Annotated in this window: 36 protein-coding genes and 2 tRNA genes; 19 read left to right on the top strand and 19 right to left on the bottom strand. The window is 49.6% G+C overall.

Translation table 11 applies throughout. The features are described from left to right. Nucleotides 1–62: 62 nt before the first annotated feature. From pgeF to ACUVQO_RS09605, 3 genes are all read left to right on the top strand, one after another. Complete coding sequence (gene pgeF, locus ACUVQO_RS09595) at nt 63–860, top strand: peptidoglycan editing factor PgeF (RefSeq protein ID WP_445925657.1); 798 nt, start codon at nt 63–65, stop codon at nt 858–860. A 120-nt stretch (nt 861–980) separates the two neighbouring features. Continuing rightward, nucleotides 981–1,052, top strand: a tRNA-Asn gene (locus ACUVQO_RS09600). A 25-nt stretch (nt 1,053–1,077) separates the two neighbouring features. Next, entirely contained in the window at nt 1,078–2,259 is a 1,182-nt protein-coding gene (locus tag ACUVQO_RS09605) for an aminotransferase class V-fold PLP-dependent enzyme (protein WP_445925658.1), read from the top strand. Between the two features lie 1,006 nt (nt 2,260–3,265). Here ACUVQO_RS09605 and ACUVQO_RS09610 read toward each other — a convergent pair. Next, nucleotides 3,266–3,457, bottom strand: a complete 192-nt coding sequence (locus ACUVQO_RS09610) for a hypothetical protein (protein WP_445925659.1) — start codon at nt 3,455–3,457, stop codon at nt 3,266–3,268. A gap of 619 nt (nt 3,458–4,076) precedes the next feature. Between ACUVQO_RS09610 and ACUVQO_RS09615 the strand changes: the two genes are divergently transcribed. Beyond that, nucleotides 4,077–4,835 (top strand): FHA domain-containing protein, encoded by a 759-nt coding sequence (locus tag ACUVQO_RS09615; protein WP_445925660.1) that lies wholly within the window; start codon nt 4,077–4,079, stop codon nt 4,833–4,835. A 43-nt stretch (nt 4,836–4,878) separates the two neighbouring features. On the opposite strand, the gene ACUVQO_RS09620 is transcribed toward ACUVQO_RS09615, so the two are convergent. The 3 genes from ACUVQO_RS09620 to ACUVQO_RS09630 form a co-directional block, all read right to left on the bottom strand. Continuing rightward, nucleotides 4,879–7,053, bottom strand: a complete 2,175-nt coding sequence (locus ACUVQO_RS09620; protein ID WP_445925661.1) for a pentapeptide repeat-containing protein — start codon at nt 7,051–7,053, stop codon at nt 4,879–4,881. Between the two features lie 279 nt (nt 7,054–7,332). Next, nucleotides 7,333–7,405, bottom strand: a tRNA-His gene (locus ACUVQO_RS09625). A 42-nt stretch (nt 7,406–7,447) separates the two neighbouring features. After that, nucleotides 7,448–8,431: an alpha-ketoacid dehydrogenase subunit beta gene (locus ACUVQO_RS09630; protein WP_445925662.1), complete on the bottom strand. Its 984-nt coding sequence runs from the start codon at nt 8,429–8,431 to the stop codon at nt 7,448–7,450. Nucleotides 8,432–8,539: 108 nt separating this feature from the next. On the opposite strand from ACUVQO_RS09630, the gene ACUVQO_RS09635 reads away from it, so the two are divergent. Further along, entirely contained in the window at nt 8,540–9,103 is a 564-nt protein-coding gene (locus tag ACUVQO_RS09635) for a DNA recombination-mediator protein A (protein WP_445925663.1), read from the top strand. A 109-nt stretch (nt 9,104–9,212) separates the two neighbouring features. Here the strand turns inward: ACUVQO_RS09635 and gloB are convergent, their stop codons facing one another. Further along, on the bottom strand, nt 9,213–9,986 hold the full coding sequence (gene gloB, locus ACUVQO_RS09640; protein WP_445925664.1) for a hydroxyacylglutathione hydrolase: 774 nt from the start codon (nt 9,984–9,986) through the stop codon (nt 9,213–9,215). A gap of 226 nt (nt 9,987–10,212) precedes the next feature. Here gloB and ACUVQO_RS09645 point away from each other — a divergent pair, with 226 nt between their 5' ends. Next, nucleotides 10,213–10,416 carry a hypothetical protein gene (locus ACUVQO_RS09645; protein ID WP_445925665.1) on the top strand — a complete coding sequence of 68 codons (204 nt, stop codon included), beginning with the start codon at nt 10,213–10,215 and terminating at the stop codon, nt 10,414–10,416. 79 nt (nt 10,417–10,495) lie between these two features. On the opposite strand, the gene ACUVQO_RS09650 is transcribed toward ACUVQO_RS09645, so the two are convergent. Beyond that, nucleotides 10,496–11,287 carry an ion transporter gene (locus tag ACUVQO_RS09650; RefSeq protein ID WP_445925666.1) on the bottom strand — a complete coding sequence of 264 codons (792 nt, stop codon included), beginning with the start codon at nt 11,285–11,287 and terminating at the stop codon, nt 10,496–10,498. A 326-nt stretch (nt 11,288–11,613) separates the two neighbouring features. Here ACUVQO_RS09650 and ACUVQO_RS09655 point away from each other — a divergent pair, with 326 nt between their 5' ends. From ACUVQO_RS09655 to ACUVQO_RS09665, 3 genes are all read left to right on the top strand, one after another. After that, nucleotides 11,614–12,711, top strand: a complete 1,098-nt coding sequence (locus ACUVQO_RS09655; protein WP_445925667.1) for a sirohydrochlorin chelatase — start codon at nt 11,614–11,616, stop codon at nt 12,709–12,711. 9 nt (nt 12,712–12,720) lie between these two features. Next, nucleotides 12,721–12,939 (top strand): regulatory protein SipA, encoded by a 219-nt coding sequence (sipA, locus tag ACUVQO_RS09660; protein ID WP_445925668.1) that lies wholly within the window; start codon nt 12,721–12,723, stop codon nt 12,937–12,939. A 311-nt stretch (nt 12,940–13,250) separates the two neighbouring features. Beyond that, nucleotides 13,251–19,136, top strand: coding sequence for an Ig-like domain-containing protein (locus ACUVQO_RS09665; protein ID WP_445925669.1), 5,886 nt, complete (start codon nt 13,251–13,253; stop codon nt 19,134–19,136). A gap of 98 nt (nt 19,137–19,234) precedes the next feature. On the opposite strand, the gene ACUVQO_RS09670 is transcribed toward ACUVQO_RS09665, so the two are convergent. Both ACUVQO_RS09670 and ACUVQO_RS09675 read right to left on the bottom strand, forming a co-directional pair. Next, entirely contained in the window at nt 19,235–19,714 is a 480-nt protein-coding gene (locus tag ACUVQO_RS09670) for a hypothetical protein (RefSeq protein WP_445925670.1), read from the bottom strand. Between the two features lie 97 nt (nt 19,715–19,811). Beyond that, on the bottom strand, nt 19,812–20,219 hold the full coding sequence (locus tag ACUVQO_RS09675) for a DUF4359 domain-containing protein (RefSeq protein ID WP_445925671.1): 408 nt from the start codon (nt 20,217–20,219) through the stop codon (nt 19,812–19,814). Between the two features lie 762 nt (nt 20,220–20,981). Here ACUVQO_RS09675 and ACUVQO_RS09680 point away from each other — a divergent pair. Next, complete coding sequence (locus tag ACUVQO_RS09680) at nt 20,982–21,296, top strand: DUF6679 family protein (protein WP_445925672.1); 315 nt, start codon at nt 20,982–20,984, stop codon at nt 21,294–21,296. A 130-nt stretch (nt 21,297–21,426) separates the two neighbouring features. On the opposite strand, the gene ACUVQO_RS09685 is transcribed toward ACUVQO_RS09680, so the two are convergent. After that, entirely contained in the window at nt 21,427–21,837 is a 411-nt protein-coding gene (locus tag ACUVQO_RS09685) for a hypothetical protein (protein ID WP_445925673.1), read from the bottom strand. 147 nt (nt 21,838–21,984) lie between these two features. Between ACUVQO_RS09685 and ACUVQO_RS09690 the strand changes: the two genes are divergently transcribed. After that, entirely contained in the window at nt 21,985–23,409 is a 1,425-nt protein-coding gene (locus ACUVQO_RS09690; RefSeq protein ID WP_445925674.1) for an HlyD family type I secretion periplasmic adaptor subunit, read from the top strand. Here the strand turns inward: ACUVQO_RS09690 and ACUVQO_RS09695 are convergent. Continuing rightward, entirely contained in the window at nt 23,398–23,598 is a 201-nt protein-coding gene (locus ACUVQO_RS09695; protein WP_445925675.1) for a hypothetical protein, read from the bottom strand. The two genes, ACUVQO_RS09690 and ACUVQO_RS09695, sit on opposite strands and share 12 nt — an antisense overlap. Nucleotides 23,599–23,603: 5 nt before the next feature. Further along, complete coding sequence (gene gcvP, locus ACUVQO_RS09700) at nt 23,604–26,669, bottom strand: aminomethyl-transferring glycine dehydrogenase (RefSeq protein ID WP_445925676.1); 3,066 nt, start codon at nt 26,667–26,669, stop codon at nt 23,604–23,606. Nucleotides 26,670–27,072: 403 nt separating this feature from the next. Here gcvP and ACUVQO_RS09705 point away from each other — a divergent pair, with 403 nt between their 5' ends. The 6 genes from ACUVQO_RS09705 (at nt 27,073) to ACUVQO_RS09730 (ending at nt 31,746) form a co-directional block, all read left to right on the top strand. Continuing rightward, nucleotides 27,073–27,342, top strand: coding sequence for a hypothetical protein (locus tag ACUVQO_RS09705; protein ID WP_445925677.1), 270 nt, complete (start codon nt 27,073–27,075; stop codon nt 27,340–27,342). Further along, entirely contained in the window at nt 27,339–28,022 is a 684-nt protein-coding gene (locus ACUVQO_RS09710) for an energy-coupling factor ABC transporter ATP-binding protein (protein ID WP_445925678.1), read from the top strand. The genes ACUVQO_RS09705 and ACUVQO_RS09710 overlap by 4 nt, the downstream gene beginning before the upstream one ends. Nucleotides 28,023–28,167: 145 nt before the next feature. After that, nucleotides 28,168–28,719, top strand: coding sequence for an NYN domain-containing protein (locus ACUVQO_RS09715; RefSeq protein WP_445925679.1), 552 nt, complete (start codon nt 28,168–28,170; stop codon nt 28,717–28,719). Nucleotides 28,720–29,191: 472 nt separating this feature from the next. Continuing rightward, nucleotides 29,192–29,743 carry a peroxiredoxin gene (locus tag ACUVQO_RS09720; RefSeq protein ID WP_445925680.1) on the top strand — a complete coding sequence of 184 codons (552 nt, stop codon included), beginning with the start codon at nt 29,192–29,194 and terminating at the stop codon, nt 29,741–29,743. Nucleotides 29,744–29,917: 174 nt separating this feature from the next. Continuing rightward, on the top strand, nt 29,918–30,799 hold the full coding sequence (locus ACUVQO_RS09725) for an alpha/beta fold hydrolase (protein ID WP_445925681.1): 882 nt from the start codon (nt 29,918–29,920) through the stop codon (nt 30,797–30,799). Between the two features lie 101 nt (nt 30,800–30,900). Beyond that, entirely contained in the window at nt 30,901–31,746 is an 846-nt protein-coding gene (locus tag ACUVQO_RS09730) for an ABC transporter permease (protein ID WP_445925682.1), read from the top strand. Nucleotides 31,747–31,764: 18 nt separating this feature from the next. Here ACUVQO_RS09730 and ACUVQO_RS09735 read toward each other — a convergent pair whose 3' ends face one another. Continuing rightward, nucleotides 31,765–32,127 carry a VOC family protein gene (locus ACUVQO_RS09735; RefSeq protein WP_445925683.1) on the bottom strand — a complete coding sequence of 121 codons (363 nt, stop codon included), beginning with the start codon at nt 32,125–32,127 and terminating at the stop codon, nt 31,765–31,767. A 361-nt stretch (nt 32,128–32,488) separates the two neighbouring features. Next, nucleotides 32,489–33,490 (bottom strand): adenosylcobinamide-phosphate synthase CbiB, encoded by a 1,002-nt coding sequence (gene cbiB, locus ACUVQO_RS09740; RefSeq protein ID WP_445925684.1) that lies wholly within the window; start codon nt 33,488–33,490, stop codon nt 32,489–32,491. A gap of 156 nt (nt 33,491–33,646) precedes the next feature. Here cbiB and ACUVQO_RS09745 point away from each other — a divergent pair, with 156 nt between their 5' ends. Continuing rightward, a complete protein-coding gene (locus tag ACUVQO_RS09745; protein WP_445925685.1) occupies nt 33,647–34,120 on the top strand; it encodes a CU044_2847 family protein in 474 nt (157 codons plus the stop codon). Between the two features lie 33 nt (nt 34,121–34,153). Here ACUVQO_RS09745 and ACUVQO_RS09750 read toward each other — a convergent pair whose 3' ends face one another. The 5 genes from ACUVQO_RS09750 to ACUVQO_RS09770 all read right to left on the bottom strand — a co-directional run bounded on the left by ACUVQO_RS09750 (nt 34,154) and on the right by ACUVQO_RS09770 (nt 38,112). Next, nucleotides 34,154–35,371: an aspartate aminotransferase gene (locus tag ACUVQO_RS09750; protein WP_445925686.1), complete on the bottom strand. Its 1,218-nt coding sequence runs from the start codon at nt 35,369–35,371 to the stop codon at nt 34,154–34,156. Between the two features lie 15 nt (nt 35,372–35,386). Then, a complete protein-coding gene (locus ACUVQO_RS09755; RefSeq protein WP_445925687.1) occupies nt 35,387–36,568 on the bottom strand; it encodes an iron-containing alcohol dehydrogenase family protein in 1,182 nt (393 codons plus the stop codon). 8 nt (nt 36,569–36,576) lie between these two features. Further along, complete coding sequence (locus tag ACUVQO_RS09760; RefSeq protein ID WP_445925688.1) at nt 36,577–37,092, bottom strand: Ycf51 family protein; 516 nt, start codon at nt 37,090–37,092, stop codon at nt 36,577–36,579. 108 nt (nt 37,093–37,200) lie between these two features. Further along, nucleotides 37,201–37,620, bottom strand: a complete 420-nt coding sequence (locus ACUVQO_RS09765; protein ID WP_445925689.1) for a tetratricopeptide repeat protein — start codon at nt 37,618–37,620, stop codon at nt 37,201–37,203. A gap of 135 nt (nt 37,621–37,755) precedes the next feature. Further along, nucleotides 37,756–38,112, bottom strand: coding sequence for a HesB/IscA family protein (locus ACUVQO_RS09770; protein ID WP_445925690.1), 357 nt, complete (start codon nt 38,110–38,112; stop codon nt 37,756–37,758). 410 nt (nt 38,113–38,522) lie between these two features. Here ACUVQO_RS09770 and ACUVQO_RS09775 point away from each other — a divergent pair, with 410 nt between their 5' ends. Further along, the gene (locus tag ACUVQO_RS09775) at nt 38,523–40,163 is read left to right on the top strand and encodes a DUF6930 domain-containing protein (protein ID WP_445925691.1); all 1,641 of its coding nucleotides are present in this window, start codon (nt 38,523–38,525) and stop codon (nt 40,161–40,163) included. Nucleotides 40,164–40,231: 68 nt separating this feature from the next. On the opposite strand, the gene phoU is transcribed toward ACUVQO_RS09775, so the two are convergent. Beyond that, nucleotides 40,232–40,909 (bottom strand): phosphate signaling complex protein PhoU, encoded by a 678-nt coding sequence (gene phoU / locus ACUVQO_RS09780; protein ID WP_445925692.1) that lies wholly within the window; start codon nt 40,907–40,909, stop codon nt 40,232–40,234. Nucleotides 40,910–41,072: the final 163 nt, after the last annotated feature.

A 41,072-nucleotide genomic window follows, 5' to 3' on the forward strand; every position in this document is an offset into this window, starting at 1 on the left:
CACTTACCCCCTGCCTGCGGTAGCATGGACTCGCAGACCACCCTTTTTCAACTTTGTTTCCCATGCATACCTGGCACTGGCGTACCTGGAACAATCTGCCCTATCTCACTTGCAGTTTATTAGACTCGTGGCCCCACGGTTTCTTCACGCAACACTACGCTCCCCGATCGCCTGCAGAATTAACCCAGATCTTGCATCCCACTGCCCAGCCCTATCGGGTAAAACAGGTGCATGGCAATATCGTACTGGCCCCCTCTGAGGTGATGCTGACGGAACAAGAACCAGACGGTTCAGCCTCTCCTGGAATTGGGATCCCTGCTGCTGATGGACTGATCACGGAACAAGGTGGACAATCCGTTTGGGTCTGTAGTGCAGATTGTACGCCTGTGTTAATTGCTGATGCTCAAACTGGCCAGGTAGCGGCGGTTCATGCTGGATGGCGAGGGACAGCCTTGAAAATTCTTCCCCAGGCGATCGCCCGCTTACAGGCCCAGGGGAGCCGGCTACAGGATCTACGAATTGCAATGGGGCCAGCGATCGCGGGTGAAGTGTATCAGGTGTCAGAGCAGGTCGCGGTGGAAGTGGGGGCGACGATCGCAGCCCTGGATACGACAGAGCTTAAGAAGGCGGTAACCATTCTTCACCAGTTGCCCAATTCTCCGATTCTGGACGATCCTCAACCGGGACGGGTGCGACTGGATGTACGCCGAGTAAATGCGCTGCAATTGGAGCAACTGGGAGTTCGGCCAGAACAGGTGGCGATCGCGCCTCACTGCACCTATCAAAATCCTGAACACTTTTTTTCCTACCGTCGCAGTCAGGAAAAGAAAGCACAATGGTCCGGAATTGTGAGTGGTTAGAAAATGGCACGAGGCACGGAATACGAGGTACAAGAAACGCATCTGGAGGATTTCTGAGGCAATTTTCTGGAAAAGCTTGTCAAAATGATCTACTTGTCGATACTATAGGATCCGCGACATTCCTCAGTAGCTCAGTGGTAGAGCGGTCGGCTGTTAACCGATTGGTCGCTGGTTCGAATCCAGCCTGGGGAGTTAACATTCACTGCAAGAACCGATCATGAAGGATGAGATACCGAGTCTGAGTCCTTCCAGTGCTGAACTGGCTCAGTTTTGGTCATTAGATCCTGCGATTACTTTTTTGAATCATGGGTCCTTCGGAGCCTGTCCGATGCCAGTGTTGCAAGCTCAACAGCGCTGGCGAGAGCGCATGGAACGGCAACCATTGCAGTTTCTGGGCACAGATATTGAATCCCTGCTAGATGCGGCCCGGTCTGAGTTAGCAGCGTTTGTGGGATCTGAGCCTGCGGATCTGGTGTTTGTCCCAAATGCAACAACGGGAGTCAATGCGGTGCTACGATCGCTGCGCTTTCAACCAGGGGACGAATTGTTAACGACGAATCAGGAATATAATGCCTGTCGCAATGCTCTAAATTACGTGGCTGAGCGGGAAGAGGGGCAGGTTGTTGTGGCCGAGATTCCATTTCCGATCGACTCACCTGAACAAGTGGTAGAAGCTGTATTACAGCGAGTTTCTCCAAGGACGCGGCTGGCATTGTTGGATCATGTGGTCAGTCAAACGGGTCTAATTTTTCCAATTGCTACGCTGGTCAATGAGTTGAAAAAACGGGGTGTAGAAACGTTAATTGATGGTGCCCATGCGCCGGGAATGGTAGCGCTAAATTTATCTCAATTGGGCGCTACGTTTTATACGGGAAATTGCCATAAATGGGTTTGTGCTCCCAAAGGGGCAGCGTTTTTATATGTGCAGCGCGATCGCCAATCTGCGATTCATCCCCTTACGATCAGTCACGGGGCCAATGATCCTCGGACGGGACGATCGCGCTTTCATCTGGAATTTGACTGGATGGGAACGGATGATCCAACGGCTTATCTTTGTGTCCCAGAGGCTATCCGGTTTATGAGATCGCTGTTACCGGGAGGATGGCCTGAAGTAATGCAGCGGAACCATCAACTGGCGATCGCGGCCCGACAGGTACTTTGTCAAGCCTTAGAGGTACCTCCTCCCTGCCCAGAGGAAATGCTGGGTTCCCTGGCGGTTGTTCCCCTACCAGACGGAGATGCAACGGTGCTGCACAACCACCTGCTGCAGCACCATCATATTGAAGTACCGATCGTGCCCTGGCAGCAGCAAGGCAGATTACTAAGAATTTCGGCTCAACTCTACAACCGCATAGAGCAATATCACTATCTTGCTGAGGCGTTATTGAAATCTCTCTGAATTCACGAAATAAACCAAGTCCAGGAGAGAACGGTCGTTGTTTTATGAGAGAAACTCCGGTTCTGGATTTGGACAAGGTTAATCGCAGCAACTATTGTAAAGAAGGATTTTTAAGTATTAAGAAATTTTTAGTTAAAATAAAACTTTAAATAAGATTGCATTTCTTCTGACACAACAAGATTTTGGGCGCAGAATCCCCTGGGCAGGACTTTCTCCGTAGAGGAGTAGTTTCTAAAAATACAAGCACTTCGAGTCAAGAATACGGAATATTACTGTAATTGAAAAGAGCGAAAAATTACTGTTTCTTTAGATAGATTGTTCCCCTCTTGGGGCTATCCTACAGTTTAATATAGATCACCTTAAATGAAGTTTTCTTACTCATTCCTCTCCGTTTACTAAGCGGATTTCAAAAAGATTATGAACAGATGCCCTTGTTGTTCTGGCGTTCTTCTACGCCATATCCGCCACAGTACAGTGTATTGGTTTTGTCCTCATTGCTGGCAAGAAATGCCAGATTTAGCGATGGGAGTAGAAACTAAAAAGCGTTACGTCGCTCATTCCCATCCTGTAGAGCTAGTTGCGTCAGGCCAGTTGCGATGATGCAACCGTCTAAATCTGGTTGAATAAACCTCAAAGGTTTGTCCTAAAAGCGATCGTTCTCTTTCTCATTTGAGAGCGATCGCTTTGGTATTTAATCCTTGTCTCAGTCCAGAACCATAGTTTATACCCTTGCTGTTAAGGGTGTAGCATTCGGGTAACAGTTTTGCGGTAGTTTTTAGGGATCGTTGGCCGAATGCCACGCACCTACGCAGGGCGATCGCCACTGCTCAAACATCCTCTTAAATCAGAGCTTCTGATTATAGAAAATCTCTCAAAAATTCAAACAGATCTTCTTCCCAACATGGCTCTGGCAATAGTCGCAATAGCATTTGATTCAAATCTACTTCAATGTCGTACATATCATCTCGCTGAAAAAGATTAGCCAAGGAGAGTAAATCTCTTTCCTTTAAGGGGCCAGAGGGTCTGCATAGTGTCCCACTCGTTCCGGAGTAAGTGGTAAATGAGCTTCACCTTTACAGATGGTGCCGTCTGGTAAAGGGTGTTGTTCCCCTGGATGAGCCGCTTGCTGTAACGCTGTCAATTCCAATGGGGGCTTAGACCAGGAACCTGGGGTAGATGACTGAACAAAAGTTTTCATTAGCTGCATGCAAACGAACGGCACATCGTCTCCGGCAATAGCTACACCCCGCAACCTCCGTTATCCGGCGATCGTGTGATCAAAGTCAGGATAAATTGCCGCTATGCTGATGAATAAAACGTTTCAGAATTCGAGCGAGTAGATGCACAGCTACTGTTGTCAGCCCTAATAACCAAAAGCATGAAACCTTACCCTTTGCCTCTACCCTCTCCTAACAGCGTTTACTCTGCCATTTTTGGATAGCCAGAGCCACATCACACTGAGAATAAGGGTTAAAAAAGATGCTGTTTAGAACTAGGATCAACTCTGTAGCTATTTCTATCTTAGGAACGATTAGACATGAAGAGCCAGGATGAACATAAATATTCAACTTCTCCGGCTAAAAAAGTTGCTGCAGGTTGTCTACTTTTGTTAGGGGCTGCCCTGACCAGCGTACATTAAACAAAAATTAAACCAAGTCCAGCGAGAGAACGGTCGTTTTCCGATCAGAAAAACTCCGGTTCTGGACTTGGACAAGGTTGAAACACCTGTTTTCCTTAATAAATTCGCCTGAAGCCTTTTCCACGCCAAATCTTATATTCTTCTGTCTGAACTTTCTACTATGTTTGACTCAAAACCGATGTCCAAACTGTCAGACCCGTCAGAGATACCCGATCTGGATCAGCGGTTAGGACTATATCGGGTCTTCCTCAAGCTGTATGAACATCATCGAGAGCTTTTGGACGAAATTCTGGATTTGGAGAATTCAGATAATCGTTGTCGAACTCGTGGAAACTGGCAATTTGTGCAGGGAGTGATTCAAAGGAACCATATCCATTTGATTACAAATTTGCTGGATGATAAAACTCAGATATTGATGCAGCCTCAGAACTGCTGGGTGATTGGACGCGATCGCCAGACTGGCATCCCTATCCCTGATAAACGCCTATCTCGCCGTCATGCTCTGGTGCAGTATGTAGAAGGTCAGGGCTTTTACCTGATGGATCTGAATAGTACCAACGGCAGCTATGTGAATGGCGAACCTGTCCGTCGTCCGGTGCTGCTGAAAGACGGCGATCGCGTTCGCTTGGGTAGTTTGTCATTCATGTTTTTCCTGTGCCAGGGCAGTCGTCAGTCAGCAAGTATTTCGACAGAGGTTTTGCAGTCATTTGGTTTGAACCAATGGGCTGCTGACCTATCTGCAGCATCTCAGGCTGCTGCTACTCATCTCAATGAAGGCAGTGATGATCGAGTAGAAGTAGCCCTGTCCAGTAGCGATCGAGAAACATATATGTTCCTCCAATCTTCTGATGGTAAGGACGAAAGAGCGGGGGTGGCTTTACCTGAACTGAGCAATGCCCAAAAAGCAAAAATTTTAGATCGCTTTTTGAATCGGTAAGGCGATTGACCATTTTTCTTCTGCCTTTTGCCCCCAGGCCGGCTTATTTGAAATAAATCAGCAAGTTTAGCCCTGGAATAGTGCGTGATAAAGTCCAGAGCAATAGGGCAATATAGAGAATGCCAAGAAACCATTGATACCAAACCAGAGTGGTGATTAATCCTGGTATATTTTCATCCCGTAAGCGAATATCATTAAAGCCAAATTTGAGCAAGTTGTTGAAACTAAAGTCGAAATAATTCAACCAACTCCAGCGGCGTTCCCAGAGGATGGGCATATAGCGTTCGCGGAACATCTCATGACGAGGAATTACCGGCAGCCGCCCAATCAGGATACGAAGTTGCCGGAGAGATCCTTCTTCCGTGAAATAGCTGGTATCCATCATGGGATGATAGCGGCCCTGCTGATATAGCAAAATCAGCAGCAGGGTGGGAATAGGAACGGCGATCGCGCCCACGCTCAGCAGGGTTAACAAAGGATTTTCGGCATTCCGCAAGATCGCGCTGAATCCCGCCACACAGAGGAAACTGAACCCACTCATGACCCACACCGTCTCACTAGGTGAAGGCAGAATTGGGGTGGGGGTGAGTCGTCGCCATCGATCTACAAACCAGAACAGTACGCCAAAGTAGGCGATCGCCACCAAGCCAACGCCAAAAATCAGCCAGGTATTGGTGCCATACCGACTCAGCAACAGCAGGAGTCCCAGCCCTACCCAAGATAAGCCAGTTGTGATCCGACTCCAAACCTCTTGAGGGGAGGACATCATTTCTTTGGCCAGAATGCGATCGCGCACATTAATGAACGTCGCTAAATCAATCGCTCCCAGAGACAACAACTCGGTCGTACTGCGAAAGGGACTGCGGGCACGATAGCGAACAATCTCTGTAGCCTGCTCTACCGTGAAGCCAATCTGGGTCAACAGAGCGGGGGGAGCCGTATTGATGTTAATGCCAACCACTTGCTGGCGTAATTCCTTAAGCCGGAGCCGCTCCCGCGTGTACTCAATCTGGTTGGCATCTGGAATTTGCTCTAAATGACGGAAATTTCTGACTAACTCGCGTAACAGATTTTCATTACCTTCCAGGGTTGGAACAGAAATATACCGCCCGATCCGACCCGGATTACCAACAATTTTGGCCTGATCAGAGTCAAATCTGAGGCCAGGAACATTGAGATAAGCTCCCCTAGCAAACCCAGCATAGCCAAAATCAGCCCGATTAAGGATGGTGGCACCTCGTAAATTAACGGGCTGATTAAACCTGACTTCTCGAAATAGGGCTGCTTTTTCAAATACAGCATCTGCCAGAAACAACGCCCTACTAAAAGTACCACGGCTAAAGAAAACCTGAGCCTGCCAGCGAGTTTGTGCAAAATCCGCGTTGCCCTGCCATTGAATCCGGGTGAAGTTGGCCGTTTGCTGAAAGACAGCCCGATTAAAGTTGGCAGTCGCCTGGAACTCGCTGCTTTGAAAATTCACCTCTCCCTGAAATTGGGCCTGATCGAAATCCGCTTTCGCAAAAAAGATACTACTGCGGAAGCGTCCCTCTCTGGCAAACATGGCTCCGGCAAAGCTAGTGGGCTGGCTGAACCGGCTTTGAGACCAATCAGAAATTTGGGCGAATTGTACGCCTTGAGCCTCCACCCGGTTGAGAAAAAAAGTGTTGGTGAAATCAGCAACTCCCAGAAACCGGGACTGCATCAACTTGAGTGGTCCGCGAAATACGGTGATTTGCAAGGTTGTTGCTTGAAGATCGGGATTGGCAGTGGATAGCAGTGATTTGGACAATTTGCCCAGTTGAGACAAGCGGCGACGATCGCGCTGCAGTTGCTCCTGCTCTGTGGGGGAAAAAATCGGAGTCAGCGCCTGTCCATAAAGGGGAGCTCGGAGCCCCAACTGGCTCACCTGAAAGTCTCCCTGAATCAGGGAATAGCTGAGATCCAGACCAATGGGAGTTCCGGGTCGCTGAATCTGAGCCTGTACCAGACGGTAAAACTGATCCCGAAATTCTTTATTTTCAGGGCGCAGATCAATCACTAAACCATGCAAATCCACCGTGGGCAAGCCATCACTTTGAATTGGATTCCGCAACCTATCCTGCAACAACTCCAGGGTAAGAGGGATGCGATCGGGTTGAGCGATCGCGGCCTGAACAGGGGTAGGATGTAAAACCAGACTAAGGGTTAGGACTAGCATTAAAGCAATGAGTCTGATCATCCATGTCATCAGGGGATTTGAAAGCAACGAGCGAGGGTTCAACCGAGTCTATGCAAGGGAAAGAGTGTTGCGATCGTACACCGAACCTGATGCCATCATTCTTTCTGAATCGGATCGCTTCATAACTTCTCGCTAATCCCCTATTTCAGATAGCAGGCTACATAAACAAAAAACAGCCAATCACAACCGATCTGGTGCGATGAGGACAAGGTAACGATGAACGCCATTACGACAGTTTGATTTCTGCCAAGGATGATGCTCAACAAGTGGGAGATCCAGGGCGAACGATGGGATTCGAACCCACGAATGGCGGAACCACAATCCGCTGCCTTAACCACTTGGCTACGCTCGCCATTTGCAAACTCTATAATAGCACTCCTGCTACTTTTGTGACTCAAACCTTCAGGTTAACGATCTTTTCAACTGCTTCAACAATCTGATGGGGTTGCACAATTGTCAGACTTTCCAGGGTGCCGTTATAGGGTGTCGGGATATCTTGAGATGACAACCGGATCACAGGGCCATCCAGTTCATCAAAAAAGCGGTCGTTAATGGAAGCGATCAACTCGGCTCCAATTCCTCCGGTACGCATACATTCTTCCACCACAATCACCCGGTGAGTTTTGCGAATCGAGGCTCCGATCGTTTCAAAGTCCAACGGTTTGAGCGACAGGAGATCAATCACCTCTGGATCGTACCCCTGTTTTTCCAGTGTTTTGGTTGCTTGTATAACGTGATGCCGCATCCGGGAGTAAGTCAGGATTGTGACATCGCTGCCTGATCTCACCACTTCTGCTTTATCCAGAGGCAGGTAATATTCGCCTTCTGGCAAATTTTCTTTCAGATTGTAGAGCAGTACATGCTCGAAGAACAGCACTGGATTGTCATCGCGGATGGCTGATTTCAGTAAGCCTTTGGCGTTGTAGGGAGTAGAGCAAGCCACAATTTTGAGTCCTGGAACGGCCTGGAAGTAAGCCTCTAGTCGCTGGGAGTGTTCTGCGCCCAACTGTCGTCCGACTCCTCCTGGCCCCCGGATCACCATGGGGATTTTAAAGTTGCCACCCGATGTGTACCGCAACATCCCGGCGTTATTAGCAATTTGGTTAAAGGCCAGCAGTAAGAAGCCCATGTTCATGCCTTCGATGATCGGACGCAGGCCAGTCATCGCGGCTCCCACGGCCATGCCTGTGAAACTGTTTTCGGCGATCGGCGTATCCAGCAGCCGCCACTCACCATATTTTTTGTACAAATCCTTGGTGACTTTGTAGGAACCGCCATAGTGCCCCACATCTTCCCCCATCACCAGTACGGTTGGATCCTTTGCCATTTCCTCGTCGATCGCTTCACGCAGGGCATTGAAGAGAAGTGTTTCTGCCATCAGTTCCTCAAGTATCAAAATGTTAAATCCAATTTTAGAGCGAGAGGGACGCGATCGCTAGAGTGGGGATTTAAGGATCGGGAACCAGAACACGGAGATTTGGGAGGAGTGAACAGGAGACTTCTCTCTCTGTTACAATATCTGCGTCCTTCAGCCGGATTGCATCTTTTGAGTCAGTCAATCAACATCCCGAAAGTCGATGAGTTCCTGCAAGAATTAGCGACCATTCAGCAAACAGGTTCTAAGCGGATTGCTTTGCTAGGATCGCGTCACGTTCCGATTACCCATCAAAAGCTGATTGAGATCATGAGCTATGCCCTGGTGTTGGAGGGCAATCGACTGATCACGTCTGGTGCAACCGGGACGAATCTGGCTGCCATTCGAGGAGCCATGCGGGCTGATCCATCTTTGCTGACCGTGATTCTGCCCCAAAGTTTGGAGCGTCAACCCCGGGAATCACGCGAGCAGTTGGAACAAGTGATGCATCTGGTCGAAAACCCAGACAACGATACGATGTCTCTCGCTGAGGCCAGTGCCATTTGTAACCAGGAAATTATTACCCGCTGCCAGCAACTGATCTGCTTTGCCTTTCATGACAGTGTGACGTTGCTAAAAACCTGTCAGGATGCAGAAGAACAACGGAAAATTGTGACGCTGTTCTATTTTGACTAGAACTGAAAATTCTAGAACTGGAAATTAAGGATCGGGCAGGAATATTTTTTACACTCAGGCTGACTTCGTCACTTGTCATCCGTCATTCGGGAATATCAATCGGCAGTTGCTAAAAATGATCTTTCATCCCACGTAATCGGGAGAAAGCCTGGATGTCATTCTCGGCTTTGACGACCTTTTTGAGAACGGGATCATCCCATCTCAGGAAAGGATTGGTGCGTTTCTCTACACCTAACAGGGAAGGCACTGTGGCTTCAGCACGGTGACGGGCAGCCTGAACTTCTGCCAGTCGGGTTTGTAAGTCTACATTTTGGCTATCCACAATCAGGGCAAATTGCAGGTTCTTCAGAGTATATTCATGGGCGCACCAGATGCGGGTATTGTCTGGCAGATGACGGAGTTTGCCAAGTGAGTTAACCATTTGGCTGGGAGTGCCTTCAAACAGGCGACCACAACCACCAGCAAAGAGAGTATCGCCACAAAAGAGATCACCCGGTTCGTCTGAGTTTGTTGGGGGAAAGTAGTAGGCAATATGGGCGCGGGTATGACCGGGAACGAAAAAGATTTCAGCCGTTCGATCGCCAAAGGAAATACGATCGCCCTCCTGCAAAAACACCCGTTGCCCCGGAATGCGGCCTTTGTCTTCGGCTCCTCCGTACACGACCGCTTCAGGAAAATGCTGTAACAACTCGGTGTTTCCTCCCACATGGTCGCCGTGATGATGAGTGTTGAAAATCGCGATCAGGCTGGCTCCTAATTTCCGCAACTGCTGCAAGACCGGAGCCGCTTCTGCTGGATCAACCACTGCTGCCACATTGTTGACTGGGTCGTGTAACAGAAACACGTAATTATCTGATAGGGCTGGCAGTCGATAAACCTGCATGGATGTGTCTCCTCTTCAGGGCTGATCATCCTTTATTCTATCGGCTGCGATCGTTGCCATCTGCTACCTCAACAACTCCGAATTTTTGACCCGATTGTGACCCTACCCAGCAAGTCACCACGAAAGTTGGGGAGCAGTTCAGCGATGAATTGAGGTTAGGGCAGGGAAAACTAAAGCGAAAGAAAAGATATGCAAGGCGGAGCGACAGGGGTTTCAGGAGGATCCTATGCGAACAGGCTCAGATCAAGGGAGGTTGAAGGTCAAACAAACCCTTGAACACATTTTTACGTCCCGGCAAATGACACGCCAGCAACACCTGCAACTCGCCTCTCTGCTGCTCTGCGATCGTCAGATTAGTCAGGAAGAACGGCTCTCTATTAATCGGCTTTTGCATGATGTGCAGACCGGAACGTTGAAACTGGTCAATTGAAAACAGTCCTAAACCAAGTCCAACTAGAGAACGGTCGTTTGCCGATCAGAGAAACTCCGGTTCTGGACTTGGACAAGATTTAAATCAGCGGGCGGCCCTTCTCTAACTTCGTACCGCAGCTCTTGCAAAATTGGGCATCCTCATCGTGGTAGGCCAGATTGCATCCGGGACAGATGGTTTCCACTTTATTCGTCGTCTTCACCAGTCGTTTAATCAAATCTCCCAACTGCCAGGGAATTAGAGCAATCCCTGTGAGAATCATCAGGATGGTGAGAAAACGACCCATTTCGGTGGCTGGAGTCACATCATCATAGCGAACTGTCGTCATCGTAGCGACCGCAAAATAAACTGCATCCAGGAACGTCCCAAACTTCTCCGGATTCCTGGAATGCTCCGTCTGATAAATCAAACCAGAGAACACAAAGATGATGATGAATAGGGTAAGCAGAATCCGAGCAAAGATTCTACTGTCTTCACTACTGACATAGCCAAAGATGGTTTTGCCCTCGATGAACCGGAGCAATCGCAAAACCCGAAACCAGCGAAAAACTCGAATAAATTGAATGTCAAAGGTGCCAATTAAGAGGGGCAGAATGGCTAGTAGATCAATGATGGAGTAGAGGCTGAAGACGTGTTTAATTTTATTGTCGGTCCCCCACCAGCGAACGAGATACTCGATCGCAAACACCCACAGAATGAAAGTATCGAGTAGCTCCAGGCGCGATCGCACCCCCTCCGGCAGGGAATATGTTTCTGCTACAAAAATGGCCGAGGACAGCAATACCAACCCTGTAATGATCAGGTTAATCGCCTTGCCCAGGGGGGTTTCAGTGTCTTCCAGATAAAAGTTAACGGTTTTTCGTAGGGACATCGGATTGGGGATCAGAGATCGGGGATTGGGGTTCTCACCCTCTTCCACCGGATTTTGCTAGACCACGCAATACGCTAAGATAACGGGGCAAATGTGAACAGTAGGGTGACAGGGAAAGTCCAGTGACTTGAGTGTAAGGAGTCCGGCGCTGTGCCGCAACTGTGAGTGATTTTAGATTTTGGATGCTTAAATTTTGGATTAGGAAAGTTCCTGTTTATAAATCGAAAATCGCAAATCCAAAATCCAAAACTTCGCAAGCCAGAACGCCTGTCTCCTGCTTTTTCACTCTATTTCCTGCGTAGCACGGGAAAGGAGTTGTCCGTTTCATGGTAATCTCTCATCCGATTCGATCCACCTCTTCACACAACCAGCCGATTATTCAGACTCAACTTTCCCCCTTACCCATTCAGCGTCCCCTACTACTGGTTGGGCACGGTAGCCGTGATGTGGAGGGACGACAGGGGTTACTGGATTTTGCAGCCGCCTATCAGGCTATGGATACCTCTCGGCCTGTGGTTCCCTGTTTCCTGGAATTGACAGAACCCACCATTCAAGACGGGGTCGATCGCTGTATTGAACAGGGCTATACCGAACTATCGATTCTGCCGGTTTTGTTATTTGCCGCTCGTCATAACAAATTGGATGTCACCAATGAACTGGATTGCGCCAGACAGCGGCACCCCCAATTGCAGTTTCACTATGGACGACACTTTGGCATCACTCCGGGAATTGTAGACCTGTGGCGATCGCGCTTGAATGAACTGGATCAACCCAGCCACAATCCCCATACCATTTCTCGTGCTGATACTGTGCTGCTCTTTGTGGGTCGGGGTTCCAGCGATCCGGATGCAAACGGGGATGTGTACAAGATGGCCCGGATTCTCTGGGAGGGCAGTGGTTTCAGTACCGTTGAAACTTGCTTTATTGGCATTACCCACCCCCGTTTAGAAGAAGGCTTTCGTCGTGCCCGCCTGTACCAACCCAAACGGATTATTGTGTTGCCTTACTTTCTGTTTACCGGGGTGTTGGTCAAGAAAATTTTCGATCTTACGGCCCAGCAGCAACAGATCTATCCCGACATCGATATGGTGTGTTTACCCGAAATGGGGCTGCATCCCGACCTGTTTGCTGTGTTACGAGAGCGGGAAATTGAAACGCAACTGGGCCAGGTACAGATGAATTGTGAGATGTGCAAATTCCGGTTAGCTGCTCTTGTTGGCAATGGCACCAGTCCTCACACGCATGCTCATGCTCACAGCCATAGCCACGCTCATTCCCATTATGATGCTGCTCACAGCCACGGCCATAGTCACAATCAGGCTCACCACCATTCCCATAGTCACGGTCACACCCATGATCATCTGGTAGAAGATCCTTACGCCGAACCAGACCAGTATCACCGCAAAATTTGGCAGGTACCGTAGAGGTGGTCTATGTCTCAGGAATTTGCTGTTGGCGATCGCGTCCGCCTAATCCGGTTGCCGTCCTATGTAAAAACTGCGGATCCAATGCCTATGCTCCGACCCTCGACAGTACTTTCGGTGGGAGAGGAGGGGGTAGTGCTGGGCCGCAAACCGGGGAATTATTGGAGTGTGCGATTTACTAACGGGGCCTTTCTACTGGATGGGGAGTATCTGGAGGGTATCCGTTAGTCTGATTTTTGCTCACTATAGCTTAGGGATTTGCCGTTAAATAATCTACCGGCTGTAGGATGTGTTAGTCGCTAGCCGGAACGCATCGTGGGATTTTATTTTCGCGCAAGTCCCTGAAGGCTGGATGGCTGAGGTTCTGTAAAGTTTTTACGGAAAAACTTTGGAAAATCTGAAGTAACTTTGTTATCGAAAAATCCTTGGTAGGGCAGAATAGCTATGCCAGTACAGGGTTATTAGCTATGCCAGATATCGCCGGAAACTCTCTTGCTACCGCTACAACGCTGAATCTGACTACAAGTGTTCAGAGTTTCATGGACCTTGTCACTTCTACGACAAGCGATTACTACCGCTTTAGCCTGCTCACCCGCAGCAGTGTTGATTTGTCACTCACTAATCTGGATGCCAATGCAGATGTCGCCCTTCTGGACAGTGAGGGCAATCTGTTGACCGTTAATAGCGTTCCCCAGCGATCGGCCAACTCAGGGAATTTGGCTGAGTCCATCAACACAATATTAGATCCAGGGACTTACTTCATTCGGGTCACGGCTGCTCCGTCGGTTGCGATCGCTAACTATACCCTGAATGTCACGAAGGGAACCAATGCCATCAACAGTGCCATTCTATGGCGGAATCCAGTGACAGATCAGACGGGCATCTGGCAAGTGACTGGTGCTAGCTTGACCTCGACGCAATTACTCACTTCTAACCCAGGGGCTGGCTGGGTCGCCGATGCAACCGGAGATTTTAATAACGACGGTCAATCCGATATTTTTTGGAGAAATTTTAATACTGGATCAACCCAAATCTGGTTGATGAATGGAGTCAGTGTTACATCCATTGTGCCGATGCCTGCGGTTTCTCTGGGTTGGTATGTAGGAGGAACTGGCGATTTTACAGGAGATGGCCAAACGGATCTGTTATGGCGGAATGATGCTGCAGGGATAGTTGGTATTTGGGCCATGAATGGCACCCAATTTGTTTATCCCTGGATTATCTCTGAGGGGGTGCCTGCCGTTTGGCGAGTCGCCGGAGTTGGCGATTTTAATAAAGATGGAAAGCCAGATATCGTTTGGCAAAATAGCCAGGATCAGTTAGCCGGATTTTGGCTAATGGATGGTACCAGCCTATCCTCAAGTGTTTTTCTATCCAGTAATATTCCATCGGACTGGTTCATCGTGGGGACAGATGACTTTAACAATGACGGCTCTGTTGATCTCCTGTGGCGCAACTATAGTACGACGGAGAATGGAGTTTGGCTACTCAATGGAGTCAGCTTTGTCAGTGCCTACTTCTTACCCCCTGCCCTATCTGATTGGATCTCCACAGCTCCCTATAAAGCACTGGGTGAACCGAATCCGATCGATAGTGCTGGTGATACTCTGGCAACGGCGTTTGATCTGGGTACCAATGTAACGGGTACCGGCAGCTATCAGAACACCATTAGCAGTGTTAGCACAGACTTCTACAAATTCACTCTGGGGAGCAGTAGTCAGGTTAATCTCTCTCTCACTGGCTTTACGGCCAATTTAGATCTGCAATTGCTGGATGAAAATGGCGGTATCCTTCAAACTGTGGCGGCCCCTGACTTAACACCTGAGTTTATTGCTAGAACTTTAGCTGCAGGAACTTACTACATTCAGGTTATTCCCAATAACGCGGGCGATCGCAGTCCCTACTCCTTGGGGATCAGTGTCAATAATCTACCCGTATTAGCGACCAATGCTCCTCTATCTGTGAATGAACAGGGGACAGCCAATCTTACCAGCAGTCAGTTAAGAGTCACGGATGATGATAACACTGCTGCTCAAATAATCTATACCCTGGGCAGTTTACCAACGAGCGGCACTCTGTCAGTCAATGGGGCGATCGCTACACCTGGAACCACCTTCACTCAAGCCGACCTCGATAGTGGCAACCGAATTCAGTACATCCATAGCGGGAGCGAAACGACCAGCGATAGCTTTATCTTTACGGTTACCGATGGAGTCGGAGGAAGCATTGGCACGACGACCTTTAACATTTCCGTTACCCCTGTTAATGACTCTCCTGTATTAACTGTTCCTGGTTCGCTCACCCTGGATCAAAACACCAACGTCCTAATCAGTGGCATTCAAGTGGCTGATCCAGACTCCGGAGCAGGTGCTTTAACGGTTACTCTATCGGTACAAAACGGAACTCTCACCTTAGGCCGGACAAATAACCTCACTGGATTGCAGGGAAATGGCACTTCAATGCTATCGTTCAGTGGTCAGCTAGATCTGATCAACTTTGTCCTGCAGTCCCTGGTTTACCGGAGTAATGCGACGTTTCAGGGCACGGATGTCTTGACCATAGGTGTCAATGACAATGGCAATACCGGGTTGGGTGGCCCCCTCGGCGACTCGAAATCTACGACTCTGACTGTTTCTGCTGTCAATCAGCCTCCTCTGATTAGTCTTCCTGCATCAGTGAGCGTCAGTGAAGATGTTCCTTCCCCGATTGCGGGTATTACGATCGCTGATCCTAATGCGAATTCGGGACTGGTTACAGCCAGTATTTTGGCGGTGAACGGAGTTGTTTCTCTGAGTTCCACGGCTGGACTGAATGTGAGCGGTAACAATGCCATTAAACAAAAGAATCTAGTTTTCACAGGCACCCTGTCTGCCGTGAATAACGCGCTTAATAACCTGATTTATCAAAGTGATCCCAACTTTAATGGCCCCGATTCATTAATCATCAGCGTTAATGACAATGGCAATACTGGGAGCGGCATTCCCCTGTCTGATACCAAGACGCTAGGTATTACCGTCACTCCGGTCAACGATGCTCCGGTTCTGACCGTTCCACCTGCCCAGACTGCTAACGAAAATATCGATCTCAGGATTACGGGCATTACTGTTCAAGATGTGGATGCTGGAGCAGGAAATTTAAGTGTGGCGATTTCCGCTGCTAATGGCAAGCTGACTTTAGGCTCAATCAATGGGCTAACATTCCAAACGGGAACAGGAACTCAGGATAGCACGCTGATCTTTACAGGCTCACTCTCAGCCATTAATGCGGCCCTGAATACGCTGATTTATCGGGGTAATCTCAATTTCCGCGGCTCAGATGCCATTTCAATTAGTGTCAGTGATAACGGTAATACAGGCTTTGGGGCTGCCCTGGGAGACTCTAAGACGATCGCGGTCAATGTGTTAGGCATTAATCAGCCGCCAACCATTACCTTACCTACTTCACCCACGGTTAACTCCGATACAGATTTGTCCATCGTTGGCGTGAGTATTGCTGATCCGGATGCGGCAGGCGGCAATATGGTAGTTACAATTACAGCCGCTAATGGTCTGGTCAGCCTGCAATCCACCAATGGCTTAACGTTCACTCAGGGCAATGGCACCCCTAGCAATCGCCTTACCTTTAGTGGCCCCCTATTTGCCATTAATGATGCGCTGGCTACGCTCACCTATCGCAGCTACCCTGGCTTTACCAATGCCTTCGATCGCGTGACCATTAGCGTCAACGATAACGGCAACACCGGTACTGGATTACCTCTATCTGACACTAAAACCCTGTTTGTCAATGTAGGCGATGCTGTGAATGTTGCTCCCATAGCTATCAACGATACCTATGGTGTATCGCAGAATAATACACTGAATAGCAATAGTATCCTAGAGAACGATACCGATCCCGATTTTACTCTACCCTTAACCGCTCAACTGGCTGCTGGCCCCACCAGCGCCGCTACCTTCACCCTGAATCCTAACGGTACGTTTACCTACACACCCATTACTAACTTCAACGGCACTGACAGTTTCACCTACCGGGTAACAGATGCTTTAGGAGCCAGCTCAAACATCGCTACCGTTACTATCACCGTTACCCCTGTCAATCAGCCACCTGTGGCCGTAAATGACAGCTACACAACAGGTTCCAGTGGCTCTCTCTTGATTACAACTCCTGGCATTCTCGCAAATGACACTGACATTGATAGTTCTAATTTATCGGCAGTTTTGGTTTCATCCCCAGCTAATGGTACGTTGAACCTCAACTCCAATGGGTCATTTACCTATGTGCCACGAGCAGGCTTCACCGGAACAGACAGTTTTACCTACCGGGCCAATGACGGCAGCTTAAACTCCCTTAATACCGCCACCGTTAACATTATTGTTACTCTGACTCCTAATCAACCTCCGGTGGCTAATGGTGATACCTTTACCACCCCAGCTAACAGCACTTTAACGGTGGGGAATGTGCTAACCAATGATACTGACCCAGATAACAACATTCCTCTTACTGCTAGTCTGCTAGTTGCCCCTGCGAATGCGGCTACTTTCACGCTCAACCCGAATGGTACTTTCACTTACATTCCTCTTGCCAATTTCACTGGTAACGACACCTTTACCTATGTGGCTCGTGATAGCTTAGGCGGCACCTCAGCTCCTGCCACTGTTACCTTTAGTGTGACTTCAGTTACCCCTACCAATCAACCTCCGGTGGCTAATGGTGATACCTTTACCACCCCAGCTAACAGCACTTTAACGGTGGGGAATGTGCTAACCAATGATACTGACCCAGATAACAACATTCCTCTTACTGCTAGTCTGCTAGTTGCCCCTGCGAATGCGGCTACTTTCACGCTCAACCCGAATGGTACTTTCACTTACATTCCTCTTGCCAATTTCACTGGTAACGACACCTTTACCTATGTGGCTCGTGATAGCTTAGGCGGCACCTCAGCTCCTGCCACTGTTACCTTTAGTGTCACTCCAGGAGCCACACCGACGGCTAACAATGATACGCTTTCGGTGAATGCAGGAAGTTCTTTAAATATTGCAGCTCCTGGTATCCTCAGCAACGATACAGACCCGCAGGGCAGACCACTATCCGCCACTTTAGTCAGTACAGTGGCCAACGGTACTCTATCTCTTGCTCCGACTGGAGCCTTGGTTTATACGCCGAATGTAGGCTTTTTTGGGAGCGATTTCTTTACCTACGTTGCTACCGATGGAACTGGCACCTCCAACACTGCAACGGTCAGTATTCGAGTGAATGCTATTCCAGTGGCCAGCAATGATAGCGGGTACACTGCGATCGTCGGAACTCCACTCACAGTTGCTGGTGGTGTCCTTGGGGTGTTAGGGAATGATACAGATGCAGATAACCCTACCCTAACGGCCAATTTAGTCAGCCAGCCAGCTAACGGTAGTCTATCTTTGAGTCCTAATGGCTCCTTTGTCTATATTCCTAATGCCAGCTTCCAGGGTACGGATACCTTTACCTACACTGCTAGTGACGGTCAGGCCATCTCTAACACTGCTACGGTCTCGATTTCCGTCCGTTCAGTCAGCACACCCGTTGCTGTTTCTGACACCTATCGATCTGCAACCAACGGCACGCTTACTGTGAGCCAGATTAACGGAGTTCTGAATAACGACACCGACCCGAATGGGTCTGGCAATGCTCGAACTGCAACAGTTGTGACCGGGCCAGTTAATGGCTTGGCCACCTTAAATCCAGATGGCTCCTTTATTTACAGACCCAATCCTAACTTCCAGGGAGTTGATACCTTTGTTTATCGGTTTAGTGATGGTCTAACAGTTTCCAATGCCGCAACGGTCACCATTTCGGTGGCTCCTAATACCCCCCCATCTGCCAACCCCGATCGCTATACCACTGCAACTGGGAGTACTCTGGCGGTAATTCCTACTCAGGGAATTCTTCTAAATGATACCGATGCCGATCCCGGTACAGTACTCACAGCGACACTCAATACCACAACTCAGAATGGAACCCTGACCTTTAACCCGGATGGTACGTTCCGTTACACGCCGAATAGCGGTTTTTCGGGCTTGGATAGCTTTACTTATCAAGCCAGTGATGGCATTGCCCTATCTACTCCCACGACGGCCACCATTACAGTAGCGGCTGCCCCCACTGCTGTCACAGATATCTATAGTGTGACAGCAGGCCAAACCCTGACCATTGATGCACCAGGATTGTTAGCCAATGATACTGATCCAGTGGGGTTGCCTCTTTCATTGATACCTGGCGTTCCACCCACTCCTAGGAATGGACGGTTGATAAATTACCCCAATAATGGCTCTTTCATCTATGTTCCTAATCCTGGATTTGTGGGAACTGATAGTTTTACATACCGGGCTACCAATGGTGTCCTGTCTTCTTCACCAGTGACCGTGACCATTAACGTCACCAGTCCGTAACTTGTGTCTCTAAGGGGTAAACGTTCGTTTACCCCTTAGAGAATGACGCAGAACTGTTGTTTGGAGAGACACTCTGCTAGAACGTTTCTCCTTTTTATTTACAAAGGCTGGCTTTGTGCTGGGGGTTGTTGACGGTTGAGTGGACGTTGGCCGCAATTTTGCATTTTGTTACGTCTGGCCTGCCATGCCTGTCTTTGCTCTGGAGGGAGGGTTTGGATAAACTGTTCCATGGCTGCTTTGCTATCTTGACGGATAGCGGCTAGCTTTTGCTTTTGCGCTGCATCCAGCGTGAATTGGCGTATTACTTTACCAGGTCTTTCTCCCCTGGCGATCGCAGCTTGATAGGTTTGCCGTTGGGTATCCGTCAGTACTTCATTGGCAATCTGCTGCGTTGTTCTATCCTTAATAGCTTTCAGTTGGGCCTTTTGCGCATCGGTTAAATTCAATTTATTGGCCCGCTTTTGTGGCTGTGCAGCAGGAGTGGATTCAACCTGAGCTAACACTGGCAGTACGGGCAGCGCGATCAAGAGAGTGAGAGCGATTAAACCGGGTACAAGCAGAATAGATTTGAGTTTCATACTTTAGAACTGTCAAACGTGAGGATACTCTGACATCAGGATCAGATGTGATCGATTAGACAGTTCTGCTCCTCAAAAGGTTCAATGAGATGTAGCTTTACTCTTGCATGGTGTCATAGATCAAAAATCGATCAAACACTCCCAACGTAAGTACCCGGTATTTGGGCAAGAAGGACGTGACAGACAATTCGGTGGTGTACACGCTAAAGAATACAAAATTGCGTTGTTGTGTACCGTCAGCAATGATTTTTTGAATTTGGGGACGGTAGGATTGTAGGAGCGAGCGGCATTCCTGTTTAAGATTAAACGCCGTAGGTACCTTTGCGCAGGCTTCTTGATCTAGATAGGTGGTAAGTTGCTGCGTTGCAAAGGCCTCATAAGCTGCCTGACCTGGGTTGGTAGCTACCATGCCCCCCCCTAAGCAGGTGAGCGCACCCAATCCTAACACTCCAAGGCTTTTGGAACTGATAGAAAACCTATGTTGCTTTTCCCAGCTAGAATCCATGCTGAATCCTCATCCGCATCCTTGATGAAGATTTAAGCATGAAGTTCTTCAAGTGGCTCACTTTTAGAATAATTTCATGAAGTTTTTGTTGATGGTGTTGCTAGTTCAAGTGAGGTATAGACCAGAGGCTTCAGCCCCTGCTTGGCAAGGATGTGCAGTACCTCATGTGGTCGAGAATTGCTATTGACAACCGTTAGAACTTAACAACCGTTAGAATAGTTGGTACAATCCGATCCTTAAGAGGATTAAATCCTCCTACAGGTTAAATGCCTGGAATCAAAGGGTTCACTCTTACTGGAGCGGGTAACATAGCGGTAAAATCAATGTACCTGAGTGACCAACTGTTTAGAAGCCTAACCCTACCTGGTTAGCAAGGCTTCTGATTCTACGGTATAATGATCTATTTGTACTATCTTTCGCTGCTTGTCAACGTCAAATTTTCCAAAACCATTAGCTTAACCAAGCAATGACCTTAGATAAACTTTTCTTCCGAAAGCATCAGAGAGCGTTCTCTAAACTTTTTATTAACGCTGCATTCCCACGCTCAAGCTTTCCCGGGATTTTTTATATGAGTATTTTCCATACCAATCCTGTTAACCCTGTACTTCAAACCAGCCAGGGTTGCCTTTAGCAGATGATAGTTTAGGGAGCTAGCTACTGAACCAGGAAATTCCTTTAGCGATCGCTAGTCTGGTTCCGAGTTATCACTCATGCAAAAGTTTAAAGAGTCGTTGACCAATCAAGTGCTTAGGAGAAGCAAATATGCTACACCGCAAGATTTATCAACTGTGTTGTGACGGTCGCGAAGTCTGGATTTTCTTGCGGGATCAGCAACGCTGGATTGAGCGTGCCCGGATTTTAGACATCGAAGGTGATCTGGTTACGCTGCGTTACGAAACTGAAGAGGATGATGAAACCTGTTCCTGGGAAGAAATGGTGCGCCTGGAGAGTATTGGTGCCGTTACTCAAAAGTTAGCCTCGGTGCCTAAGGGGAATGTAGAACCTGCGATTGCAGATGAGTGTCCAGAAGCCGAGCAAATTCCCAACCAGCGCTACCCTGACGCTAATTCTGATTAAGGGAAAGAGGGGAATGGGATGATGAGGGGATCCGTGCGATCGCATCATCCTCTTTTCGTGAAGTTTGAGACCTGTGAATGGCATATCGCAGGGGTATTCTGCCCGAACGTCTCTACTACAGGTACGCATTTCACGAAGGTTGTTCGTCTTTCGTCCTGTAAACCAGATCAGTTGGTTCGTAGTCAGGACAATCGATCGCGGCTTCTGTCAGGGCAAGTGACGGATGTACCGTACACCTTAGATGATAGTTACTGGTGAAAAATTGGCAGTTCGCACAGGGGATTTGATGCATTTCCCGCGTCTGGACTGCCGTGTCCCGAATGGCTGTCCACACGCTCCAAGCCGTGATAAAAATCAGCGCCCATGCTGATAGGAAACAAATTGGAACCAGAAGGGGTTGCAATGCCTCGACGAGTGGCTTTAACAGTTGAAACACGACAACAATGAATGTGGGGTGTAGGTAGGCAGGTGGGCATTCTCTTAGTGTTATCTTATTCAATCCTTGTTCGAGCGATCGCGCTTGCAGGGGAGAATTTATCAAGAACTGTTGAAGCTTGCCCCACTTCCAGGGGATCCCTAGCTACTACACGCACAATGAGAGGAGATTGGCTAATCTAGTAGCAGTAAAATGACGCTGATGCCCACATCTTCCGCTTGTACCTGTTTCCGATTTAGAGAGTGAGTTTTGATGAAAGTTTCTATATCCTCCACGCCCGGATCCCGCCCACCTGGAGCCGCCACCCCTGCTCAGGCGCGTCAGACGAGACAACAACTAGCCAGTCCGGAGGATTCTCTCTCCTATGAATTAGGAAAAGCGGTACAGGAATTGCCACCTCTATACACTCGCTTATTAGCTGGGGGAATCAGTTTGCTGGTCTTTGGTGCTATTACCTGGGCGGCTGTGAGCCGTGTGGATGAAGTGGCGGTGGCGCAAGGGGAGTTGATTCCTTCAACTCAGGTGCGTCCGGTGCGATCGCTCAGTGGAGGTACTATTCAGGCGGTACGAGTGAAAGAAGGGCAGGTAGTTAAAAAGGGTGATGTGCTGGTAGAAGTAGAACCCGAAAAAACCAAAGTCATCGAAGCGGAAATTGCTCGCCTGGATAACTCCTCCCGCTTGATTCAAGAAGATATTGCCCGTCTCGATGCGGAACGTACCGGAGCCAATAATACAGGTACTCCATTACAGGATGAATTTTTGGCAGCCCGGCTGAAAGCGTTCGATGAACAAAAGGCCGCAGCGGAAGCAGAAGCCAGACAGCAATTTGCCATCATCAGTGAGGCGAGAGCGCGGTTGGCTCAACTGCGGGAAAACTTGATCAATGCTCAAGAAAATCTGCGCAATGCGAAAGAGCAAGAAGCTGGATTAAGAACTCTGTTGAAAGATAGTGCTGTGCCGCGGCTGGAATATATTCGGGCGAAAGACAATGTGACGAATGCTGAGGATAAGGTTGTCTCGTTGCAGAAACAAATTGATGCTCAGCAAGAACGCATCCGTCAGGCTGAACAGTCCTATCAGGCCGCTAGCAGCAAAGCCCAGGGACTAGGCTCGCAACGCCAGAGTGAGATTTTGACGCAACTGACGAAGCGTAAGGAAGAGTTGACCGCCACCAGAGGCCAATTAGAGGCAGCCCGTAAGCAACGAGAACGAGCCAGGATCGAGGCTCCCTTTGATGGTACGGTGTATTCGATTAAAGCTACTAAAGGGCCAGTCCAAACGGGTGAAGAACTATTGTCTATCCTACCGAAGGGTGAGGATGTGGTTCTGGAAGTGAAAGTTCTCAATCGGGATATTGGGTTTATCAAGCCAGGACAGCGAGCCAAAGTCAAACTTGCCACCTTTCCCTATCAGGAGTTTGGCATTGTGGAAGGTGAGGTAATTAAAGTCAGCCCCAATGCGATCGTGGAAAAGAATGAGAATGGTCAATCCACCGGGCCAGTTTTTCCAACTCGGATTAAGCTGAAAAAACATAGTGTTGAGGTTCATGGTAAGCCCGTAGAACTAACACCCGGTATGGCAGCAACCGGGGAGATCGTGACTCGCCAAAAATCCATCCTGACGTTCTTGATTGAACCTATAACTCGCCGCTTTAGCGAAGCCTTCTCAGTCCGGTAGGCGCGTAGTGCCTTCTTTAATTCCCAGGCATAGATCCATCAGCAGAATTTCGCCATTGCGGTATTTAATTTGTACGGAGCCATCGCCCCGACTATCCAGTAAAGCGCAATAATCCTGCCAGGTTCTGGGCATTCGCAGCACGGCTCTGGCGGGAAGGTGAATTTTGTCGCGAGGGATGAGGGCGTACATAGCGCTTACTCCTGGTACGCTTCCATGGGTAGGCAGGTGCAGACCAGGTTACGATCGCCATAAGCCTGATCAATTCTGCCCACAGCGGCCCAGAATTTGTTTTCCTTTGTCCAAGTGGTCGGGTAGACGGCCCGTTGGCGGGAATAGGGATGATTCCATTCCTCGGTGAGAGCCAGTGCTGTATGAGGCGCATTTTTCAACAGATTGTTGTGGCGATCGGCCTTACCCTCCTCAATTTCGCGAATCTCTTCCCGAATCGCAATCATGGCATCACAGAAGCGGTCTAATTCCTGCTTCGACTCACTTTCGGTTGGTTCTACCATGATCGTGCCGGCCACAGGCCAGGATACGGTGGGCGGATGGAAGCCATAGTCAATCAACCGCTTGGCAATATCATCCACCTCAATCTCAGCAGATTTCTTAAACTGACGCAAATCAATAATGCATTCGTGGGCAACCAAACCATTTTTGCCTTTGTACAAAACGGGATAATGATTCTCTAACCGCTTGGCAATATAGTTGGCATTTAATATTGCAACTTCTGTCGCTTTGGTTAAGCCTGCCGCTCCCATCAACGCAATATACATCCAGGAGATAGGTAGAATACTGGGACTACCCCAGGGAGCAGCGGAGACGGGGCCGATCGCGTGAGGGGAGTGGGAGAGTGGGGAAGTGGAGGAAGAGGGTGATTCCTGATGGCGCTCGTCGCGGATTTGGACGACGGGATGGCCGGGGAGGAAGGGCACCAGGTGTTTGGCCACACCGATCGGTCCCATGCCGGGGCCACCGCCACCATGAGGAATGCAGAAGGTTTTGTGCAGGTTCAGGTGGCAGACATCTGCGCCGAAATCAGCAGGACGGCAGATGCCTACTTGAGCATTCATGTTGGCTCCATCCATGTACACCTGACCCCCGTTGGCGTGAACAATGTCACAGATTTCACGAATGCCTTCTTCAAAGACTCCGTGGGTAGACGGATAGGTGATCATTAAGGCAGACAGTTGATCGCGGTACTTCTCGGCTTTCGCTTTCAGGTCGGCAATGTCGATGTTGCCATCTTGATCGCAGTTCACCGGAACGACCTTCATCCCTGCCATGACAGCGCTGGCTGGATTGGTGCCGTGAGCAGAGGTGGGAATCAGGCAAATGGTGCGATCGCGATCGCCACGAGATTCATGATATTGGCGAATTACCAACAGTCCGGCATATTCCCCTTGAGAACCTGCATTTGGTTGCAGAGAAATGCCAGCAAATCCGGTAATCTCTGCTAACCAGTGTTCCAGTTGCTCGAAAAGAGTCTGATAACCTTTCGTTTGCTCTAAGGGAGCGAAGGGATGAATTTGCCCAAACTCCGGCCAGGTGACAGGAATCATCTCGGCGGTGGCGTTCAGCTTCATGGTACAGGAGCCGAGCGGAATCATGGCCGTAGTCAGAGACAGATCTCTTGACTGTAACCGATACATATAGCGCAGCAATTCCGTTTCGGAGTGGTAAGAATTGAAGACGGGATGGGTCAGATAGGGGGTGGTGCGCTGGAGAGCAGGGGGGATGATGGGATGACGGGAGGAGGGCAGCAGGTCTTCCGGGGTAAAGTGGGCACCCTGTTCTCCGGCAAAGATCTGGAAGAGAGTGAGCAGGCTGTCGGAGGAAATGGTTTCATCCAGGGCAATGCCGATCGTCGTAGCATTAATCTGCCGCAGGTTGACGTGATGAGAATGGGCACGATTGATAATGTGTTTCGCCTGTTCCGGAGTGACGTTGACTTTTAGCGTGTCAAAGAAGGGTTCAGATCCCAATTTGTAGCCCAACCGCTGTAAGCCTTCTGCAAGAACGATCGTCATCTGGTGAACCCGTTGGGCAATCCGCTGCAATCCCTGTGGCCCGTGGTACACCGCATACATACTGGCAATGATCGCCAGCAGTACTTGAGCCGTACAGATATTACTGGTGGCTTTGTCCCGGCGGATATGTTGTTCGCGAGTTTGCAGGGCCAGTCGTAGAGCTGGTTGACCATGAACATCTTTGGAAACACCGACCAGCCGACCAGGAATTTGTCGCTTGTAGGCTTCACGGGTGGCAAAGAAGGCCGCATGGGGGCCACCGTAACCCAGGGGAACCCCAAATCGCTGACTGTTCCCCACGGCAATGTCGGCTCCAAATTCACCGGGAGGAGTCAGCAAAGTCAGACTGAGTAAATCGGTGGCGACGGTAACTAAGGCTCCAGCGGCATGGGCACGATCGCAAAATTCCCGGTAATCATAAATCGCACCATCGGTCGCGGGATATTGCACCAGGACTCCAAAGACAGGTACATCAAACTGGAAACTGTGGTGGTCGCCGATGATCACCTCAATTCCCAAGGCCTGAGCGCGGGTTTGCACGACGGCGATCGTTTGCGGATGGCAAACTTCTGAGACCCAGAAGGTTTTTGCTTTCGTCTTACACACGCCATAGCTCATGGACATGGCTTCAGCCGCAGCGGTACCTTCGTCTAGCAGCGAAGCATTGGCAATTTCCAGGCCCGTCAAATCCGTCACCATCGTCTGGAAATTCAGCAGGGCTTCCAACCGACCCTGAGCAATTTCCGGCTGGTAAGGTGTGTACTGGGTGTACCAGGCAGGATTTTCCAGAATGTTGCGTTGAATCACAGGTGGGGTAATGCAGTTGGAGTAGCCCATGCCGATAAACGATCGATAAATCTGGTTCTCCTGGGCAATCTCCTTCAGTTCTTGCAGCAACTCATACTCCGATTTTCCGGCTTCCAGTTTGAGGGGAGTTTGCAGGCGAATGGACTGCGGCACTGTGGCATCAATGAGAGCAGCCAAACTATCAAAACCAAGTATTTCCAGCATTTGAGCCAGATCTGCATTGCTGGGGCCGATATGCCGTTCCTCAAAGGAATCGGTGTATGTTAGAGGATGCGAGAGCGGGGAGGCAGGTTGTACCGGATAGGAGACTGGATTGGGTAAGCGTTGAGAAGCCTCAGAGTTGTCATCAGATGCGGTGTTTGCGCTGCTGGGATGAGAAAGGTTGGTACGCCCGCCGGTTTGGTCGATCGAATGCTCTAACATGCTGCAAGGAGAGTGATGGTTACTTAAAATTTACGGAAGGATAGTTTTACAGACTTTAACATTTACCTTTCTAGTCTAAGCACTTTTTCAATCTTCTCCGTGCGGATCCTGATCCTGACTGCTTTGATTAACGAAAAATACACCCTTTCTTCTTCCGAAGTTTAAATTAGACTCAAGCATCATCAGTAGGATGGGCAAAGCCTAGTGTGCCCATTCAGGTCAGCCGAGATGACGGGATGAACACGGTACTTCCCTTTGCCCATCCTACGTTTTTTCCAACTTGCAAGCAGTCTATTGCCGTTGAACCCGTAATTCCTCAGAAGTCTTCTGCCCAATCTGGGAACCAGATTTGCGATACTGGATTTGATTTATTGATCACTGTTCGTTTCGAGTAACCCCCTCCATGTTTATCCTTGACGTTTCTCTGAAAAATACACCTCTGGCTCTGTCGGTGCAAAAGAAAACGGTAGAAGATGCAGAGGCTGCCTACCAGACGGTTTTGGCTGCCCTGAATGCACCTGAACCTAAGGTGATAGAACTGACCTGCGAACACCAACCTGGCAAGAAACTCAGTATTCTCAGTAGTGAAATCTCTGCGGTGCAGGTATACGAAAAATCAAGTACTGCGACCTCGTCTGGTCGTCCTCCCGGTTTCTTTGCACTGGCTGAATGACTGCCCCTGTTGTCACTGACGACGCGATCGCGATTCAGGTCAGAGATCTCTCCTTTCGCTGGTACAAAGGCGACACAGTGCTGGATGCTTGCAGTCTGGAAGTTCCCAAGGGAGAATTTTGGATGCTGCTGGGCACCAATGGCAGCGGTAAATCCACCCTGTTGCGCCTGTTAGCTGGTTTGCTCCAGCCTCAATCTGGATACATCAAACCCCTGCCCAAATTTGGCTTTGTCTTCCAAAATCCCGATCATCAACTGGTAATGCCCACAGTGGGAGCGGATGTGGCTTTCGGTTTAGCAGAGGAAAATTTAACCTCTGTGCAAATCCATCAGCGAGTTCAAGAGGCGCTGGATGCCGTGAATCTACTGCCGTTCATTCGCCGACCCATCTACGCCCTCAGCGGTGGGCAGAAACAGCGGGTGGCGATCGCTGGTGCGATCGCCCGCCACTGTGAAGTGCTCCTATTTGATGAACCCACGGCTCTTTTGGATCCGGACAGTCAATTGGAGTTGGTCTCTCAGGTACATCGACTGGTCAAAGATCGGGGACTTACCGCCCTGTGGGTGACTCATCGATTGGATGAACTGGAATACTGCGACGGTGCTTTTTTCTTGGAAGGCGGCAAGGTAGTTGATCGGGGCAATCCCCAGCGATTACGGCAACGGCTAATGGGAGGGTAATTGGGAGAGACGTTTCGGCGAAACGTCTCTCCGACTATTTGCAATTACTATTTGCAATTATTGCAATTAACAGTACGAAATTGGGAAAGATTGCGATAAGCTAGAACCAAGATGTGCAAGCTTAAACAATTCTCTACTTTTCTCTATGCCCCGATCCTCTCCACAGGCATTGATGCTCGTGGACGGCTATAACGTCGTCGGGGTATGGCATGACTTAAAACAGGTGCGCGATCGTGATGGATTAGAAGAAGCCCGTCGTCTGTTAATTGAAGCCCTCACCAACTACAGTGCTTACCACGATTTTGATACTCGTCTGGTATTTGACTCTCAGTATCAAGACACTGGCAGCAAGCGGGATGTGATTACCAGTAATCTCGCGGTTCACTACACCGACTTTGGGCAGACAGCGGATACCTTCATTGAAAAAACCTGTGCCGCCTTCCGTAACGACCTGCGGAAATTTCATCAGCGGTTGATTGTGGCCACTTCCGATCGCGCCCAGCAATTGACGGTGGTTGGCTATGGAGCGGAATGGATGTCTTCGGAACAATTGGCCGTTGAAGTCGATAATGCGTTGATCAAAGTCCGTACTAAGAAGAAGCCTGTCACGAAAAATTCCCGTCGCTTTTTGGCCAATTGCCTGGATCCGATTGCTCAGAAACGGCTGTCGGAATTGCGATACGGGAAATTAAATTAATTTAATTGTGTGGATGATGAATAGTGGCAAATTTGTCATGTGTCGCTGGTCATTCGTCAAGCTCAGAACTACTCCCTGCTTCTGGTTTCTGTCTAAGGTAGAAGCACGTTGGGATGTTTTTACCAGATGCCCCGATCGCTAACCAAAGATTTTATAAGTACTCCGCTCCCCGATGCTTGAAATCGTCGGAATTAAGAGATTGGTACATATAACGAGAGGAAGATTAGGCGATCTTCCAGTCACCTATTGTAAACTTATGCTAAGTAACACCACTGCGATCGTGTCGCAACCTACTACAAAAGCCCAAACACTTTCTTAGGGGTGGGCATGGCAATAAAATCCCTGCGATGTACGGCTCACGCCTGGCACATCTTACAACTGGGACACGATGGGATTGCAAATCCCTGACTCTTCCTTTCCCACCCCTCCACTTTCCCACCTCTCCCACCCTAATTCCCAATCCCCAATCTCCATGTCCCTCCAAGCCCTCACCCTCTCCTTCCTGACCCTGTGTTTCTCCTTGCTCTCCTTCCTGACCCCTGCTCCACCTGCCCACGCCCTGGGTGGCCCCTTACCTCCGCTCAACCAGCCTGCCCCTGAATTTACCCTGCCGACGAACACAGGCGATGGTACCATTGCTCTGAAAGACTATCGGGGTAAGTGGGTGGTTGTCTATTTCTATCCCAAAGACTTTACTCCTGGTTGCACCCTGGAAGCCCGTCGGTTTCAAGCAGACCTCCCGAAATATCTCAGCCGCAACACCCAGATTCTGGGCATCAGCGCAGATTCGGTAGATTCTCATGCCGAGTTCTGCGATTCTGAAGGGTTGAAGTTTCCGCTTCTGGCAGACGAAGATGGCTCAGTCAGTAAGGCCTACGGTTCCTGGCTCAGTTTCATGTCTCTGCGGCATACCTTTATCATTGATCCGGATGGCCTTTTGAAAGCAACGTTCACTGCCGTTAGACCAGCTATTCACAGTACTGAAGTGCTGGCTAAATTGGATGAACTGCAAGGAAGTAATTAATCGGTTTGGTAATGGTCTGGCACTGCTGGCGCTCGTTTATCAGCGGTAAGAGCGGAATCAATAGTGAGTCAGGACTGTGTCGTTATGGTTATGTAGGTAACAGTCGTGCAGGTAACATTAGAGTAAAGGAGCCTGTTTTTTTCTGGTTCGCGTACAGGCCACTGCTCCCCAACTATGACTGCCTTGGCGCTCTCTGGATGGCAACATCACTTTATTGAGACTAATCGCATCCGGCTCCACTGTGTCACGCAGGGAGAAGGGGACTTAGTGCTGCTATTGCATGGCTTCCCCGAGTTCTGGTATTCCTGGCGCTACCAAATTCCGGTTCTGGCCCGTTATTTCAAAGTGGTTGTCCCCGATTTGCGTGGCTACAACGACTCGGATAAGCCTGCTAGTGGCTATGATCTGGATACTTTAGCCGCAGACGTACAGGGGTTAATTGAAAGTTTTGGATATACCCGTGCTCATATTGTCGGACATGATTGGGGCGGTGCGATCGCCTGGTATCTGGCGCAAAAATGTCCGCAATCCCTGAATCGATTGGCTATTCTCAGTGCTGTACCTGTACAGCGGTTACTGCGGGAAATGGTGAGTAACATGGATCAATTGCGGCGCAGTTGGTATATGTTCGCCTTTCAGATTCCCGGTCTGCCAGAATGGGTCATTCAACAGAATCTGGGTGAGTTTGTCCGCAATTTGTTCCGAGAACAGGCAATCCGCAAAGGAGCCTTCTCCAAGGAAGACACGGCAATCTATCAATCTGCCCTAGCAAAACCAGGCGTTTTATCCGCTGCGCTCAATTATTACCGTCAGATGCTGATGCCGTGGAACTGGGTGCGGGAATGGAACCATGCCTTCCAGCCGATCACGGTTCCTACCCTGGTTCTGTGGGGAGAAGAAGACTCCCTCCTCAGTCCCCATTTAACGGAGGGCATGGATCGACTGATTATGGCTCCCTTCAAACTTAGAATCATTCCTCATTGCGGTCACTGGATCCAGCAAGAAGCCCCCCAAACAGTGAACCGAGAACTGCTAACCTTCTTGCGGAAACGCTAAAGCTGTCGATCGAGCCCCACAATTTTGGCCGTAACCTACCTGTGATCAACCAACAGTTAGCAGTCTTCTGAACATTGGCAATGGCACAATAATCAAGAAGTATGACAAACGGAGTTGATGTGGGCACTCAGGCAGCGATTTCATCCGACAAGAAAGTTTCAGGCTCCCAGTTGAAAACGTTATGGAATGATACGTTAACCATTTTTTGGGGAGACTGGTTGGATCTGCGAGTCCGGTTGGTGCAGGTTGCTGCATCTGGATTAATTTCGCCCCTGATTTATATTGTTGGCTTTGGTCTGGGATTGGGCAGTGCCCTGGATGCCACCATGAAGCCTGCCGCAGGAGATAACTACTTGCAATTTATTTTGCCAGGGATGGTTGCTCTATCTTCGATGGTGATTAGTTTTGGGGGAACCACCTTTTCGATTTGTGGCGATCGCCTATTCACCAAAACCTTTGAAGAATTAATGCTAATGCCTATCCATCCCCTATCCCTGCATCTTGGCAAAATGCTGGCAGGGGTAGTGCGAGGGATGCTAACAGCAGGGTCTGTAATTCTGGTGGCAATCTTGTTTACCGGAAAAATCTGGAGTTTTCTCAATCCCCTATTTTTGTTGGTGTTACTGCTAAACTGTGCCGTCTTTGCTGGATTAGGCGTAATTGTGGGATTAAACGTTAAATCCTTAGAAAGCGTGGGAATTTACAACAACTTTGTAATTGTACCCATGTCATTTCTGGGGGCAACGTTCTTTGATCCAGCAACACTCCCCACGATTCTTAAGGTAATCGTTCATCTATTACCTCTAACTTACACCAGCATCGCATTGAGAGCCGCGGCCTATCTAACACTCTCCCAATTTCCCTGGTATTCAATCCCGATTCTACTGGTAATTGCGATCGTTCTATCCTGGGTGGGTGCCTACCAGTTCTTCCACCAGCAGGATTAGATTCTACAGGATTAGATTCTAAAGGTCTGCCTGACTGATTTCAATCACATTGCCATCAGGATCTTGCGTAAATAAAGCAGGACGGCCTGAAGCGCTCATTTGCACAGGACAATTATGGGCTAGAAGCTGTTCCTTAGCCGCATTCAAATCAGCCACGGAGAAGGCAATATGGCGATTGCGGCCCCATTTCTCAGCATTGTATAATTCTGGTGTTTCTCCGACCATCAGGTGAAGCTGGTAGCCTGCGATCTCATACCAGATTCCTGGAAACTTGAGATCGCGATCGACCCTTGGTAATCCCAAAATCGAACCGTAAAACTGTTCCGCTTTTTCCAGATCGGAAACCAGAATTGCTGTGTGCAGGCAGGCCAGAAGTTGCATAGGACAAACAGGAATAAAGTTTATGGCGTGGAGCGATCGCCCCCACTAGCTCAATCAGTTATAGGTAAAAAAGGTTAATGTTCACCCTCTCCCTCAGAAGTAGTCTCCTTGCGAAGAATTTCCCTGCAAGACGCAGCAAAAATCATTTTAATTTTCTGGAAAATTTTTGTAAAGTAAAGAATTTTAATTCCCGTTCCTGCAGATGGGTGAGTTCAATTTGTATTGAGTTTTCTAAAAAATCTCAATTCCAGATTATAGAAATCTAACCATTCAGTAGATTTGATTGATCCTGAGCCAAAATAATTCGATTCGCTAGAAGATTGCAAGCTTGGTAATTAAAAAAAGAGTCAGCATTTGGCAACTAAATGCTGACTAGGGCTACTGCTAACCAGAGGAGAAAGCAAATTCGGGTGAGGTTGAGGGCCTGGTGGATGTGGGAGGGAGCGATCGCCTCCCTCGCGTCTCCCAACAGTGGTTTCGGTTTGGCCACTCCCCGATAGTAATTGAGTCCCCCCACCTGCACCCCCAGAACAGCCGCATAAACACACTCACTCCATCCCGAATTGGGACTGGGATCTTGGGGAGCATCCCGCTGACAAATGCGCCAGACTGAGACAGGTTTGCCGGACAGCAGGGCCAGCGTTACCACCACCAGACGGCAGGGCAGCCAGGTGAGCACATCATCGGTTTTGGCACTAAACCAGCCCAGATCGGTGTAAGGCGCTTCCCGATAGCCCACCATTGAATCCAGGGTACTGGCCGCTTTATAGGCGATCGCCAGCGGTACACTCCCCACACCGGGAATGAAGGAGCCGACAATCGCATAAAACAAAGGAGCCAATACCCCATCCGTAGCATTTTCTGTCACCGTTTCCAGCACGGCTCGGAGAATTTCGGGTTCTGCCAGTTTTTCTGTATCGCGTCCCACATAGCGGCTTAAGCGGGTACGAGCTTCTACCAGATCACCAGATTGCAAAGGAGTTAAAACATCATTCGCTGCATCCCGTAAACTGCGTCCGGCCAAACAACTGGCTAACAAAATACTCTCAACAGCCAACTCCAAAAGGGGATGGATTTGTTTAGCCAGGGTGGCGATCGTCCAGGCGATTAAACCACTGCCAACAATCAAACCAACAGCCAAACCAATGCCTGCCAGCTTTAAAGCTAGGGGCGATCGCAGTCGCTTGCCAACTACCTGGGTGTATTGGGAAATAATCCATCCCATTCCCTGTACCGGATGCCACCAATTCCACGGGTCGCCAATTAGATAATCCAGCCATGCCGCCAGCAGCAAAACCAGTGGTTCGTGAGCAGCCATGACACCTTGTAGAGCCGTATGGGAAAAGGTCAAGATAGCCATCATCCACTATTCCTGACCTCTCAAGAGTCTTTGTGTTCTAACCCATTCATCCGTTGCCAGACCTCCTGCCTTGCGTCATTGTGCTGATTTCTTTGATACCTCTTGCCTATTTTAGGGAACACTCAAAACGCATCTACTACTTAAAAACAGGCAATTACTATGGGTCAAATTGTTCCGATTCAACTTGAAGATGGCATGGTGCTGTATGTGGAAGCCCAGGAGGAACCTATTCCTGCAGCTTCAGGATCCCAGTTTCCCACCTCCGCTACGGGAGAACAGGGCCGCACAGGGCAGAAGGGACTCGGCAACATTCCGGCTCCACGAGTCAATCCCGCCCAATCGATGCAAATGGTGCAGGACACGATTCGTGCCTATACCTGCTACTGCATGAAGGCATTCAAGAATTTTGCGGCTGCGGATGTGGATGAAGTAACTCTGGAATTTGGCATTAACCTCAGTGCTGATGCTGGAATTCCTTACATCGCCAGTGGTAAGGCCCAGAGCAATTTGAAGATTACCGTGAAGTGTAAGTATCCCAACACTGCTGCAGAGGTTGGGACGGGTGCGATCGCCAATGGTACGTTCAACGGTTCCTCCAAGGGATCCAGCAACGGTAATGGACTCAGCTACTAGCTAGCATCTGTTTACATTACAGCCATCTGCCGCTTACGGCTTCAGGCTCGAGGCTAAGGCGGCACCAGATCGAAAAGTGATTCCAGCCTGTTTGAAGCGGTTGAGGGCTTCACCGAGGCGATCGCAGTCTGCAATCATGCTCATCCGGACATAGCCCTCCCCACCAGAGCCAAAGGCATTACCAGGAGTAACCACAACTCCAGTTTGCTGCAAAACGGAGAGGGCAAAATCGGTGGAGCTAATTTCTGGAGGGCAAGGCACCCAGAGGTACATGGTGGCTTTGGTTTTGGGAATAGACCAGCCTAACTCTGCAAACCCCTGAATCAGAAAATCCCGGCGGGTACGATAGCGGGTTTGTACTTCATGCAAGTATTCGTCGGGTAAGTTGAGGGCGGTTTCTGCGGCGGTTTGCAAGACCCGGAAGATGCCATAGTCCAAATTGGTTTTGAGGGTGCGTAATCCCTGAACGATATGGCGATTGCCCACTACAAATCCCACCCGCCAGCCAGCCATGTTATAGGTTTTGGACATGGTGTGGAATTCGACGCCAATCTCCATCGCTCCCGGAATTTCCAGGAGGCTGGTGGGTTGGTAACCATCAAAGGCCAGTTCCGCATAGCAGAGGTCATGTACAAGCAGGATGTTGAACCGGCGGGCAAAGGCGACAATCTCCTCAAAAAACTCGCGAGGGGCGGTCGCAGCTGTGGGATTACTGGGGTAGTTGAAATACAGAAGCTTGGCCCGTTCTGCTACCTCGTCGGGAATCGCTGCCAGATCAATCACCCAGTCATTTTCCGGCTTCAGGATCATGCTGTAGATGTTCGCTCCAGCGATCGCGGGTCCGCGAAAATGAGCCGGATAGGCTGGACTGGGCACCAACACCACATCACCGGGATTGACATAGGCCAGGGCCAGATGGGTTAATCCTTCTTTTGATCCCAACAACGGCAGGGCTTCACTATCCGGATCGAGTTTGACCCCATAACGCCGTTGATACCAGGCGGTGATCGTTTGCCGAAACCCGGCGGTGCCCTCAAACGGTGGATAGCCGTGATTGGCCGGATCTTGCAAAGCCGCGATCGCCGCTTCTACAACAGGTCGGGGAGTTGCCCCATCTGGATTACCCATCCCCAAATCGATTAAATCCAGCCCCTGCTCTCTGGCCCGCACTTTCAGTTCATCCAGGCGAGCAAACACATAAGGAGGTAAGGATTTTAAGCGATCCGCAGGAGTGATCCAGTCCAACGTCATTGAGTCACCTCGTCATTAGAGCGTATTGAGTTTGAAGGGTTGAGTGGACTCTCCGGACTCAGAACCAGCGGTTACAAACTCGGTACTTTTTTCCTTGAAAGGGGCAGTTGTAGAAACCATAGCGGCCATCAGTTGAGTCGGCTCCACCGGAAAAGGCAGGTGATGGATGTCCGATTTTTCAGAGCAGGCCACTTCAGCCGCATGTTGCAGGTCGCTCACCGTGATCGTTGACAGCCCTAAGTCATGTAAACTCTGGGGCAGTCCGATTTCGCTATAAAACTTCAGCAGTTGCTGGCGAGCAGTCGCGGCCAATTGATTGCCCTGAACTAATTCTTCCAGTCGCAATTGCACCAGAATGCCGTAGGCGACCTTCTCCCCATGTAACTGACCATGACTGGCCAGCAGATGGGTCAGGCCATTATGCACCGCATGGGCCGCTACAGTACGACACTGGGCACCCCCCAAACCGCCAATCACACCTGCCAATAGTACAGCAGCGTCCACAACCGATCGCCAATCCTCACCTCCAGGATGATCGAGCGCCGTCACGGATCTTTGCAAGAGAATATCGCGCAACACTCTGGCCTGCTGAACGGCAGCAACAATCAAGCTCTGATGGGAATGACCACTACTGACAGAGGCTTCGTACCATTTGGCGATCGCGTCCCCAATCCCAGCAACTAAGGTACGACGAGGAGCAGTGGCAATTAGGTCGTAATCCAGAACTAACAGATCAGGACATTTGGGGAGAGGCACATCATAAAGAAAGGCTCCCTGCTCAGAATAAACATTAGATAAAGCTGTCCAGGCGGCACAGGTTGCGGCAGAGGTGGGGACGGTGACGATCGGTAAGTCACACTGGTAAGCCAGCAACTTGGCGGCATCCAGGGCTTTACCGCCACCGATTCCAATAATCAAATCCGCCTGATGAGCCTGTACACTTTGCTGGAGGGCCGTGAGCGACGACTCACTACAATCTGCTCCATAGGATGCCTGTTTAATCTGCAGCTTGTGGGATTTTAAGACTGGAATCAAGTGGGGTTGAATTACAGCCAGCGTGCGATCGCCCCCAACCATCAGTGGTCGTCGGCCTAAACGAGCCATCTCTGCTCCAGCTTCTGATAAAATCCCTTGCCCCCGGATCACGCGAGCAGGTGCAACAGATAGAGCAGGCAGCGCAATGGACGTATTAGACATAGAAATGGTTATGCAGTTGGTTTGGGTAATTGAGCAAATTGATTTCGGTAAAGGGTGACTTCTATCTGGTCATCGTTGCGACTGATCAGGGATCGCTTTACTTCTCCCAGATACAGAGGCTGGGACACACCGGGTTGGGGATGCAGCACCGTGCGGGCACGAATCGTCATCTTTTCTGCTCCCTGTGCCAGTCGTCCTGGTGAATAGAGATCAGACGCGGCCTGCCGTAGGGTGGCTTCCAGTTCGGTTTCCGTAATTTCAGGAGAGACAGCAATCACCAGATTGGTTGAACCGTTATCAAAGACGCGGGTAAATTTAACGGCACCGGGAATAGTCGGACGGGTGTAAAGCCCCAGGCTCAGAGCAAACAGGCCCGCCGTCAGCACTATCATGAATCCGGTGACACCCACCAGGCGAAAGCGAATCCCCCACTTGAAGACCAAACCTAGAACCGCAATCAGCGCACAAAAAATAGTGAAATAGCCTGACCACTGGGCATAAGTGACAAGATCTGTTGATGACATAGACTCCTTAGAAGCAGCAGTAAAAACTAAAAATTTTCAGGAGAGACGATCGCCCTACTTTACCCCCAATCCCCTCATCTCCATCCCTCTTAAACCAGCTAAACCAGCCTACTCAAATAACCAGGCTTGCACCCGCGCTAAGCTTGCCCACTCCGGCTTGCGGTTTAAACCATCCTGAATGTTTTGTTGCACTTCTTCCCGCAGTTCCGGGGCAACCAGAATAATTTGTTGACTCACTTCAATATGCTGCCGCACCCCTTTCTTACCGGCTTCCAGCATGGCCACCGATAAATTGACTCGCGCTTGAGGATCCTGGGGGTTCAGCTTGACGGCTTTTTGGGCGGCCTCATAAGCTTTGCTAGGTTTATCGGCCAGCAGATATAACCAGGCGAGACAAGTCCAGGCAGCGCTGCTTTTGGGAGCGCGATCGCACACCTCTTTGAAAACCGGGATGAGGGTATCTGGGCCTTCACCCGCTTTGTACCGCTCAACACCCTGGTCAAAGAGAGATTCTATAGTTTGGGTCATGATCAATAAAAAAGTTGATAAACATTGTCCAAGTCTAGAACTGTAGGTTCTCTGATCGGAAAACGACCGCTCTCTAGCTGGACTTGGTTTAAATGGCAGGAGCGATCGCGAGTCGCTATCGTTCCGGAATCAATCCTACGCGGAGAAGGATTTGCCACAACCACAGGTTTGCTCCGCATTGGGATTGGTGAACTGAAAGCCACCTCCAATTAACGCATCGCTGTAGTCCAGCACTAACCCATATAAATAAAGCAGACTCTTGGGATCACAGACTACTTTAAACCCGTCGTAATCATACACTTCATCGCTGTCCTGAATGTTGTTGGGGTCTTCAAAATCCATCGTGTAGGACATTCCAGAACATCCTCCACCCCGGACACCAACTCGTAGACAGAGATCCTGTCCTTGTTTGTCTCGTAACATCAAAACATGCTTCAGTGCCGCATCCGTCATCTGGATGCCACGTTGTTCAGACTGGGCAGTTTGAGCCATTATCTCTAGAACTCCTTAGCCAGATACCAAATAAAACCTGTCCAAATCCAGAAGTGTAGTTTTTCTTGTAGAAAACTATTGTTTTCTCGCTGAACGCTGGTTTGCTTATCGCAATTCTCCGCTTATCCATAGTATCAAGGATAGATCAGGAATCGTAAGCTGGTAGAAGATGGTATCTGGTATACCTGCTTTTCTGCAGTCGTTTACTTTGGGGTTCAACTGAGTTCAGACGATCGCAGTTTCTTGATCTAGAAAAATGCCCCTGCTGGACTTGGAGATGCTTGAGAGCGTGCCGAAAAGTAGTCAGGCAGTAAGATGAAATATCTACCCGTTAATTTTGGCGATCGCTCCATTATCGGGCTAGACCCTGCCCAGCCTGCCCGTTTTGATTTTTCCTGTTAGTGTGCCTTATGACTGCGCTCAATCATTCTACCCGCCGCCGCCTCCAGAAACTCAAGCAGATTCCCAATGTGTGGGAGGGCGATCGTCGCCGTTTGATTACCTCCCAGGACTCTGATGTTCTGGATTTGGCAAGCGGTGAGCCTCCAGAAGGAGACTGTATTCTGTGGGTAGATGGTTCCCAGGGCATGGTACGAGCGATGGATGTCGTCACCCCCGATAGTGGCCCAGAAGCGGTGGTGCGGACGTTGATTCGGGCCATGGAAAACCCGCATAATCCGGGGATGCCAGCACGACCCAAAAAAATCGTGGTGCGCGATCGGGAACTGCAATTTTTCCTGAGAGGCGTTCTGCAAGATCTGGACATCACCCTCGACTACGTTCCCGAACTGCCACTGATCGATGAGATTTTTCGGGGTTTACAGGATGCTATCAGTACTCGTCCGCCGCAGTTGCCTCCCCAATATGCTGAGGCCCTGCGAGCTAAGGCTTTTGAAATCTGGCAGGACGCTCCCTGGGAGGTGCTGGCCGATCATGAGATTATTGCCATTGAACTCAACCAGTGGGATGTGGGCACTCTCTACGCTTCCGTCATGGGCATGTTGGGGATGGAATACGGGGTGCTGCTCTATCGCTCTCTAGACTCCTTGAAGCAATTCCGGCAACGGGCGATCGCACAGGAGTCAATCGAACAGATGCAGGAAGCCTTTTTGGGGCAGGATTGTCTATTCGTCACGTTTGAAACTGAAGAGAGTAATAAAGAGTCTCCGCTCATGGGGTTTCGGCCCATGCCTGCGGCAGAGGATGTTGAACCCGTATTTGGCAATCTACATCCCCTGGAAGGATTACGCTCCTTCCTGTACGACGAGGAAGCGGCGGCTCTGCTAGTGGGTCTGGAAGCTTTACATCGCTTTATGCGTCAACATCGCCAGAAATTTGCAAAAGATGCCTTCCCGCCTTTAAGCAGTCGTTACCGGATTCCCTTCCCGGATGATGCTGAAGCTGGGACAATCACTCTCTCAGTGAAGGTGGCAACGATGCCGGAACTGGCCGAGGAACTGGTGGCAATGGAGGGAGAGGAGATTAATCTGAATGGCTTTAATTTCCCAGCGGTGCGAGATGATCTGGTTCCCGAAAACTCCTTCTTGAGTTTGGGCATGGTGCCGTGGGATGTCCTGGAGCTATTACAGAGCGGCGCGGAGTACCATCAGTCTACTGCCGACCTAGTTAAGCAAGGGGATGGGTTACCCGTGGTCATGATCCAGACCTCTCGCCCCAAAGCCAAAACCATGATTCAGGAAATTCAGGCGGCTGGTGGCTTAAAGGCTATCTGCTTCAATCCGGGCGAAGATCCACTGATGGGCGATCGCTACGATATTGGTCTGTTTCAAACTGGGAACGGCGATCTGCATCTGTTTGGAGAATTTGGCGAAGATGACCCCACCCACATCGCAGCCCGCAAAAAGTGGGATCAACGCTGCAAAAAAACCAAAGGCCATTGTGGTTTGATCATTGCCAAAGGGTTAACAGGTGCGGCTCGCGGTAATCCGCAATTTAAAGACATGTTGGCTTTGTTTGAAACGCGATCGCTGTCCTCCAAAGATCTGGGCTTGGGTACTCTGCAAATGACGATGACCGTCGATTGGACTTGATGGCTCTCTCAGCCAGAAAGACGGGGAAGTTACGAGGGCAGATGGCTGCTTGCCTGATCTCCTGCCAGTTATCGTTTGCCCGTGACAATGTAAGCCACTCGCTTGCCGATATTGGTAGCGTGATCCGCCATTCGCTCCAGGTAACGAATGACCAGAACCAGCAGCACGATCGGCTCTACTACGCCCTGAATGTCTCGTTGTTGGGCCAGCAGTTGATACAGCGTTTTATAGTCTAGATCCACGGCATCGTCTCTGACCTTAACGGCCAACCCAGAATCTACATCCAGGTCAGAGAGGGCCGCAAGACTGAGAGCCAACATTGCCCGACAGCGATCGCACATCAACCTGATCTGGTTCATGTAAGAGGGGGTGGGATAGGGAAACAGTTGCAGGGCAATTTCTCCTAAATCCTCAGCGTAATCTCCAATGCGTTCCAGATCGCGCACCAGTTGCATCAGCGCACTCAGTAGTCGGAGATCTTGAGCAACAGGTGACTGCAAAGCAATCAGCGTTACACAGTCCTGCTCAATCTTGCGATAAAGATGGTCAATATGTTTTTCTTGAGCAGTAATTTGAGACGGGGCTTCTAAATCTCGTTCAAACAGAGCCTGCCGTGCCAGCCAAAAAGAGTTCTCTACCAGAGCGCCCATTCGCAAAACATCCCGTTGCAGTCGCTTGATTTGGCGCTCAAATTGAGTACGGGTTGATCCTGAGACTTCCAATTTTCCACCAGCATTTTTGCTCAATGCTTCAGTCCTAACTCATAAACCAATCGTTAACAGGTTCGTCCTTACAAGTATATAAATCCTGAATCGAAAATACCTTGATCTTCCAGAACACATATTCGATTCACCTTATTGACGCTCATCCCGCTAACGCTTCGCGTATAGCAGGAGATTCCCCGTTCAC

Source organism: Leptodesmis sp., assembly GCF_052746595.1.

Excerpts from the sequence above, each read along its gene's own strand:
- pgeF (WP_445925657.1), top strand. The coding sequence starts at position 63 with ATGCATACCTGGCACTGGCGTACCTGGAACAATCTGCCCTATCTCACT.
- ACUVQO_RS09605 (WP_445925658.1), top strand. The coding sequence starts at position 1,078 with ATGAAGGATGAGATACCGAGTCTGAGTCCTTCCAGTGCTGAACTGGCT.
- ACUVQO_RS09610 (WP_445925659.1), bottom strand. The coding sequence starts at position 3,457 with ATGAAAACTTTTGTTCAGTCATCTACCCCAGGTTCCTGGTCTAAGCCC.
- ACUVQO_RS09615 (WP_445925660.1), top strand. The coding sequence starts at position 4,077 with ATGTCCAAACTGTCAGACCCGTCAGAGATACCCGATCTGGATCAGCGG.
- ACUVQO_RS09620 (WP_445925661.1), bottom strand. The coding sequence starts at position 7,053 with ATGATCAGACTCATTGCTTTAATGCTAGTCCTAACCCTTAGTCTGGTT.
- ACUVQO_RS09630 (WP_445925662.1), bottom strand. The coding sequence starts at position 8,431 with ATGGCAGAAACACTTCTCTTCAATGCCCTGCGTGAAGCGATCGACGAG.
- gloB (WP_445925664.1), bottom strand. The coding sequence starts at position 9,986 with ATGCAGGTTTATCGACTGCCAGCCCTATCAGATAATTACGTGTTTCTG.
- ACUVQO_RS09645 (WP_445925665.1), top strand. The coding sequence starts at position 10,213 with ATGCGAACAGGCTCAGATCAAGGGAGGTTGAAGGTCAAACAAACCCTT.
- ACUVQO_RS09650 (WP_445925666.1), bottom strand. The coding sequence starts at position 11,287 with ATGTCCCTACGAAAAACCGTTAACTTTTATCTGGAAGACACTGAAACC.
- ACUVQO_RS09655 (WP_445925667.1), top strand. The coding sequence starts at position 11,614 with ATGGTAATCTCTCATCCGATTCGATCCACCTCTTCACACAACCAGCCG.
- sipA (WP_445925668.1), top strand. The coding sequence starts at position 12,721 with ATGTCTCAGGAATTTGCTGTTGGCGATCGCGTCCGCCTAATCCGGTTG.
- ACUVQO_RS09665 (WP_445925669.1), top strand. The coding sequence starts at position 13,251 with ATGGACCTTGTCACTTCTACGACAAGCGATTACTACCGCTTTAGCCTG.
- ACUVQO_RS09670 (WP_445925670.1), bottom strand. The coding sequence starts at position 19,714 with ATGAAACTCAAATCTATTCTGCTTGTACCCGGTTTAATCGCTCTCACT.
- ACUVQO_RS09675 (WP_445925671.1), bottom strand. The coding sequence starts at position 20,219 with ATGGATTCTAGCTGGGAAAAGCAACATAGGTTTTCTATCAGTTCCAAA.
- ACUVQO_RS09680 (WP_445925672.1), top strand. The coding sequence starts at position 20,982 with ATGCTACACCGCAAGATTTATCAACTGTGTTGTGACGGTCGCGAAGTC.
- ACUVQO_RS09690 (WP_445925674.1), top strand. The coding sequence starts at position 21,985 with ATGAAAGTTTCTATATCCTCCACGCCCGGATCCCGCCCACCTGGAGCC.
- ACUVQO_RS09695 (WP_445925675.1), bottom strand. The coding sequence starts at position 23,598 with ATGTACGCCCTCATCCCTCGCGACAAAATTCACCTTCCCGCCAGAGCC.
- gcvP (WP_445925676.1), bottom strand. The coding sequence starts at position 26,669 with ATGTTAGAGCATTCGATCGACCAAACCGGCGGGCGTACCAACCTTTCT.
- ACUVQO_RS09705 (WP_445925677.1), top strand. The coding sequence starts at position 27,073 with ATGTTTATCCTTGACGTTTCTCTGAAAAATACACCTCTGGCTCTGTCG.
- ACUVQO_RS09710 (WP_445925678.1), top strand. The coding sequence starts at position 27,339 with ATGACTGCCCCTGTTGTCACTGACGACGCGATCGCGATTCAGGTCAGA.
- ACUVQO_RS09715 (WP_445925679.1), top strand. The coding sequence starts at position 28,168 with ATGCCCCGATCCTCTCCACAGGCATTGATGCTCGTGGACGGCTATAAC.
- ACUVQO_RS09720 (WP_445925680.1), top strand. The coding sequence starts at position 29,192 with ATGTCCCTCCAAGCCCTCACCCTCTCCTTCCTGACCCTGTGTTTCTCC.
- ACUVQO_RS09725 (WP_445925681.1), top strand. The coding sequence starts at position 29,918 with ATGACTGCCTTGGCGCTCTCTGGATGGCAACATCACTTTATTGAGACT.
- ACUVQO_RS09730 (WP_445925682.1), top strand. The coding sequence starts at position 30,901 with ATGACAAACGGAGTTGATGTGGGCACTCAGGCAGCGATTTCATCCGAC.
- ACUVQO_RS09735 (WP_445925683.1), bottom strand. The coding sequence starts at position 32,127 with ATGCAACTTCTGGCCTGCCTGCACACAGCAATTCTGGTTTCCGATCTG.
- cbiB (WP_445925684.1), bottom strand. The coding sequence starts at position 33,490 with ATGATGGCTATCTTGACCTTTTCCCATACGGCTCTACAAGGTGTCATG.
- ACUVQO_RS09745 (WP_445925685.1), top strand. The coding sequence starts at position 33,647 with ATGGGTCAAATTGTTCCGATTCAACTTGAAGATGGCATGGTGCTGTAT.
- ACUVQO_RS09750 (WP_445925686.1), bottom strand. The coding sequence starts at position 35,371 with ATGACGTTGGACTGGATCACTCCTGCGGATCGCTTAAAATCCTTACCT.
- ACUVQO_RS09755 (WP_445925687.1), bottom strand. The coding sequence starts at position 36,568 with ATGTCTAATACGTCCATTGCGCTGCCTGCTCTATCTGTTGCACCTGCT.
- ACUVQO_RS09760 (WP_445925688.1), bottom strand. The coding sequence starts at position 37,092 with ATGTCATCAACAGATCTTGTCACTTATGCCCAGTGGTCAGGCTATTTC.
- ACUVQO_RS09765 (WP_445925689.1), bottom strand. The coding sequence starts at position 37,620 with ATGACCCAAACTATAGAATCTCTCTTTGACCAGGGTGTTGAGCGGTAC.
- ACUVQO_RS09770 (WP_445925690.1), bottom strand. The coding sequence starts at position 38,112 with ATGGCTCAAACTGCCCAGTCTGAACAACGTGGCATCCAGATGACGGAT.
- ACUVQO_RS09775 (WP_445925691.1), top strand. The coding sequence starts at position 38,523 with ATGACTGCGCTCAATCATTCTACCCGCCGCCGCCTCCAGAAACTCAAG.